Source organism: Mesorhizobium huakuii, assembly GCF_030160235.1.
GTDB classification, from domain to species: Bacteria; Pseudomonadota; Alphaproteobacteria; order Rhizobiales; family Rhizobiaceae; genus Mesorhizobium; species Mesorhizobium huakuii.
The window spans coordinates 1-52,116 of record NZ_BSNY01000018.1 but is presented as its reverse complement, the minus strand read 5'-3'; the positions used below and the strand labels follow the sequence as shown (position 1 = coordinate 52,116).

At 63.0% G+C, this 52,116-nt stretch carries 63 protein-coding genes and 2 pseudogenes (1 of these 65 only partly in view); 20 read left to right on the top strand and 45 right to left on the bottom strand.

The annotated features are described in order from the left end of the window. Together QQK95_RS08845 and QQK95_RS08840 are read right to left on the bottom strand one after the other, a co-directional pair. Positions 1-955, bottom strand: the 5' portion of a protein-coding gene (locus tag QQK95_RS08845) for an AI-2E family transporter (RefSeq protein ID WP_284271099.1). The gene continues 254 nt to the left of window position 1, outside the view; only the first 955 of its 1,209 coding nucleotides appear in the window; its start codon is at positions 953-955; its stop codon lies off the left edge, out of view. Next, positions 927-1,484, bottom strand: a complete 558-nt coding sequence (locus tag QQK95_RS08840; protein WP_284271098.1) for a CDP-alcohol phosphatidyltransferase family protein — start codon at positions 1,482-1,484, stop codon at positions 927-929. The genes QQK95_RS08845 and QQK95_RS08840 overlap by 29 nt, the downstream gene beginning before the upstream one ends. A 204-nt stretch (positions 1,485-1,688) precedes the next feature. On the opposite strand from QQK95_RS08840, the gene purM reads away from it, so the two are divergent. From purM to QQK95_RS08820, 4 genes are read left to right on the top strand one after another with little or no spacing between them, the layout of a single operon-like run. After that, a complete protein-coding gene (gene purM / locus QQK95_RS08835) occupies positions 1,689-2,813 on the top strand; it encodes a phosphoribosylformylglycinamidine cyclo-ligase (protein WP_284271097.1) in 1,125 nt (374 codons plus the stop codon). Next, positions 2,810-3,517 carry a phosphoribosylglycinamide formyltransferase gene (gene purN / locus QQK95_RS08830; protein ID WP_284271096.1) on the top strand — a complete coding sequence of 236 codons (708 nt, stop codon included), beginning with the start codon at positions 2,810-2,812 and terminating at the stop codon, positions 3,515-3,517. Before purM ends, purN begins: the two co-directional genes overlap by 4 nt. Positions 3,518-3,527: 10 nt before the next feature. Continuing rightward, positions 3,528-3,869, top strand: coding sequence for a hypothetical protein (locus QQK95_RS08825; protein WP_284271095.1), 342 nt, complete (start codon positions 3,528-3,530; stop codon positions 3,867-3,869). After that, positions 3,869-4,378 carry a SixA phosphatase family protein gene (locus tag QQK95_RS08820; protein ID WP_284271094.1) on the top strand — a complete coding sequence of 170 codons (510 nt, stop codon included), beginning with the start codon at positions 3,869-3,871 and terminating at the stop codon, positions 4,376-4,378. The genes QQK95_RS08825 and QQK95_RS08820 overlap by 1 nt, the downstream gene beginning before the upstream one ends. Before the next feature lie 133 nt (positions 4,379-4,511). Here the strand turns inward: QQK95_RS08820 and QQK95_RS33465 are convergent. The 5 genes and pseudogenes from QQK95_RS33465 to QQK95_RS08795 form a co-directional block, all read right to left on the bottom strand. Then, positions 4,512-4,664 (bottom strand): annotated as a pseudogene (locus tag QQK95_RS33465) (DUF680 domain-containing protein); the annotation flags it as partial. A 228-nt stretch (positions 4,665-4,892) separates the two neighbouring features. Further along, positions 4,893-5,126 carry a DUF680 domain-containing protein gene (locus QQK95_RS08810; RefSeq protein ID WP_284271093.1) on the bottom strand — a complete coding sequence of 78 codons (234 nt, stop codon included), beginning with the start codon at positions 5,124-5,126 and terminating at the stop codon, positions 4,893-4,895. A gap of 386 nt (positions 5,127-5,512) precedes the next feature. Beyond that, positions 5,513-5,755: a DUF680 domain-containing protein gene (locus QQK95_RS08805; RefSeq protein ID WP_284271091.1), complete on the bottom strand. Its 243-nt coding sequence runs from the start codon at positions 5,753-5,755 to the stop codon at positions 5,513-5,515. Between the two features lie 48 nt (positions 5,756-5,803). Beyond that, entirely contained in the window at positions 5,804-6,013 is a 210-nt protein-coding gene (locus QQK95_RS08800; RefSeq protein ID WP_284271090.1) for a DUF680 domain-containing protein, read from the bottom strand. A 46-nt stretch (positions 6,014-6,059) separates the two neighbouring features. After that, entirely contained in the window at positions 6,060-6,263 is a 204-nt protein-coding gene (locus QQK95_RS08795; protein ID WP_199650029.1) for a DUF680 domain-containing protein, read from the bottom strand. A gap of 478 nt (positions 6,264-6,741) precedes the next feature. Here QQK95_RS08795 and QQK95_RS08790 point away from each other — a divergent pair, with 478 nt between their 5' ends. Together QQK95_RS08790 and QQK95_RS08785 are read left to right on the top strand one after the other, a co-directional pair. Further along, positions 6,742-7,413, top strand: a complete 672-nt coding sequence (locus tag QQK95_RS08790) for a response regulator (protein WP_284271088.1) — start codon at positions 6,742-6,744, stop codon at positions 7,411-7,413. After that, complete coding sequence (locus QQK95_RS08785) at positions 7,400-8,758, top strand: sensor histidine kinase (RefSeq protein WP_284271087.1); 1,359 nt, start codon at positions 7,400-7,402, stop codon at positions 8,756-8,758. The genes QQK95_RS08790 and QQK95_RS08785 overlap by 14 nt, the downstream gene beginning before the upstream one ends. Positions 8,759-8,771: 13 nt before the next feature. Here QQK95_RS08785 and QQK95_RS08780 read toward each other — a convergent pair whose 3' ends face one another. The 6 genes from QQK95_RS08780 to QQK95_RS08755 form a co-directional block, all read right to left on the bottom strand. Then, the gene (locus QQK95_RS08780) at positions 8,772-9,650 is read right to left on the bottom strand and encodes an ABC transporter permease (protein WP_284271086.1); all 879 of its coding nucleotides are present in this window, start codon (positions 9,648-9,650) and stop codon (positions 8,772-8,774) included. Between the two features lie 11 nt (positions 9,651-9,661). Continuing rightward, positions 9,662-10,471 (bottom strand): ABC transporter ATP-binding protein, encoded by an 810-nt coding sequence (locus tag QQK95_RS08775; RefSeq protein WP_284271085.1) that lies wholly within the window; start codon positions 10,469-10,471, stop codon positions 9,662-9,664. Positions 10,472-10,580: 109 nt separating this feature from the next. Further along, positions 10,581-11,537, bottom strand: a complete 957-nt coding sequence (locus QQK95_RS08770; RefSeq protein ID WP_407660611.1) for an ABC transporter substrate-binding protein — start codon at positions 11,535-11,537, stop codon at positions 10,581-10,583. 261 nt (positions 11,538-11,798) lie between these two features. Beyond that, complete coding sequence (dapB, locus tag QQK95_RS08765) at positions 11,799-12,575, bottom strand: 4-hydroxy-tetrahydrodipicolinate reductase (protein WP_284271083.1); 777 nt, start codon at positions 12,573-12,575, stop codon at positions 11,799-11,801. Positions 12,576-12,583: 8 nt separating this feature from the next. Continuing rightward, positions 12,584-14,677 (bottom strand): ATP-dependent helicase, encoded by a 2,094-nt coding sequence (locus QQK95_RS08760; RefSeq protein WP_284271081.1) that lies wholly within the window; start codon positions 14,675-14,677, stop codon positions 12,584-12,586. A 54-nt stretch (positions 14,678-14,731) separates the two neighbouring features. After that, the gene (locus QQK95_RS08755; RefSeq protein ID WP_284271080.1) at positions 14,732-14,905 is read right to left on the bottom strand and encodes a hypothetical protein; all 174 of its coding nucleotides are present in this window, start codon (positions 14,903-14,905) and stop codon (positions 14,732-14,734) included. A gap of 128 nt (positions 14,906-15,033) precedes the next feature. Between QQK95_RS08755 and QQK95_RS08750 the strand changes: the two genes are divergently transcribed. Further along, positions 15,034-15,219 (top strand): hypothetical protein, encoded by a 186-nt coding sequence (locus QQK95_RS08750; protein ID WP_284271078.1) that lies wholly within the window; start codon positions 15,034-15,036, stop codon positions 15,217-15,219. 314 nt (positions 15,220-15,533) lie between these two features. On the opposite strand, the pseudogene QQK95_RS08745 reads toward QQK95_RS08750, so the two are convergent. From QQK95_RS08745 to QQK95_RS08735, 3 genes and pseudogenes are all read right to left on the bottom strand, one after another. Next, positions 15,534-16,693: pseudogene (locus QQK95_RS08745) on the bottom strand (M20 aminoacylase family protein). A gap of 4 nt (positions 16,694-16,697) precedes the next feature. Beyond that, positions 16,698-17,930, bottom strand: a complete 1,233-nt coding sequence (locus QQK95_RS08740) for a Zn-dependent hydrolase (RefSeq protein WP_284271077.1) — start codon at positions 17,928-17,930, stop codon at positions 16,698-16,700. After that, a complete protein-coding gene (locus tag QQK95_RS08735) occupies positions 17,927-19,135 on the bottom strand; it encodes a diaminopropionate ammonia-lyase (protein ID WP_284271076.1) in 1,209 nt (402 codons plus the stop codon). Before QQK95_RS08735 ends, QQK95_RS08740 begins: the two co-directional genes overlap by 4 nt. 105 nt (positions 19,136-19,240) lie before the next feature. Here QQK95_RS08735 and QQK95_RS08730 point away from each other — a divergent pair, with 105 nt between their 5' ends. After that, complete coding sequence (locus QQK95_RS08730; RefSeq protein WP_284271075.1) at positions 19,241-19,720, top strand: Lrp/AsnC family transcriptional regulator; 480 nt, start codon at positions 19,241-19,243, stop codon at positions 19,718-19,720. Positions 19,721-19,800: 80 nt separating this feature from the next. After that, the gene (locus QQK95_RS08725) at positions 19,801-20,943 is read left to right on the top strand and encodes a flavin-containing monooxygenase (RefSeq protein ID WP_284271074.1); all 1,143 of its coding nucleotides are present in this window, start codon (positions 19,801-19,803) and stop codon (positions 20,941-20,943) included. 12 nt (positions 20,944-20,955) lie between these two features. On the opposite strand, the gene QQK95_RS08720 is transcribed toward QQK95_RS08725, so the two are convergent. The 4 genes from QQK95_RS08720 to QQK95_RS08705 form a co-directional block, all read right to left on the bottom strand. Continuing rightward, on the bottom strand, positions 20,956-21,759 hold the full coding sequence (locus QQK95_RS08720) for an agmatinase family protein (RefSeq protein WP_284271073.1): 804 nt from the start codon (positions 21,757-21,759) through the stop codon (positions 20,956-20,958). Positions 21,760-21,856: 97 nt separating this feature from the next. Beyond that, positions 21,857-23,977 (bottom strand): molybdopterin-containing oxidoreductase family protein, encoded by a 2,121-nt coding sequence (locus QQK95_RS08715; protein WP_284271072.1) that lies wholly within the window; start codon positions 23,975-23,977, stop codon positions 21,857-21,859. A 43-nt stretch (positions 23,978-24,020) separates the two neighbouring features. Further along, positions 24,021-24,218, bottom strand: coding sequence for a hypothetical protein (locus QQK95_RS08710; protein ID WP_284271071.1), 198 nt, complete (start codon positions 24,216-24,218; stop codon positions 24,021-24,023). A 107-nt stretch (positions 24,219-24,325) separates the two neighbouring features. Beyond that, positions 24,326-26,203 (bottom strand): ABC-F family ATP-binding cassette domain-containing protein, encoded by a 1,878-nt coding sequence (locus tag QQK95_RS08705; RefSeq protein ID WP_284271070.1) that lies wholly within the window; start codon positions 26,201-26,203, stop codon positions 24,326-24,328. 464 nt (positions 26,204-26,667) lie between these two features. On the opposite strand from QQK95_RS08705, the gene QQK95_RS08700 reads away from it, so the two are divergent. Both QQK95_RS08700 and QQK95_RS08695 read left to right on the top strand, forming a co-directional pair. Then, positions 26,668-26,880, top strand: coding sequence for a hypothetical protein (locus QQK95_RS08700; RefSeq protein WP_284271069.1), 213 nt, complete (start codon positions 26,668-26,670; stop codon positions 26,878-26,880). Positions 26,881-27,163: 283 nt separating this feature from the next. Beyond that, on the top strand, positions 27,164-27,835 hold the full coding sequence (locus QQK95_RS08695; RefSeq protein WP_284271472.1) for a Crp/Fnr family transcriptional regulator: 672 nt from the start codon (positions 27,164-27,166) through the stop codon (positions 27,833-27,835). 61 nt (positions 27,836-27,896) lie between these two features. Here the strand turns inward: QQK95_RS08695 and QQK95_RS08690 are convergent, their stop codons facing one another. From QQK95_RS08690 to QQK95_RS08675, 4 genes are all read right to left on the bottom strand, one after another. After that, positions 27,897-28,346, bottom strand: coding sequence for a Ros/MucR family transcriptional regulator (locus QQK95_RS08690; RefSeq protein WP_284271470.1), 450 nt, complete (start codon positions 28,344-28,346; stop codon positions 27,897-27,899). Between the two features lie 160 nt (positions 28,347-28,506). Then, complete coding sequence (locus QQK95_RS08685; RefSeq protein ID WP_010915223.1) at positions 28,507-28,710, bottom strand: hypothetical protein; 204 nt, start codon at positions 28,708-28,710, stop codon at positions 28,507-28,509. Beyond that, on the bottom strand, positions 28,703-29,629 hold the full coding sequence (locus tag QQK95_RS08680) for a DMT family transporter (protein WP_284271068.1): 927 nt from the start codon (positions 29,627-29,629) through the stop codon (positions 28,703-28,705). The genes QQK95_RS08685 and QQK95_RS08680 overlap by 8 nt, the downstream gene beginning before the upstream one ends. Before the next feature lie 45 nt (positions 29,630-29,674). Then, the gene (locus tag QQK95_RS08675) at positions 29,675-30,511 is read right to left on the bottom strand and encodes a hypothetical protein (RefSeq protein WP_284271067.1); all 837 of its coding nucleotides are present in this window, start codon (positions 30,509-30,511) and stop codon (positions 29,675-29,677) included. Between the two features lie 112 nt (positions 30,512-30,623). Here QQK95_RS08675 and QQK95_RS08670 point away from each other — a divergent pair, with 112 nt between their 5' ends. Further along, entirely contained in the window at positions 30,624-31,583 is a 960-nt protein-coding gene (locus tag QQK95_RS08670; protein ID WP_284271066.1) for a LysR substrate-binding domain-containing protein, read from the top strand. An 80-nt stretch (positions 31,584-31,663) separates the two neighbouring features. After that, a complete protein-coding gene (locus tag QQK95_RS08665) occupies positions 31,664-32,239 on the top strand; it encodes a GNAT family N-acetyltransferase (RefSeq protein ID WP_284271065.1) in 576 nt (191 codons plus the stop codon). 23 nt (positions 32,240-32,262) lie between these two features. Here the strand turns inward: QQK95_RS08665 and QQK95_RS08660 are convergent, their stop codons facing one another. Continuing rightward, positions 32,263-32,775: a DinB family protein gene (locus QQK95_RS08660; protein WP_284271063.1), complete on the bottom strand. Its 513-nt coding sequence runs from the start codon at positions 32,773-32,775 to the stop codon at positions 32,263-32,265. Positions 32,776-32,842: 67 nt separating this feature from the next. On the opposite strand from QQK95_RS08660, the gene QQK95_RS08655 reads away from it, so the two are divergent. Further along, positions 32,843-33,535 carry a glutathione S-transferase family protein gene (locus QQK95_RS08655; protein ID WP_284271062.1) on the top strand — a complete coding sequence of 231 codons (693 nt, stop codon included), beginning with the start codon at positions 32,843-32,845 and terminating at the stop codon, positions 33,533-33,535. A gap of 84 nt (positions 33,536-33,619) precedes the next feature. On the opposite strand, the gene QQK95_RS08650 is transcribed toward QQK95_RS08655, so the two are convergent. Beyond that, positions 33,620-33,892: a DUF2934 domain-containing protein gene (locus QQK95_RS08650; RefSeq protein WP_284271061.1), complete on the bottom strand. Its 273-nt coding sequence runs from the start codon at positions 33,890-33,892 to the stop codon at positions 33,620-33,622. 202 nt (positions 33,893-34,094) lie between these two features. On the opposite strand from QQK95_RS08650, the gene ndk reads away from it, so the two are divergent. Then, positions 34,095-34,517 (top strand): nucleoside-diphosphate kinase, encoded by a 423-nt coding sequence (ndk, locus tag QQK95_RS08645; RefSeq protein WP_010915217.1) that lies wholly within the window; start codon positions 34,095-34,097, stop codon positions 34,515-34,517. 157 nt (positions 34,518-34,674) lie between these two features. Here the strand turns inward: ndk and QQK95_RS08640 are convergent, their stop codons facing one another. The 6 genes from QQK95_RS08640 to QQK95_RS08615 all read right to left on the bottom strand — a co-directional run bounded on the left by QQK95_RS08640 (position 34,675) and on the right by QQK95_RS08615 (position 39,803). Then, on the bottom strand, positions 34,675-35,442 hold the full coding sequence (locus tag QQK95_RS08640; protein ID WP_284271060.1) for a YbaY family lipoprotein: 768 nt from the start codon (positions 35,440-35,442) through the stop codon (positions 34,675-34,677). 96 nt (positions 35,443-35,538) lie between these two features. Further along, positions 35,539-36,018, bottom strand: a complete 480-nt coding sequence (locus QQK95_RS08635) for a molybdenum cofactor biosynthesis protein MoaE (RefSeq protein WP_284271059.1) — start codon at positions 36,016-36,018, stop codon at positions 35,539-35,541. 4 nt (positions 36,019-36,022) lie between these two features. Beyond that, positions 36,023-36,280 carry a molybdopterin converting factor subunit 1 gene (gene moaD, locus QQK95_RS08630; RefSeq protein WP_143976459.1) on the bottom strand — a complete coding sequence of 86 codons (258 nt, stop codon included), beginning with the start codon at positions 36,278-36,280 and terminating at the stop codon, positions 36,023-36,025. Between the two features lies 1 nt (position 36,281). Continuing rightward, positions 36,282-36,878: a CDP-diacylglycerol--glycerol-3-phosphate 3-phosphatidyltransferase gene (pgsA, locus tag QQK95_RS08625; protein WP_010915213.1), complete on the bottom strand. Its 597-nt coding sequence runs from the start codon at positions 36,876-36,878 to the stop codon at positions 36,282-36,284. Between the two features lie 97 nt (positions 36,879-36,975). Further along, positions 36,976-39,042, bottom strand: a complete 2,067-nt coding sequence (uvrC, locus tag QQK95_RS08620) for an excinuclease ABC subunit UvrC (RefSeq protein WP_284271058.1) — start codon at positions 39,040-39,042, stop codon at positions 36,976-36,978. Then, the gene (locus tag QQK95_RS08615) at positions 39,039-39,803 is read right to left on the bottom strand and encodes an SDR family oxidoreductase (RefSeq protein WP_284271057.1); all 765 of its coding nucleotides are present in this window, start codon (positions 39,801-39,803) and stop codon (positions 39,039-39,041) included. Before QQK95_RS08615 ends, uvrC begins: the two co-directional genes overlap by 4 nt. Before the next feature lie 413 nt (positions 39,804-40,216). Between QQK95_RS08615 and QQK95_RS08610 the strand changes: the two genes are divergently transcribed. Continuing rightward, positions 40,217-40,873 (top strand): outer membrane protein, encoded by a 657-nt coding sequence (locus QQK95_RS08610; RefSeq protein WP_284271056.1) that lies wholly within the window; start codon positions 40,217-40,219, stop codon positions 40,871-40,873. A 62-nt stretch (positions 40,874-40,935) separates the two neighbouring features. Here QQK95_RS08610 and QQK95_RS08605 read toward each other — a convergent pair whose 3' ends face one another. Both QQK95_RS08605 and QQK95_RS08600 read right to left on the bottom strand, forming a co-directional pair. Continuing rightward, complete coding sequence (locus QQK95_RS08605; RefSeq protein ID WP_284271055.1) at positions 40,936-41,532, bottom strand: glutathione S-transferase; 597 nt, start codon at positions 41,530-41,532, stop codon at positions 40,936-40,938. Positions 41,533-41,952: 420 nt separating this feature from the next. Then, the gene (locus QQK95_RS08600) at positions 41,953-42,339 is read right to left on the bottom strand and encodes a hypothetical protein (RefSeq protein WP_176478091.1); all 387 of its coding nucleotides are present in this window, start codon (positions 42,337-42,339) and stop codon (positions 41,953-41,955) included. A gap of 642 nt (positions 42,340-42,981) precedes the next feature. Between QQK95_RS08600 and QQK95_RS08595 the strand changes: the two genes are divergently transcribed. Beyond that, positions 42,982-43,293, top strand: a complete 312-nt coding sequence (locus tag QQK95_RS08595; protein ID WP_284271054.1) for a transcriptional regulator — start codon at positions 42,982-42,984, stop codon at positions 43,291-43,293. 22 nt (positions 43,294-43,315) lie between these two features. On the opposite strand, the gene QQK95_RS08590 is transcribed toward QQK95_RS08595, so the two are convergent. From QQK95_RS08590 to QQK95_RS08555, 8 genes are all read right to left on the bottom strand, one after another. Further along, positions 43,316-43,930: a LysE family translocator gene (locus tag QQK95_RS08590; protein ID WP_284271053.1), complete on the bottom strand. Its 615-nt coding sequence runs from the start codon at positions 43,928-43,930 to the stop codon at positions 43,316-43,318. A 76-nt stretch (positions 43,931-44,006) separates the two neighbouring features. Then, positions 44,007-44,411: an MFS transporter gene (locus tag QQK95_RS08585; RefSeq protein WP_284271052.1), complete on the bottom strand. Its 405-nt coding sequence runs from the start codon at positions 44,409-44,411 to the stop codon at positions 44,007-44,009. Next, a complete protein-coding gene (locus QQK95_RS08580; protein ID WP_284271051.1) occupies positions 44,338-45,189 on the bottom strand; it encodes an MFS transporter in 852 nt (283 codons plus the stop codon). The genes QQK95_RS08585 and QQK95_RS08580 overlap by 74 nt, the downstream gene beginning before the upstream one ends. Continuing rightward, on the bottom strand, positions 45,186-46,022 hold the full coding sequence (locus QQK95_RS08575; RefSeq protein WP_284271050.1) for a DMT family transporter: 837 nt from the start codon (positions 46,020-46,022) through the stop codon (positions 45,186-45,188). The genes QQK95_RS08580 and QQK95_RS08575 overlap by 4 nt, the downstream gene beginning before the upstream one ends. Then, positions 46,019-46,600 (bottom strand): TetR/AcrR family transcriptional regulator, encoded by a 582-nt coding sequence (locus QQK95_RS08570; protein WP_284271049.1) that lies wholly within the window; start codon positions 46,598-46,600, stop codon positions 46,019-46,021. Before QQK95_RS08570 ends, QQK95_RS08575 begins: the two co-directional genes overlap by 4 nt. Positions 46,601-46,875: 275 nt before the next feature. Beyond that, a complete protein-coding gene (locus tag QQK95_RS08565; protein WP_019857300.1) occupies positions 46,876-47,328 on the bottom strand; it encodes a hypothetical protein in 453 nt (150 codons plus the stop codon). An 89-nt stretch (positions 47,329-47,417) separates the two neighbouring features. Further along, a complete protein-coding gene (locus tag QQK95_RS08560) occupies positions 47,418-47,780 on the bottom strand; it encodes a DoxX family protein (RefSeq protein WP_284271048.1) in 363 nt (120 codons plus the stop codon). A 30-nt stretch (positions 47,781-47,810) separates the two neighbouring features. Then, a complete protein-coding gene (locus tag QQK95_RS08555; protein ID WP_284271047.1) occupies positions 47,811-48,233 on the bottom strand; it encodes a VOC family protein in 423 nt (140 codons plus the stop codon). Between QQK95_RS08555 and QQK95_RS08550 the strand changes: the two genes are divergently transcribed. Beyond that, positions 48,220-48,441: a hypothetical protein gene (locus QQK95_RS08550; RefSeq protein ID WP_284271046.1), complete on the top strand. Its 222-nt coding sequence runs from the start codon at positions 48,220-48,222 to the stop codon at positions 48,439-48,441. The two genes, QQK95_RS08555 and QQK95_RS08550, sit on opposite strands and share 14 nt — an antisense overlap. Further along, on the top strand, positions 48,392-49,219 hold the full coding sequence (locus QQK95_RS08545; RefSeq protein ID WP_409371668.1) for an AraC family transcriptional regulator: 828 nt from the start codon (positions 48,392-48,394) through the stop codon (positions 49,217-49,219). The genes QQK95_RS08550 and QQK95_RS08545 overlap by 50 nt, the downstream gene beginning before the upstream one ends. Positions 49,220-49,238: 19 nt before the next feature. Here the strand turns inward: QQK95_RS08545 and QQK95_RS08540 are convergent, their stop codons facing one another. Genes QQK95_RS08540 through QQK95_RS08530 form a run of 3 tightly spaced genes read right to left on the bottom strand, consistent with a single transcriptional unit; the run spans position 49,239 to position 51,365 of the window. Continuing rightward, on the bottom strand, positions 49,239-50,087 hold the full coding sequence (locus tag QQK95_RS08540; protein ID WP_284271044.1) for a 23S rRNA (adenine(2030)-N(6))-methyltransferase RlmJ: 849 nt from the start codon (positions 50,085-50,087) through the stop codon (positions 49,239-49,241). Then, positions 50,084-50,695 (bottom strand): hypothetical protein, encoded by a 612-nt coding sequence (locus tag QQK95_RS08535; RefSeq protein ID WP_284271043.1) that lies wholly within the window; start codon positions 50,693-50,695, stop codon positions 50,084-50,086. The genes QQK95_RS08540 and QQK95_RS08535 overlap by 4 nt, the downstream gene beginning before the upstream one ends. Positions 50,696-50,714: 19 nt before the next feature. Continuing rightward, positions 50,715-51,365, bottom strand: coding sequence for a TetR/AcrR family transcriptional regulator (locus QQK95_RS08530; protein ID WP_284271042.1), 651 nt, complete (start codon positions 51,363-51,365; stop codon positions 50,715-50,717). Positions 51,366-51,477: 112 nt separating this feature from the next. Between QQK95_RS08530 and QQK95_RS08525 the strand changes: the two genes are divergently transcribed. Continuing rightward, positions 51,478-51,948 carry a carboxymuconolactone decarboxylase family protein gene (locus tag QQK95_RS08525; protein ID WP_284271041.1) on the top strand — a complete coding sequence of 157 codons (471 nt, stop codon included), beginning with the start codon at positions 51,478-51,480 and terminating at the stop codon, positions 51,946-51,948. The last annotated feature ends 168 nt before the right edge of the window (positions 51,949-52,116 follow it).

The following is a 52,116-nucleotide window of genomic DNA, read 5'->3' as shown; positions in this document are numbered from 1 at the left end:
TGGGCTGCAATATGTTGCCCTCGATGAACTGGCCGATGAAGAAGACCACGGCGACCGCGACGATCATCGTCCAGTCCGGCCAGAACTGGACGAAAGCGACGCCGACCGCCAGCACCAGCCCTGTCAGCGAGCCGACATAGGGAATGAAGGAGATCAGCCCGGCGAACAGGCCGATCAGGATGGCGAAGTTCAGCCCGGTCAGCGTCAGGCCGGTAGCATACATTGCCCCCAGCACCAGGCAGAGCGTGCCCTGGCCGCGCACGAAGCCGGCGGTCGCGGTGTTGATGTCGCGCGCTATGGCGCGTACCGTCGCGACATTGTCGCGCGGCACCCAGCTGTCGATGACCGCCACCATGCGGTCCCAGTCGAGCAGCATGTAGAAGGCGACCACCGGCGTCACCACGAACAGGCTGATCACCGAGACCAGCGCCATGCCGGAACTCCAGAGCGAGGTGAACACCGTTGTGATCAGGCCGAAACCCGAGGTCAGCAGCGAATTCAGCCCATCGCGCAAGCCATTGGCGTTGACGCCGAATTTCTGTTCCAGCCATTTCGGATCAAAGGAGGTGAGCAAGCTCTGCAACCGGGTCAGGTACTCCGGCAGCTTGCCGGCGAATTCGGACATTTGCGTTGCCAGAACCGGAACAAGCACGACGAAGGCCAGCACCAGCACGATGAGGAAAGTGATGAGGATGACCACGGTCGCCATGAAGCGCGACAGGCCGAGCCGCTGCAGCCGGTCGGCGACCGGATCGAGGAAATAGGCAAGCACCATGCCGGCGACGAAGGGCAGCAGGATGTTGCTGAATATATAGAGGAACAGCGCAAGTCCGGCGACGCCAGCCACCCAGAAGGAGATCTGCCGGCGGAACGCGGAGGCCGCGGCAAGATCGGCAGCCGCAGCCTCGATCACCGCCGCTTCTTTCTCAGATGTCTGGATTGGAGCCTTCGCCATAGCCGCTCATATGCCTCAGCCAAGCCACGAGATAGGCTGCGGCCGAAGCCACGGTCAAGACCCCGGACAGCAATATGAGGGCTGGCCGCAGCGGGTCTAGGTGCAGGGCAAAGGCAAGCTCGCCCAGCACGACCGCCGCCAGCACGATCTGGATGGCGGTATTGGCCTTCGACACCAGAAACGGCTTTATCTCGACCGGATGCGCCATCACGGTGGACAACAGGACCGCGCAGACGATCAGCGCATCGCGCGACACCATGGTGATCACCAGCCACAGCGGCAACTGCCCGATGAAGCCCATGACGACGAATACCGAAACCAGAAGCAGCTTGTCGGCCATCGGATCGAGATAGGCGCCGAGCCTTGACTGCTGGTTGAAACGGCGGGCGATGAAGCCGTCGACACCATCCGAGACGCCCGCGATGACGAAGCCGGCAAAGGCCCAGTCCCAACGGGCCTGCAGCATGGCCAGCACCACGGCAGGAACCAGGAGAAGGCGCAGGATGGTGATCAGATTGGGGATGGTCAACTCATTGTCCCGCCGTGTGCCGTTTCGGGATAGATGAAGGAGATGGAGAGCCGCGACAAGGGACAGCCGGCTCCAGGTGCGATCACCAGGGCCATGCCGGGCTATCCACGCTTTTGTCAGGCCAAATACCGCCCGGTTCGGCCGTTATCCTTGCGGACCGAAACCGTTCATGCGAAGAGCCCGCAAACGAGCAGGAAAATTGCGATGAGCAAGCGCGACACAAGCCAGCGCAAAACGGGCCAGCCCAAAACGGACCAGCCCAAGACGAGCAAGCGCAGGAACGGGCTCACCTATGCCGAGGCCGGCGTCGATATCGATGCCGGCAATCTCATGGTCGAGAAGATCAAGCCGCTGGTGCGTTCCACGCGCCGGCCAGGTGCGGATGGCGAGATCGGCGGTTTCGGCGGCCTGTTCGACCTCAAGGCGGCCGGCTTCACCGATCCGGTGCTGGTTGCCGCCAATGATGGCGTCGGCACCAAGCTCAAGATCGCCATCGATGCCGGCAAACATGACACGATCGGTATCGACCTCGTCGCGATGTGCGTCAACGACATCGTCGTGCAGGGCGCCGAACCGCTGTTCTTCCTCGACTATTTCGCCACCGGCAAGCTCGATCCTGACCAGGGCGCGGCGATCGTCGGCGGCATCGCCGAAGGCTGCCGGCAGGCTGGTTGCGCGCTGATCGGCGGCGAGACGGCGGAAATGCCCGGCATGTATCACGGCAAGGACTATGACCTCGCCGGCTTTGCCGTGGGCGCGGCCGAACGTGGCCAGCTTTTGCCCACCGACGATATCGTCGAAGGTGACGTGCTTTTGGGCCTCGCTTCCTCAGGCCTGCATTCGAACGGTTTTTCGCTGGTGCGCCGCATCGTCGCCGCCAGCGGCCTGGCGTGGAGCGATCCGGCGCCATTCAACGACGAGGCGACGCTGGCCGAGGCGCTGCTCGAACCGACCCGCATCTACGTCAAATCCATCCTCAAGGCCATTCGCAACACGCATGGCATCAAGGCGCTGGCGCACATCACCGGCGGCGGTTTCCCGGAAAACATTCCGCGCGTGCTGCCCAAGGATTTTTCAGCCGAGCTGGACCTGGAAGCCATCGACGTGCCGGCGGTGTTCTCGTGGCTGGCCAAGACCGGTGGCGTGGCGCCGGAAGAGATGATGCGCACCTTCAATTGCGGCATCGGCATGATCCTTGCGGTCGCTTCCGGCCAGGCAGCGCAGGTCGCCGCCGTGCTGCAGGAAGCCGGCGAGACGGTGACGCCGATCGGCCGCATCGTGCCGCGCCGCGACGCCGGAGTCATCTATCGGGGCTCGATCGGCCTATGAGCAGGAAACGCACGGTCGTTCTGATCTCGGGGCGCGGTTCCAACATGACCGCGCTGATCGCCGCGGCCAGCGACCCGGCCTTCCCCGCCGAGATCGTCGGCGTGATTTCCGACAAGGCCGATGCCCCAGGCCTCGGCATAGCCAGGGCGCGCGGCATCGCCACGCAGGTCATTGCCCGCGCCGACCATGGCAGCAAGCAGGCGCATGACGCGGCGATCGACGCCGCACTCGCCGCCTTCAATGCCGAGATCGTCGCGCTGGCCGGCTACATGCGCATCCTCTCCTCCGGCTTCGTCCAGAAATGGCAGGGCCGGATGATCAACATCCACCCTGCCCTGCTGCCGGCATTCAAGGGCCTCGACACCCATGCGCGCGCGCTGGCCGCGGGCCTGCGCATCCATGGCTGCACCGTGCATTTCGTCACGTCGGAGATGGATGACGGGCCGATCATCGCCCAGGCCGCCGTGCCGGTGATGGTCGGCGACAATGCCGATACGCTGGCTGCCCGGGTCCTGAAGGCCGAGCACCGGCTTTATCCGCTGGCGCTCGGGCTGGTCGCCGAAGGCAAGGCGCGTATGGAGGCCGGGCGCGCGGTGCTCGCCCACTTTGCCGACGATGCCGACAACGACACCTCGGTGGTGATGGCGCCCGATCCGTTGCGTGAGGAAGCCGATCTGGAGCATCTGGCGCGGATCACGCCCTGAGCCGGGGCCAATGGACGTTTTCGACAGCGCGATCCGGACGAAAGGCGACCTGGCCGGCGTTTTCGAATATGACGAGGCGGGAGACCCACAAAACGCCGCTGCTTATTTTTACCTCTGTGAAATGCAGAGCAAAACCATCGGGCCAATCATCGGCATAATACGCATTCGATCCGGAGCCTGGTCTATCGCCGAAACCGACATCGTCGTTAAATGGGACAACGGTGAACGGCGTGTCGGCCTATTCATCCACGGCCAGTTGGCAGCGGCTTTCGATACCGAAGCCGGCACGAGGCACGGCGGTGGATATGGCAAGGACTTTCATGCCGACATTCCTTGGTCGGACTCCAATTGATGAAAGAGCTTCTTCTCCTACGTCACGCCAAGTCGAGCTGGGACGACCCTGCTCTCGATGATTTCGACCGGCCGCTGGCACAACGCGGACTGAAGGCGGCCAAATTGATGGGGCTGGAGCTTGCTGCGCGCGACTGGCTGCCGGATCAGGTGCTGGTGTCGTCGGCGCTGCGCACCCGTGATACCTGGCGGCTGGTCGCCGCGGAACTGCCGGCCCATCCCCGGGTCGTGTTTGCCGAAGCGCTCTACGAGGCATCGGCGGCGGATATTCTGAGCCAGATTCGCAAAGTCGACCCATCAAGCGGCTGCGTGGCGGTGGTTGGCCACAATCCGGGCCTGGAGGATCTGGCGAAACAGCTTGCCGGATCAGGCTCGGAGGCCAGAGCCCACAAGAGGCTCGAGGAAAAATTCCCCACGGCAGCCATTGCGCGTTTTGTCTTCGACGGCGACTGGTCTGGCCTTTCGGTGGCACGACTGACGCATTGCCTGCGCCCGAAGGATCTGAGCTGAGAGTCCTGCCGGGCATGCGGCGGGCAAGCCCGCGGCGCCCAAAAACCTCAGTTGCCCCAGATACCTGGCCGGGTTCTGGCCAGTCGGTGGTGGTCTTCATCCTGGTATCGGCGACCTTGCGCCCGGCCGCATCCGTGTCCTTGACCGCGCTGGTGGCGGCATGATCCACGCCGGCAATCGAGGCAACCGGCTGGTTGGCATTGTCGGAGCCATAATGGTCACTGCCGGCAAAGGCGCCGCCGGTCGCAAGGAGGATGGCGGATATAGCGATAGCAATCTTGTTCATTTCAATCTCCTGTCTCATCCGTTGGGCGGCGTCTTGGGAGGACGGTTCCGCTGGAGATGAGACCCGAGGCCATCCGGTTTTATTCCTGGAGGTGGCGCTTTTTATGTCGGGTGCGAAGACCTGGCTGCTCGAACCGACGCCGGCCCGTGCCTGGCCTGCTACGCAAAAAGCAAGAGCGGCGGGTCAAACCCACCGCTCTTTGTCGTCGAGGCCTGCTTGAGCGTTGGCTTAGTTGCCCCAGATGCCCTGGCCGGATTCCGGCTGGACCGAATCGGGCGTCAGCTTGAAGCCGTGATGCTCGACCGGCTTGCGGATCGAAGCCGTGTGGCTGCGGTCAATGTTGCCAGCGGGCGCCGTGATGGCCGGCTGGTTGACGTTGTCCGAGCCATAATGGTCGCTACCGGCAAAGGCGCTGCCCGTGGCAATGAGGATGGCAGCAGCGGTAAGTGCGATCTTGGTCATTTTCGTACTCCAGTATTTATCTGTCCTGTCCGTCTAGTGGCGTGCCCTTGGGAGGAATTTCGCGTCGCTCGGACAGGCTGGAAGTGGGTTTTTCGTTTGCCGACTTCCAATCACGAAGATGTTCCATCACACGCCGAATCCAGACCTTGAATTTTGGCCATGGGATCAAGTGTCAAAAAATTATTTGATAAATATCATATGGTTATTGGAAACCAGCATTGCACATTGTGGCAATTCACCGAGCCGGCGTCGACCGTCCGCTCACGGTTCGTCAACATAACTTGAACCGATCGGTTCGATTTCCGATCGGCGCAACCGCATGCATAAAAAACAAGAGCGGCGGGCCAGGCCCACCGCTCTTTGTCGTCTTCCGGGGATTAAAGGAATTAACGGCCCCAGATGCCCTGGCCCGACTGAGCCGGCACATTGGCATTGGCGTCGCCCTGTGCCTTCAAGGACTTCACGATCGAACCGGTATACGTGGTGTCGATGTTGGAGGACGACTGGTTTGCAACCGGCTGGTTGACGTTGTTGGATCCATAATTGCTGGAGCCATAATTGTCGCTGCCGGCAAAAGCAGTGCCCGTGGCGACGAGGATGGCGGCGGCGGTGAGAGCGATCTTGGTCATTTTAAGTACTCCTGAATTCAAGTTTCGGTTGATATCGACAGTCGCGATTTAGCGGCCGAAGAGGTTGCGATCGGCGCCCTGCGGAGCCTGAGGCTGAGCCTGAGCCGCTACGGTCGACTTCGAGATCGAAGCGGTGGTCGACTGGTCGACAGCAACAGCGGACTGATTGGCGTTGTCCCGGTCGAAGTTGTCGCTGCCGGCGAAAGCCGTGCCGGTGGCAACGAGGATGGCGGCGGCGGTAAGAGCGATCTTGGTCATTTTAAGTACTCCTGAATTCAAATTGGGTTGATGTCGGCAGTCGCGATTAGCGGCCGAAGAGGTTGCGGTCGGCGCCCTGCGGAGCCTGAGCCTGGGCCGCTACGGTCGACTTCGAGATCGAAGCGGTGACCGAATGGTCGACGGCGACGGCGGACTGATTGGCGTGGTCCCGGTCGAAGTTGTCGCTGCCGGCGAAAGCGGTGCCCGTGGCAACGAGGATGGCGGCGGCGGTGAGAGCGATCTTGGTCATTTTCTTTACTCCAGTATTTATCTGTCCTGTCCGTCTAGTGGCGTGCCCTTGGGAGGAATTTCGCGTCGCTCGGACCACCCCGAAGTAGGCAATGCCTTTTGGGATTACCAGTCGCGCCGGCTTTGCAGAATTTTCTTATATTATAGACAATGCATATTGCAGTGCGGAAATTTCATCTGGATTTACGCAACAATTTCAGCATATTAGGCTCATCGTCTCCAACAAAACCGAAGCGCTTTTGGAGGCCATCGTTCACTGTTTGCGGTACAATCTGTCAATCAGAACCGAACCGTTCGGTTCGATTAAGGCAAGAAAATAGGTTGATCGAGACCTGCAAGGGCCCGCGGTTACCCCTCGCCAAGACCGTATTTGTCTTGCGTTGAGCGCGATACTGTCGCTCATTCAGGAGAAATCAGGGGCGCCGCGGCCATCAAGCCTCAGGTGTTCCGCTGGAAGATGGATCCGGGCTGCAATAGACATGCGACTGCTGCTTGTTGAGGACAATCGCGAACTGGCCGACTGGTTGGGCAAGACCTTGCGCCAGGCGAACTACGTGGTCGACATCGTCCATGACGGCGAGGATGTCGAGCACGCACTGGCGGCGGGCGACCACGCGCTTGTCATCCTCGACCTGGCGCTGCCGAGAATGAGCGGGATGGAAGTGCTGCGCACGCTGCGGGCGCGCGGCAACCGGGTGCCGGTGATCGTGCTGACCGCCAATGCCAGCCTCGACGGCAGGGTCAAGGGCCTCAATGAAGGCGCCGACGACTATCTGGCCAAGCCATTCCAGATCGAGGAGCTCGAGGCCCGCATCCGGGCGCAACTGCGACGCGCCAATGACCGCACCGCGCCTGTCGTTGCCTGCGGCGATCTCGTCTTCGACACCAACACAAGGCTGTTTTCGCTCGCCGGTGAACCACTGGCGCTCACACCTCGCGAACATGCGGTGCTGGAGCAATTGATGGTGAAGGCCGGACGCACGGTGAGCAAGGCGGCACTTTCGGCGGCGATATACGATTTCGAGACCGATGCCGACCCCAGCGCCATCGAGATCTATGTGCATCGCGTGCGCAAGAAGCTCGAAGGCTCACGGGTCCAGATCGCCACCTTGCGTGGCCTCGGCTATCTCTTGCGCCATGAAGATCAATAGCCTCCGCCTGCAATTGTTGGCATGGGTGGTGCTGCCGCTCGCCGGACTTGCCACCATCAATCTATGGACCAGCCACGGCAGCGCGCTGGCCACCGCCAACCTGGTCACCGACCGAATGCTGCTCGGCTCGGCGCGGACCATCGCCGAGCAGGTCGCCATGACCGACGGCGTGCTCGATGCCACGATACCGCCGGCAGCGATCGAGATGTTCGATACGGGCGACCGCGACAGCGTCTACTACCATGTCAAGACTGCCAGAGGGCGGCTGCTCACCGGCTATCCCAATCTGCCGGAGGCATTGACGCCGTCCAGCACCGAGGCAACCTATCGCGACCACCGGCTGCGGCTGCTCACCTTCAGCCAGGGCGTGGTCGGCGCCGGTGAGGATTCGCCGATATCGGTTACCGTCGGCGTCACCCTTGCCGGACATGACGCGATGGTGCGGCGTCTCTGGATCGGCGCCTTTGCCCAGCAGTTGGCGCTGGTGGCGATCGCAGGCCTCTTCGTGCTCCTTGGCCTGCATCGGGGCCTGGCGCCGCTCATCAGGCTGCGCGACGCGGTGCGTTCGCCGAACCGCAGCGACCTCGACCCGGTGGAGGTGCAGGGCGCGCAGAGTGAAATCCGCCCGCTAATCGATGCGCTCAACGCCTATATGGCACGCGTGCGGGGGCAGATGGCGTCGCAACGGCGCTTCGTCGCCAATGCCGCGCACCAGTTGCGCACGCCGCTGGCGCTGCTGTCGACGCAGGCGAGCTACGCGCTGCGAGAAACCCTCCCCGATGCCCGCCACGAGGCGCTGGTGGCCTTGCAGGCGAGTTCCGGCCGCCTGGCACGGCTTGCCGAACAGCTGCTGACCTTGTCGAGAGCCGAGCCGGGCAGCCGACGGCCGCGTGCCGACCGTGTCGACCTGACCGAAGCGGCTCGCCAGGTTCTGGAAACCCATGCGCCGATCGCCGTCAGCCGCAACGTCGATCTCGGCCTCGAGGAGGCCGGCCCGGTGCCGGTCATCAGTGACGGCACCATGCTGCGCGAGATGATCGTCAACCTCGTCGACAATGCGCTGCGCTACTCCTCGTCAGGCGGCAGCGTCACCGTGAGGCTGGCGGCCGTCGACGGCGAAGCCGTGCTGACGGTCACCGACGACGGGCCCGGCATTCCGGTGGATGAGCGGGATCACGTGTTCGAGCGCTTCTACCGCATCGCCGGCTCGACCGAGGAGGGCAGCGGGCTGGGGCTCGCTATCGTGCGCGAGGTCGTCGAAAACGCCGGCGGCCGCGTCACCCTGCGGGATGGCGCGGCCGGCGGTCTGGTGGTCGACGTGAGGTTGCCGCTGGCAAGCAGCTAGCCCATGTCGCCGCTCACTGCGTCTCATGCAGCGGCTGGGGGCGCCATTTCGCCAGGCGATCCTCGACCATGGTCATCAGATATTCGGCGCCGAGCGCCACCACCATGACGATGACGATGGCGGCATACATGCCGGCGGCATCGAAGGATCCCTTGGCAATGTTGATCAGCAGGCCGATGCCATAGCGCGAGCCGACGAACTCGCCGACGATCGCACCGATGATGGCAAAGCCGAAGCTGACATGCAGGCTGGCGAAGATCCAGCTCATCGCCGAAGGAACGATCACGGAGCGCGTCAACTGCCAGTTGGACGCGCCAAGGATGCGGGCATTGGCGATCATTGCCCTGTCGGCTTCCCGCACGCCCTGGAATGCATTGTGGAAGACGACGAAAAATACCATCACGAAGGCAAGCGCCACTTTCGAGGCGAGGCCAAGGCCGAGGATCATGATGAAGATCGGTGCCAGAACCACGCGTGGGATGGAATTGATCACCTTGATGTAGATGGAGAAAATGTCGGCGGCCATCCGATTGCGACCGAGCGCGACGCCGATGATGATGCCGGCTACCGAACCGGTCACAAAGCCAATGACCGACTCCTCCATGGTAACATAGAGATGATACCAGAGCGGCCCCTCGGACGTCCCTTCCGTCGTCCATTCATAGAGCCGCTGCGCGATCGCGCTCGGCATCGCGTAGAAGAACGGATCGATCCACGCCAGGCGCGCCGCGATCTCCCACAGGGCGAGAAAGGCAACGAGAATGGCAACCCGCCAGAACATCACGGTGCGGCGGCGATGCGTTGCCGCCTTCGCGGCGGCCGCTTCGATTTCCGCGTCGGATGTGCCAGGCTTGAATGCCCCTGCCCTGATGTCGATGGCGGCATCTGTCATGGCGTTCCTCCTCAGGCTGCCGCGCGTGCATAGCTGGTCTCGACCTCTTCCTTGAGGTCAGCCCAGATGGTGCGCGAGTAATCGATGAAGCTTTGTTCGTAACGGATGTCGGCGACGACGCGCGGGCGCGGCAGGTCGATCGTATAGACCGACTTCACGGTGGCTGGCCCGGCGGTCAGGACATAGACCTTGTCGGCCAAGGCAATCGCCTCTTCCAGGTCATGGGTTACGAAGACCACGGAAGCCTTTGCTTGCGACCACAGACGCAGCAGTTCCTCGTGCATCAGCACGCGGGTCTGCACGTCAAGCGCCGAAAACGGCTCGTCCATGAGCAGTATCTCGGGACCGTTTATGAAAGTCTGCGCCAGCGCCACACGCTTGCGCATACCGCCCGAAAGCTGGTGCGGATAATGCTGCTCGAATCGTGACAGGCCGACGCGCGCCAGCCAGTCTCGCGCCGCAGCCGTGGCTTCGGACTTCGCCTTGCCGCGAAAGAGCGGGCCAGCCATTACGTTGTCGATCACGGTTCGCCACGGAAACAGGGCATCGCTTTGGAAAACAAAGCCGATGCGCGGGTCTATCCCCTTGACCGGCGCGCCCATGACACGAACCTCGCCAGCACTTGGGCTTGCCAGCCCTGTGACGAGATTGAGGGTGGTGGATTTTCCGCAGCCGGTCGGGCCGACAACGGCGACGAATTCGCCGCGCTCGACGGTCATGGTGAAGTCGCGCAGTGCCGTCAGCGATTTGCCGGTGGGTGAAAGGAAACGCCGACTGACGTTGATCAGCTCGATCGCCGGTGCATTTTTTTCAATAGCCATGGTGGAACTCCTGGATAAGAGCAGGCGCCCGCCGTCGGCCCCAAGGCCGCCGGACGTGAAAAACTGGCGGGTACCGGCGCGATGTCGTTCATCGCGCCGGTACTGTCTGCTACTTGGCGTTCTTGACGAATTCCGATGTGTAGGTCTTGGCAAGGTCGATCTGCTTGCCCTGCAGTTCCTTTTTGAAGGTTGAAAGAACAGTCAGCACTGTCTCAGGTCCACCTTCAGGCATAATCCCATCGGGGGTGAACATCGCCTTGCCGGCATCGAGGGCCTTCACGTAGCCTTCCTTGTCGCCGACATAATAGTCCTTCGGCATCTTTTCGGCGATCTCGGCGCCGCTGTGCGAATTGATGAACTTCTGTGTCTTGACGAAAGCGTTGGCCAGCTTCTGCACGACGTCCTTATGCGCTTCGACCCAGTCTGTCTGCATATAGAGGGAGGCGGCCGGGTAGGTGCCGCCGAGAGCGGCCTTGGTGCCTTCTATCGTACGCATGTCGATAAGGACTTTAGCCTCACCAGTCTTCAGCAGCCGCGTGATCGTCGGCTCGGTCGTCATGCCTGCCTGGATCTTGTCCTGCTGCATGGCGGCAATGAAGGTGTTGCCGGCGCCGACCGGAACCGAGGTGAATTCGCCGAGCTTCAAACCGTTCTTGACGGCAAGATATTCCGTAAGAAAATTCGTCGATGAGCCTAGACCGGTCACGCCCAGGCTCATGCCCTTGAAGTCGGCGGGTGATTTGATCTCGGGATGTTTGGTCGAAACGAGCTCGACCTCTCCCGGCGCCTGGCTGAACTGGACGATGGATTCGACGAATTTGCCCTTGGCCTGCAGATCGATGCAGTGATCATAAAAGCCGACGACCCCTTGGACGGCACCGGCAAGCATCTCGTTTTCGGCGTCGACCCCGGCCGGCTCATTCAGCAACTCGACGTCGAGACCCTCGTCCTTGAAGTAACCGAGTGCTTCGGTCAGTTTGGCTGGCAGGTAAATCTGCTTCTCGTAGCCGCCGACCATGATGGAAATTTTGTCGGCGGCGTGTACGGACGGCGCGGACAAGGCCATGGTGGCGACGAGTGCGGTTGTGGCGGCTGAATCGAGCAGAATTCGCGCGAGCGACATGGCCTCTTCCCTTTGTTCGTTTCCCGCGCCCCTCTCTCTCCCATCGCTTTTGCGCGACAATATGGGGGCGCCGGACAAGAGTTATGGCACCAACCTTTCATCCAGCTTTCAGGGTGAAGCCGAAAATGACGGCAAAGCTTACGGTTCAGTAAGCCGCAGCCGGCGGGCAGTCGCGTTGCCCTGAAAATGCACGCCGTGCCAAGTTCAGCGGTCAAATCCCAGCACGTCGCGCATATCGTATTCGCCGGGCGAGCGTCGCGACACCCACAGGGCGGCGGCGATGGCGCCACGGGCGAACATGACGCGGTCGCCGGCCGCGTGCGACAAGGTAACGAGCTCGCCTTCGGCGCAAAAGCTGACGCTGTGTTCGCCGACGATGCTGCCGCCGCGAACCACCGCAAAACCGATCTCGCCGGCCGGCCGCGCGCCGGTGACGCCGTCGCGGACGCGCCTTGCGACCGCGTCCAGTTCGACGCCGCGTCCACCGGCGACGGCCTGTCCCAGCATCAGCGCGGTGCCCGAAGGCGCATCGATCTTGTGGCGATGATGCGCCTCGAAAATCTCGGCGTCCCAATCTTCGGGGGCGAGCGCCCTCGCTGCCTGCTCGACCAATCCGACCAACATGTTGAGCCCAAGCGAAAAACTGCCGGAGCGGACGATGGGGATCGTTTTCGCGGCGTCGGCTATATCAGCCAGTTCGGCGGCATCGAAACCGGTCGAACCGATCACCAAAGCGGGACCGCCCCGGTTCGCGCAAACCATCGCCAGATCGGCGGAAGCGGACGGCGTGGTGAAATCGATCACCACATCGGCCATGGCAAGCGCCTCGTCGCGGCTCACCAGCCCGTCGCCGACACTACCCGGGCGATGGAAGCGGGCGGCGAGCGCCAGCCGCTGATCGGCCTGCACGGCCTCGGCCATCTGCCGCCCCATACGGCCCTGCGCCCCGGCGATGGCGATCCTGATCGGCGGTTGCGCCATGATTTCAGCTATTTCCACATGCCGCGCATACGTGCGCCGATGTCGACGCGCACGTCCGGCCGGGGCGCCCTGCCCTCAGCCGCTTGCGCGCCCGGCCACGACACCTGCTGGAACGCGGCGAGGATCGAGGCGGGGATGAAGCGGGTGCGCGAGGCGTAGAGGTGTCGGTCGCCGCGCGCCGCCTGGCCGTGCGGAAAGAAACGCTGCGGCATGACCAGGTTCAGGTTGTCCTTGGCCCGCGTCATTGCCACATAGAGCAGCCTGCGCTCCTCCTCGATATCCTCCTTGGTGCCGACGCCGAGATCGGCAGGGATGCAGCCATCGACGGTGTTGAGCACGAAGACGTTCTTCCACTCCTGGCCCTTGGCCGAGTGGATGGTCGAGAGGATCAGATAGTCCTCGTCGCGATGCGGCGGTCCGGCCTGGTCGCTGGTCGCATCCGGCGGATCGAGCGTAAGCTCGGTCAGGAAGCGTTCGCGCGAGGCGTAGCCCGAGCCGATCTGCTCGAGCTGCAAGAGGTCCGCGCGGCGCGTGATGACATCCTCATGGATACGCTCCAGATGCGGCTCGTACCAGAGCCTGACCTGTTCGAGATCGGCCGGCCATTTGGCGCCGGCCCGCAGGCCAGAATAGAGCGATACAAAGGCCGGCCAATCGTCCGCCGCGCGTTGCGGCGGGCGCCAGCCCGCGAGGCCCATGGCCTCGTCCAGTGCCGATGTCATCGTCTCGACGATCTGCGCGGCGGCCGAAGGGCCGATCCCCGGCATCAGCTGCAGGACGCGGAAACCGGCGACGCGGTCGCGCGGGTTTTCGGCAAAGCGCAACACCGCCAGCACGTCCTTGACATGGGCGGCATCGAGGAATTTCAGCCCGCCGAACTTAACGAAGGGAATGTTGCGTCGCGTCAGCTCGATCTCCAGCGGTCCGCTGTGATGCGAGGCGCGAAACAGCACCGCCTGCGATTTCAACGCCGTGCCGGCCTCACGCTCGGCGAGGATCGTGTCGCAGACGAAGTTCGCCTGCTCGACCTCATCGCGGACGCTCACCAGCCTTGGCTTGTCTGATGATTTGCGCTCCGACCAGAGGTTCTTGGTGAAGCGCTCCGACGCTTCGCCGATCACCGCATTGGCGGCCGCCAGAATGGTCTCGGTCGAGCGGTAATTGCGCTCCAGCATCACCACGTCGGCGGCCTGCGCGAACTGTTTGGGAAAATCGAGGATGTTGCGCACTTCGGCGGCACGGAACGAATAGATCGACTGCGCATCGTCGCCGACCACTGTCAGCCCGGCGCCGTCGGGTTTCAGCGCCATCAGGATCGAAGCCTGCAGCCGGTTGGTGTCCTGATATTCGTCGACCAGGACATGGTCGAAACGCCCGCCCAGATGCGCCGCGATTTCCGGCTCGGCCGCCATCTGCGCCCAGTAGAGCAGCAGATCGTCGTAATCGAGCACGTTCTGCGCCTGCTTGGCTTCGACATAGCCGGCGAACAGCTGCTTGAGCTGATCGGCCCAGCCGGCGCACCAGGGAAAGGCAGAGCCCAGCACCTCGCCGAGCGGCGCCTGCGCGTTGACGGCGCGCGAATAGATGGCAAGGCAGGTGCCCTTGGTCGGGAAGCGCGCCTCCGTTTTGGAGAAGCCGAGTTCGTGGCGCACGAGATTCATCAGGTCGGCGGAATCCTCGCGGTCATGGATGGTGAAGGCCGGGTCGAGGCCAATCTCCAGCGCATAGTCGCGCAACAGCCGGGCGCCGATGCCATGAAAGGTACCGGCCCAGGTCAGCGCATCGGTGATGACAGCGGCGTCACGTCCGAGCACCTCGCCGGCAATGCGCTCGACGCGCTTGGCCATTTCGGACGCGGCGCGGCGCGAAAAGGTCATCAGCAGGATACGGCGCGGGTCGGCGCCCTTGACGATGAGATGGGCGACGCGATGCGCCAGCGTGTTGGTTTTGCCCGATCCGGCGCCGGCAATCACAAGCAGCGGCCCTGCGATCTTGCCGTCGCCATGCTCGACGGCCTGGCGCTGCGCGTCATTCAGACGCGCGAGATAGCCGGGCTGGGCAGTCGATTCCACAAAGGTCGAATCATGGGCGGCGAGGTTCATCGCCCATCAAGCATCGTTTCCGCTTTGTTCGCAACACCGAAGCGGCACGACGAATTAGCGCCGGGGATCGACATCCATAGCCGCCGATTGGCGGCGCAGAGCGTCGCGGTCACTTCTTGACGCAGGCAGTAGCAGCGGATCGACGTCGCCTGGCACGTCATCAATCATCTTGCGCGCGAGGCGGTAGGCGAGGAAGGCAAAGGCGCCTGTCAGAAACAAACGGATCATACTGCGGTCTCCTCTAAAGGACACCAACCGAAGGCATGGCTTTTAGTTCCATCACGCGAAGGTCGCAACCAAACCGAAATTACCTCGTTTTGAGATTGCGGCTCGTTGCGAGATTGGAGGCGGCAGCCATGAAAAAGCTAGGATTGGGCCTCGTTCTGGTGGCCTTGGCCGTTTCGGCCTGCGACAACAAACTGCCGCCGTCAAAGGCTCCGGGCGCCGAACAAGGCGCCTATGTCGCCAGCAATCCTGTCGTGACCGCAGGGGGCACAGGCGACTTCGGCGATGCGCGCACGATTTGCCGCGCCTCGTCCTGACGCCACGCCTTTATCCAGCTCCGCGCGCGCATCCGTCTTCCCGCAACACCCAAAAAGACCGACGGCTTCCATGCTGGAACGACCCTAACTTCCGGCAAGTGCGAACATTCTAAGTACTAATTAGAAGAGCAGCCGCCAAGGGAAGAAGGCCGGCGCCGCTTGGGAGGAGAAGGCGCCGGCCAAGCGGATAAATCAGGTCCGCCGCACCATGCAGGTTAGCTGAGTCTTGCCCCAACGTCATGCGGGATCGGGTATTTCGGCCTTTTCCGCGCGTTTTCCACCGGCAAAGCGTGCCAAAGAGGGTTCGTCGCCGGTCAAGTTCCGAGCCGTTGCCTGGCGATCGCGGCATGGAAACTGGCGCCGAAGACCAGTCCATCATCGTTGAAGTCATAGCTGGAATTGTGCAGCGGCGCCGAGGCCTCGCCATTGCCGAGGAAGACAAAGCAGCCCGGCACGTGATCGAGGAAGCGGGCAAAATCCTCCGACGCCGTCATCGGCTCGCGGGCAACCGCGACATTGCCGGATTCGAAAACGCTCTTGGCGGCGGCGAAGGCCGCCTCGACCAGTTCGGCATCGTTGCGCAAAGGCACGAATCCCTGGTGTAATTGACCTCGGCGGTCACGCTGTAGGCGGCAGCGGTGCCCTCGGCGATGATCCGCATCTGGCGTTCGATCTGCGCGCTGACCTCGGGACGGAAACTGCGCGCGTCGCCGAGGATGCGGGCAAGACCGGGCAGTGCATTGCGGGTGCCGTCAGTGATCAGTTCGGTCACCGACACCGCGGCTATGTCGGCCGGGCTCAGGCGGCGCGAGACGATGGTCTGCAGATTGATGACCAGCGCGCAGGCGGCGACCAGCGTTTCGTTGCCCGAATGCGGCCGCGCCGCATGGCCGCCTAACCCCTTGAGCACGATCTCGAAATTGTCTTCCGCCGACATGACCGGGCCGGCACGGGTCTCGAAATGGCCGATGGGCAGGCCGGGCATGTTGTGCAGGCCAAAGATCTCGTCGAAGGGGAAGCGCTGCATCAGGCCATCGTCGAGCATAGCCTGCGCGCCCCTGCCCCATTCCTCGGCCGGCTGGAAGATGAAGCGTACGGTGCCGTCAAAACCGCCCTCGCTGGCCAGCAGCTTTGCCGCGCCCAGCAGCATGGCGGTGTGGCCGTCGTGGCCGCAGGCGTGCATGACGCCGGCATTGCCGGAGCGATAGGTTGCGCTCGATTGCTCCGATATACGCAGCGCATCCATGTCGGCCCGCAGCGCAATGGCGCGGTTGCCGCAGCCGCGCTTCAGGGTGCCGACGACGCCGGTACCGCCGACACCCTCGGCGACATCGTCGAGGCCGAATTCGCGCAGCTTGGCCGCGACGAAGGCGGCGGTGCGCTTCTCCTCGAAGCCGAATTCGGGGTGCGCGTGCAGGTCGCGCCGCCAAGCGGTCATCTCGCGCTTCAGCGTTTCTGGATCGAGTTCAGCCATGTCTTCAGCCCTCGAGTTCGGCGAGTTCAGCGACGACATCAAGCAGGATGTTGGCGCCGGCAACAAGCTCGGCATCCTCGGTGTGCTCGCGCGGGCTGTGGCTGATGCCGCCGGCGCTCGGCACGAAGATCATCGCCGCCGGCGCGATGCGCGCGATCATCTGCGCGTCATGGCCGGCGCCCGAGGTCATGCGCCGCGAGGCGAGCCCGCGCTTCCTGGCGGCGGCCTCGATCAGTTCGACGACCTGCCCGTCGAAGATAACCGGTTCGAAGCGGGCCAGCCGCTCGACCGATACGGTGATGCCCTCGGCGGCGAGTCGCTCCAGAAAGGCGGCCAGCGCCGCCTCCTGCGCCTGCAGGCGCTGCTCGTCAGGGTCGCGCAGATCGACGGTGAAGACGGCGCGCGATGGGATGACGTTGATGGCATTCGGCTCGAAGCGCATCGTGCCGACGGTGGCAACGGTCGGCGCGTTGGAGGCCCCGGCAAGGTCATGCAGGAAAGTGACCACGCGTGCCGCGGCATATCCAGCGTCGCAGCGCATCGACATCGGCGTGGTGCCGGCATGGTTGGCGACGCCGTCGAGAGTGACGCGCTGCCAGGAGATGCCTTGCAGGGTTTCCACCGCGCCGATCGGAATGCCTTCGCGCTCCAGGACCGGCCCCTGTTCGATATGCAGTTCGACATAGAGGTGCGGTTTGAGGAAACCCGGCTCGCGGTCGCCGGCGTAGCCGATGCGGGCGAGTTCCTGCCCAAGCGTGCTGCCGTCGGTGCCGACAGCGGCGAGTGCCGCCTCGACATCGACGCCGCCGGCAAGGACCAGCGACCCCATCATGTCGGGAGAGAAGCGCACGCCCTCCTCATTGGTGAAGGCGGCGACGGCGAGCGGGCGCGACGGCCGGAGGCCCGAGGCTTTCAGCGTCTCGATCACCTCCAGCCCGGCGAGCACGCCGTAGCAGCCATCATAGATGCCGGCGTCGATGACGGTGTCGATGTGAGAGCCGATGAGCAGCGGCGCCTCGCCTGCATTGCCGGCACTTTGCCAGATGCCGAAAATGTTGCCGATGCGGTCGATGGCAACATCGAGCCCCGCCTGCCGCAGCCAGCCGACGAAGAGGTCGCGGCCCTGCCTGTCGGTGTCGGAGGCGGCCAGCCGGGTCAGCCTGCGCTCGCCGTCGCGGCCAACGGCGCCGAGTTCGCGGATGCGGCCAAGCAGACGCTGTGCATCGACCGCGATCATGGCGTTGCCTCGGCAGCCAACCTGCCGGCCAGCACATCGGCCGGGCTCATGCCGACCAGTTCTGCATAGCGATGCGGGTCGGTGGCGCCTTCGGTGTTGATCACCAGCACGCGGGATTTGCCGTCGAGGCCTAGATCGGTCCTGTTTTCGGCCACCGCCCGGATCAGTCCGGCAAGGCCGACACCGCCGCTCTCGCCGGCAACGATCAGCGGATCGCCGCCGGATGGCCGGGCCAGCCGCCGCATCACCGCGACGGCGTCGTCCTCGTCCACGGTCATGAAGGCATCGGCGGCGCGCGCCAGCACACGCCAGGCGACTCGTGACGCCTCATAGCATTCAAGCATGGCCATGACTGTCGGCTGGCCGTGCGCCACCTTGACCACATGCCCTGCCTCGGCAGCCGCGACAATGCAGGCCGCGCGTGCCGGCTCGACGACGATGAAGGTCGGCCTGGCATCGCCGAGCACAATGGCGAGATGGCCGGCCACCGCGGCGGCAATTCCGCCGACGCCGGCCTGGACGAAGACGTGGGTCGGCGGTTCGATGAGCTGGCGTAGCGCTTCGCGCACGATCGCCGTATAGCCCTGCATGACCAGGCCGGGGATGCGTTCATAGCCCGGCCACGACGTATCCGACACCACGGTCCAGCCCTTCTCGGCCGCGACCTGCGCCGCTTGCCTGACCGAATCGTCATAATTGCCGTCGACGCGAACCATCTCGGCGCCGTAGCGGGCGATTGCCGAGATCCGCTCGTCGCTGACGCCGGCATGGACAAAGATCACGGCCCTGGCGCCGGCAAGCTCGGCGCCTTGCGCGACCGATCGGCCGTGATTGCCGTCGGTGGCGCAGGCAAAAGTCATCTTCGCGGCGACCGAGCGAACATCGGCCCGATCGAGATCCTCGACATCGACGGGGCGGCCAAGGCGCTTGCCTGCCTCTTCCAGCACAAGGCGGAAGACGGCATAGGCGCCACCCAGCGCCTTGAAGCTGCCCAGGCCGAGACGAAAGCCCTCATCCTTGACGTGGATGGCACCAACTCCGGATTCCCTGGCCAGCGCCGGCAGCGCATGCAGCGGTGTCATCGCGTGATTGTCGCGATGGGCGAGAAAGCGCTCGACCGTGTCGGCGCCAGCAATCCCAAGGGTTTCGGCATCGGCCGCATCAAGCGGCTTACCATGCAAGGCATTGCGATTGGGCAGGAACACTGGGCGGCCTCCTCGGCAGTCAGCGAGACCATATTGCAGGACAGGCGCAAAGAGCGCTGTAATTGGGCCTGCGAAATGCAAGTTTGTTTCACCGGGATACCGCCATTGCCTCCATCATCGCCCTCGCTCGACAGTTTCGATCTCGCCATCCTTGCCATCTTGCAGCGCGACAACACGACGCCGCAGCGGCTGATCGGCGAAGCGGTGAACCTGTCGGCGCCGGCGGTGCAGCGCCGCATCAAGCGCATGGAGCAGGCCGGCGTCATTGCAAGCAATGTGGCAATCATCGAACCCTCGGCGGTCGGCCAGCCCATCACCATCTTCGTCGAGGTGGAACTGGAGAGCGAGCGCACCGAATTGATCGACGCGGCCAAGCGGCAGTTCTCGCAAACGCCTGAAGTGCAGCAATGCTATTACGTCACCGGCGAGGCCGACTTCATCCTCGTCATCACCGTGGCCGACATGGGCGCCTATGAGGCGCTGACGCGAAAACTGTTCTTCGGCAGCAACAATGTCCGGAAATTCCGTACCTTCGTGGCCATGGACCGCGTCAAGGTCGGGCTGACGGTGCCGTTGCCGGATTGAGCTTGCCGGCAGGTAGGCTCCAGTCCGCCCCGCCATGCTTTTGACATTCTGAAAGACGCGAATCGAGCCGGGAGGCGCACTTGGACGACACCACATCAGTAGCGATCATCGGTGCCGGGCCGGCGGGCCTTGCCGTCGCCGCATGCCTGCGGCAGGCCGGCGTCGACTTCATCATCCTCGAAAAAGAGCAGCAGGCCGCGCCTGCCTGGCGACGCCATTACGAGCGCGTCCACCTGCACACGACCAAGCGCTATTCGTCGCTGCCCTTCGTGCCCTTTCCCAAACACTATCCGCGCTATGTGCCGCGCGCTCTCTTCGTCGATTATCTCGATGCCTATGCGCAACGCTTCGACCTCAAGCCCCGCTTTGGAGAAACGGTGAAAGCGGTTGCCCAGGACGGTCGCGGCTGGCGTGTGGACGCGCCATCCGGCCCGTTGCGCGCCAAGCATGTGGTGATTGCGTCAGGCTACAATGCCGAGCCCTTGCGGCCTGGATTTGCCGGCATCGACACCTTCGCCGGCAAGACGCTGCACAGCGCCGACTATCGCAATGCCACGCCTTTCGCCGGTCAGTCGGTGCTCGTCGTCGGCATGGGCAACACCGGTGCGGAGATTGCGCTCGATCTGGTGGAAAATGGCGCACAGCCGACGATTTCCGTGCGCGGCGGCGTTCATATCGTGCCGCGCGAACTGTTCGGCGTGCCCATCCAGATGGTCGGCATGGCGACACGCCTCGGTCCACGACGCCTCAACGATCTTCTTTTCCCGGTCATTCTCGACCTGGTGCTGGGCAGGCTGGAAAAATACGGGCTCAGACGGCCGGGACAGGGGTTGCTGGAACAGATCGCGATTGCGTCACGCATTCCGGTGATCGACGTGGGCACCATCGGCAAGATCCGCGAAGGCGCGATCAAGGTTGCGCCCGATATCGCCGAGATTTCGCAACGCGGTGCGCGTTTTGCCGACGGCAAACACGGCGAATTCGACGCGATCATCTTCGCCACCGGCTACCGGCCGGGCTATGCCAAAATCCTCGAACCCGGCATCCAGCCGGACCGCAGCGGCGTTACCCCCAAAGCTTCGGATCTCGGCCTCTACCTCATCGGTTTCCACAATGCCGTCACCGGATTGCTGCGCGAGATCGGGATCGAAGCCCAGGCGATCGCCGACGACATAAGGCACCGGCTGAACCGGAAAAAGGCATCCGAAATCCTGCCGGTGTGATCCGCGGTCTGCCTATCCCTGTGTAGTCTTCAGCATCATGCCGGCGATCTCTTTCGTCAGCTTGGCGGCGACAAGCGCCGTCATGTTGGAGAGATCCTGGCGCGGATTGTATTCGACAATGTCGGCGGCCACGATCGGCTGGTCGATGCCTTGAATGAGGCTGATGACCTGCCGGGTCGACAGCCCACCCGGCTCGCGGTGCGAGACGCCGGGTGCAAAGGCGGGGTCGAGCCCGTCGAGATCCATCGAGATATAGACTGGTGTTGTGAGGCCGAGCCGCAGGCCCTCGCTGACATGGCGCGCCTCGACCACCTCGATGCCGAAGCGCCTGATCTGGTCGCGAAGGTCGTCGTTGAGGGTGCGCAGGCCGATCTGGATCAGCCGGTCGGCCAACCGCTCCTCCATGATGCGGGCGAAGGACGAGGTGTGCGAGCGCAAATTGCCCTGATAGGCAGGATAGATGTCGGGGTGTGCATCGATCTGGACGATCGTCAGGCTGGGGTGGCGCCGCCGCACGGCACGAAGGATCGGCCAGGCAATGGCGTGGTCGCCACCCAGGCTGATCAGCGGATGGCCGGCATCCAGCGCGCGTCCTACCTCACTTTCGATCCGTTCCCAAGGGTCGCCGCCGCCCGCAAAGTCGATGTCGCCATGGTCGAGGAAGCGATCCGTCAGATCGAAGCCGGTTTCGCTCCACGAGCTGTGGGCATCGGAATGCAGCTCCCGCCTGATCAGCGCCGGCGCCTCGGCCGGGCCGCGCAGGTAGGACGAGTTCCCGTCATGCGGTATTCCCAGAAGCGAGATCGCGCCTGTCATCGACATCCTCCCCGATGCAGAGAACGTCCTCAATAACGGGGCGAGTTGGCCGTTGCGACCTCTGCTGGTTGGGCCAGTTGCCAAGGATTGAGATCGGCTAGACCGCCAGTTCGTCCGCCTTGCGCAGCCAGACCTTGTTGTCGTGGAAGGCAGCGCCGCCATAGGGCGCGGGCGCGTCGGCGCCGGTCAGCACATTGATGCCCTCGCCGCGCTCATGCGCGCTATTCGGCCAGATGCCTTCGGCGATCACCACGCCGCGCTTGATGCCATCGAAGAATTTCGCGTGCAGAACCAGGTCGCCGCGCTGGTTGCCGACCTCGACACGGTCGCCGTCGGCAAGCCCAAGGTCGGCCGCATCGTCGGGATGCAGGAGCAGTGCCGGCCTGCCTTCCTTTTCCTTCGACACCGGCGTTTCGGCAAAGGTCGAGTTAAGGAAGTTGCGCGCCGGCGAGGTCGTCAGCCGGAACGGATGTGCCTCGTCGGCCACCTCGATCAGATCGACATGGTCGGGAAACTCGGGCAGCCGTTCAACCGGCCCGAACAGGCCCATGCTCTTCGGCGGCCGGTTGGGAGCCGCCTGACCGGTCCAGTCGGCGCGGAAGCGGAATTTCCCATCCGCATGACCAAACCCCTTGATGAAATGCGCGGTCTCGAAATCCGGCTGCAGATCAACCCATTTCTGCTCTTTCAAGCTGTCGAAGCCGCCCAGTCCGCGCTTGCCGAGAATGATGTCGATATGTTGCTGTTCGGTGAGGCCGAAACCCGGGCGGTCGGCGACCCCCAGGCGCTCGGCCAGCTGCTCGATGACGAAATGGTTGGTGCGCGGACCTTCCGGCGGCTCGATCAGCTTCGGTCCCAGCGTGATGTGCTGGTTGCCGCCGCCCTTGTAGACGTCGTCGTGCTCGAGAAACATCGTCGCCGGCAGCACGACATCGGCAAGCCTGGCCGTATCGGTCATGAACTGCTCATGCACGCAGGAAAACAGGTCGTCGCGCAAAAAACCCTGTTTCACCAGCCGCTGCTCGGGCGCGACATTCACCGGGTTGGTGTTCTGGATCAGCATCGCCGTCACCGGCGGCCCGCCATAGAGCGCGTCGCTGGCGCCGGTCAGCACAGGGCCGATGCGTGAATGGTCGAGATAACGGATCGAGGGATCGCGCATCCTGGTGCCTTCCAGCACCTCCTGGTTGAGCTTGAAGATGCCGGAATTCGAATGGAAGGCGCCGCCGCCCTCATACTGCCAGCTGCCGGTGACCGCGGCGATGCAGGAGGCGGCATGCATGTTGACGGCGCCGTTGCGCTGGCGGGCAAAGCCGTAGCCGAGGCGGAAATAGGTTTTCCTGGTCGTGCCAACGAGGCGGGCAAAGGCCTCGATCTCGATCACCGACAAACCCGTGATCTCGGCGGCCCATTCAGGGGTTCGGGTGCGAAGATGCGCTTCCAGGCCCTTCGGGTCGTCGGTGTATTTTTCGAGATAGGCGCGGTCGGCAAGGCCTTCCCTGAACAGCACATGCATGACCGCGCAGGCCAGCGCGCCGTCGGTGCCAGGCTTCAGCACAAGGCCCATGTCGGCCTGCTTCATGGTCGCGTTTTCATAGACGTCGACGACGACGATCTTAGCGCCGCGTTCCTTGCGCGCCTTGATGGCATGGGTCATCACATTGACCTGGGTGACCACGGCATTGGTACCCCAGATCACCACGCAGTCGGATTTCGCCATTTCGCGCGGGTCGGGCCCACGCAAGGCGCCCGCCCCCATCATCCAGCCGGTCCAGGCGAGATTGGTGCAGATCGAGCCGAAGAAGCCTGAATATTTCTTGGCATGGCGCAGCCGGTCGATGCCGTCGCGCTGCACCAGCCCCATCGTGCCGGCATAGTAATAGGGCCACACCGTCTCCGAGCCATATTTCGCCTCGGCCGCGATGAATTTTTCGGCCACGAGGTCGAGAGCCGCCTCCCAGCTCGCTTCCTGCCAGACGCCGTCGCCCTTGGCGCCGGCGCGGATCAGCGGCTTCAGCAAGCGGTCGGGGTGGTGGACACGGTCGGCATAGCGCGCGACTTTGGCGCAGACGACCCCGGATGTGTAGGTGTTGGCCTTGGCGCCATGGACGCGGCCAATGCGGTTGCCGTCGAGCAACTCGACCTCGAGCGCGCAGGTGGACGGGCAATCATGCGGACAGGCCGAATGGCCAATGCGAAGCTTGGCGTGCTGGTTCATGGGGGCATGTCTAGCTGGTTCCGAACGTGGCGTGTAGGGCCAGTTATACACCATCAATGCGCTTGAGGAGCGCATTGTAGCCACCGCATCCCGGACAACGCATGTGCCGCTCGATATGGGTTGCGCCTGCTGGAGTGTCGAAAACCGTCAGTTCCGCCTCGCCACAGTCGGGGCATTTGACGACAGCTTTGAGGTCAACCGCCAGTATCTTGCCGGCCTCGATCCATGATTCCTTGGACATCAATGGCTCTCAGAGTGCTATTTCCCGCGCATCGCATCGCCTAATTTACCGACGGAATTGAACCGCTCGGTAGGGGCAGCTTCCCCTTCTCCCCCTGGAGAACGCCCCTACTCCGCCGTGCCTTCCTCATACTCGGCCGACATGGTCAGCCATTTTTCCTCGTGGCCGGCAAGCTGTTGCGCCAACTGCGAGCGCTCCTTGGCCAGGCGGGTCGCGGTCGAGGGATCCTTTTCGTAGATCGCCGGATTGGCCAGTTCGTCCTCGATGCCGTCGATGCGCTTGCGCAGTCGGTCCATCAGCGCCTCGGTGGCGCGGATTTCCTTGGCTAGCGGTTCGAAGGCAGCGCGGCGTGCGGCTGCATCGCGACGGCGGTCCGCTTTTGACGCCTTGTCGGCCTCGCGCTTGCCGCGGCGGTCGCCGGACACGCCGGTGACCAGCGTCTTGTAGTCCTCAAGATCGCCATCATAAGGATTGACCGCGCCATCCTTGACGAGCCACAGCCGGTCGGCGGTCGCCTCCAGGAGATGGCGATCGTGCGAGATCAGGATGACAGCGCCGGGAAATTCGTTGAGCGCATGGATCAGCGATTCACGGCTGTCGATGTCGAGATGGTTGGTCGGTTCGTCGAGGATGAACAGGTTCGGCCCCTCGAAGGCCGACAGGCCCATCAACAGCCGCGCCTTCTCGCCGCCGGACAGGTCCTTCGCAGGCGTGTTCATCTTCTCGGTCGTCAGGCCGAACTGGGCGACGCGGCCGCGCACCTTGGATTCCGGCGCCTCCGGCATCAGCCGGCGGACATGCTCATAGGCGTTTTCCTCCGGTCTGAGATCGTCGAGCTGGTGCTGGGCGAAGATCGCGACCTTCAGCCCGGGCGCCACCGTCATCGTGCCGCTCTCCTGTTTCAGCCTGCCCGACAGCAATTTGGCGAAGGTCGACTTGCCGTTGCCGTTGGCGCCGAGCAGCGCGATGCGGTCGTCGGCATCGATGCGCAGCGTCATCTTCTTGAGGATCGGCTGGCCTTCGGTATAGCCGACATTGACGTTGTTCAGCGCCACGATCGGCGAGGCCACGGTCTTGACCGGTTCCGGAAATGAGAACGGCCGCACCGAATCGTTCACGATCGCCGCGATCGGCTTCATCTTTTCCAGAGCCTTGATGCGCGACTGCGCCTGTCTGGCCTTGGACGCCTTGGCGCGGAAGCGCTCGACGAAGGACTCCATGTGCTTGCGGGCGGCTTCCTGTTTGACGCGGCCTTTTTCCTGCAATTCCTTCTGCTCGCTGTACTGGCGCTCGAACTGGTCGTAGCCGCCGCGCCAGAAAGTCAGCTTCTTCTGGTCGAGATGAACGATCGAGTTGACGGCGCGGTTGAGCAGGTCGCGATCGTGCGAGATCAGAAGCACGGTGTGCGGGTATTTCGACACGTAGTTTTCCAGCCACAGCGTGCCTTCGAGGTCGAGATAGTTGGTCGGCTCGTCGAGCAGCAGCAGATCCGGCTCCGAAAACAGCACCGCGGCCAATGCCACGCGCATGCGCCAGCCGCCGGAGAAGGACGAGGCCGGCCGGCGCTGCGCCGCGTCGTCGAAGCCGAGGCCGGCGAGAATGGTGGCCGCGCGGGACTCGGCCGAATGCGCGTCGATGTCGGCCAGCCGCATGTGGATGTCGGCGATGCGGTGCGGATCGGTCGCCGTCTTTTCCTCTTCGAGCAGCGCCGTGCGTTCGAGGTCGGCCTTGAGCACGATCTCGATCAGCGGCTCCTCGGTTCCCGGCGCTTCCTGCGCGACCTGGCCGATGCGTGTGTTCTTCGGCAGGCTGATCGAACCGGTCTCGGAGGGAAAGTCTCCGGTGATGGCCTTGAACAGCGTGGTCTTGCCCGTGCCGTTGCGACCGACAAGGCCGGCCTTGGTGCCGGCCGGCAAGGTCAGCGAGGCGTGGTCGAGAAGCAGGCGCCCGGCCATGCGGAGCGAAAGGTCGTTGATTACAAGCATGGCCGCGCTTTTGCACTGGACATCAACGCTTCGCAAGACCTTGCGGGCCAGTTGGCCGTACAAGGCCCGAAACACGGTCAGGAACGGCGAGGCGAACTGGTAGCCTTGTCCGCGAAATTCGTGCCTGTCCTCGACGACCGCCGAAGCAGACCGCACAGGCCTGATCGCGAGACGCGCCAGCGCTCATCGCCGGAAAGTCCTCGAAGGCTAAAGGCAAAGTCTATCGTCCCACACTGTCCGCGCCGGGGTGGTCAATATTGAACAGACGGGCGCTCGACGTGCGTCCTACGCTTTACAAGCTGACGAAACCGGACTGCCCCCCAACCACGTTTGGTTACGACAGCAGGAACCCCGGCCGGGGATTTTTCAGCATGGCAAAGGAAACGGCTCAGCAACAATCGGAAAACCGGGTCTGCGGAAACCATCAGGGCCCGAATGAACCAAGGCGGCATGGAGATTCGAGGATGCCCACGCTTCCGTTGGCGCTCAAGATCGCGGACGTCGTTTCCAACGCCCAGCGGCGTCGGCGCAGGCTGGACGTAGCAGCCGTTGCCAGCCTGTTGCTCGACGCCCATCCCGAGGCGGGACACAGTTTGACGGAAATTGCCGACACATTGCGGGAGGAAGTTGCATTCCAGGGAACCCTGGCAAAGGGAATTGCAGCGACGTCTCGCTAGCATCGACGTCAAACCGCATCGCAAGCCGACCTCCCAACCATTCGGGACACTGTGGCGGGCATGCCTTGCCTGACAAAAGCCCCGGCCAGGGACTCGTCAAGACGCCAAAAGATCGGGGGAGGAAGAGCCGAATGGCGCCGACCGCATTTGGATAGCCTTCGCGGCGAGCCGAGTCTGGTCAATATTGACCGGTCCCGCGAGATATTGGATTCTGTTTTCATCGAGGCTGAAGCCTCGTCAGCATCATGATAAAATCCAAGCTTGTGAGTGGGTGGGGTCATTGATGGAAGGAAAATCAGATCAGCCGTTCGATCCGAAGGCCTTTCTGGCGAAAGCCGATCTCGGGCGCACGATCACACACTATGGACCCAACCAGAAGATATTCTCGCAGGGCGACGTCGCTGCTTCGGTCTTCTACCTCAATGCGGGCCAGGTCAAAATCAGTGTCCTGTCCGAGCAGGGAAAGGAAGCTGTCGTCGCCATAATGGGGACCGGCGATTTCTTCGGCGAAGGTTGCATGGCCGGTCAGACGCGGCGCATGGCAACGGCGGTTGCGATGACCGATTGCGAGATCATGCAACTAGACAAGAAGGCGATCATGCGCGTCATTCACGACGAGCCGGCCTTTTCGGAAATGTTCATCGCCCACCTTCTGACACGAACCATCCGCGTCGAAGAGGACCTGGTCGATCAGCTTTTCAATTCGAGTGAAAAGCGCCTGGCACGCGCACTCCTCCTGCTGGCAAATTTCGGCAAGGAAGGAAAGCCTGAACCCATTCTCGGCAAGGTCAGCCAGGAGACGCTTGCCGAAATGATCGGCACAACGCGACCGAGGGTCAGCTACTTCATGAACAAGTTCCGCGACCTTGGCTTCATCGAATACAATGGAAAACTCGTGGTCCACAGTTCGTTACTGAACGTGGTTCTGCATGATCAGCCGCAGATAAGGCGTTGAACCCGGAAGCGCTGAACCGCTTTCCGGGTTCTAGTTGGTTGGCCGTGGGCGGGCTTCGCGACTAGCCAGCCGCCTTGCGCTTGCTTCCCTTCGCCACGGCGGCCGGCGCTGCTGCCGGCTTGCGGCCAAGCCCAGTCGACTTTGCCAGCGCCGACCGGGTCGCCGAGTAATTCGGAGCGACCATCGGGTAATCCGGTGGCAAGCCCCATTTGGCCCGATAGTCGTCCGGACTCAAACCATAGTCTGTCCTGAGGTGTCGCTTGAGCGACTTGAACTTCTTTCCGTCCTCCAGGCAGATGATGTAGTCGGGAAACACCGACTTTTTCGGGTTTACGGCCGGAACCAGGCTCGGGCTTTCCACGACGACCGCGCCAGCCAGTTTTCGAACCGAAGCGCTGACGCTGGCAATCAGGTCAGGCAGGCCGGAAGCTGGAAGTGGATTGTTGCCGACATAGGCCGAGACAATATCGGCCGTTAGCTCTATAACGGTCTTATCCTCGATATTTGACAATTCTTTCACCCTATTTGCGAGAAAGTCATCCACCCCAGCGAAGACTTTCGTCGATGTATCTCTTTAACCGCGTCCCCCAGCGGGCGCCAAGCGCCAAAACGAATCAAGACTTGGCGTCAACTATTTTTATGGGAAATCGACGCCGCGCAAATTAGAAAATCTAATACTTGGAAGCAGCAGACTTGGTTGTCCGGGCATCGGCCAATATCTCAAGAATACGCCGCCAACGGGCACAACGCCCGAAATCCTTCTGCTCAATCGCCTTTTCGGCCTTCATCGCCGCGTAAAGCGGTGCTTCGGCGCCAAATTCCTTGATCAGCCAATGTGCTTCCTGCCTGGCGAGACGTTCATTGTCGTCAAACATAGTCTTGCGCCTCCGAGCGCTCCAGACCGACCGCGATACAACTGCCGACGACGAGGACTGCGCCGGCAATGGCGGTCGTCGTCAACCGTTCACCGGACAGGGTCAGCAGCAACGTCGACGCGATCGGCGTGAGATAGGCGACGACCGCGACCTTGCCGCTGCCTTCGAGCTTCAAGGCGCGCGACCAGAAGTAATAACCCAGCCCCATCGGGCCGGCGCCGAGATAGAGTCCCAGGGCGAGATCGACGCCGGAGGGCCAGGCGACGCCTTCGCCAGCGGACCACAAAAGCGTCAAGGCGACGCCGACCAGCGACGAGGGCAGCAGCAGGCGATCGGGCGAAGCGGCGAGCCGTCCCACCATCACCGAATAGAAAGCCATGCACAGCGCGGACCCGAACGCGGCGAAATAGCCAACGAGATCGCCCTGGAACCAGCTGCTCTCGCGCCCTCCCGAAATCACCAGCGCGACGCCGACAAATCCAAGGACCGCGGCAAGACCCAGCAGGGCCGGACGCCGAGGGCTTTCGAAGGCGATCACTGCCGCGGCGACCATCAAGGGCCAGGTATAGGCCACGAGGTTGGCTTCGATCACCGGCATCGAGGCGAAGGCGATGTATTGCAGCACCATGGTGCCGACCAGGCCGATGAAGCCGACGGCAAGCGCCGCGGCTGCGCCCCGGGGCGCGGCCGATGGGGTTGCCTCACGGCTCATGAACCGGATCAAGGCGAAGACCAGTGCAGCTCCCGCAAATTGCAGGAACTGCACTTGCGACACCGAATGGGCTGCCAGCAGGGACTTGCCGACCAAGGCATTGGTCGACCACAAAGCCACCGCCCCGGCAGCAAAGACCAGCGCGGATATCGAACCTGTTCCATGCCGAAACAATCGGCCTGGGGCTCTATCCCTGTGTTGGACCATGATCTCGCCCGAAGACCGGCTCCCACTTTCCGGGATCATGGTTCATTACCATGATTCCCTGGCTCCGCCCGAAACCTGTGCTTCGGCGACCGGGGCGGGCGTCGGATGCTCCGCCTCGAATCGGCGATAGGCCGGCAACTGGTTGGTCCAGACGTCGTCGGCCAATTCGTTGACCCACTCGCGGTCGTGATCGTTGTCGGCGGCAAGATAGAACATGCGGTTGTCGTCGACATAGGGCTTGGCCACCGAACGCTGGTTGAGCACCAGGGTGACGCGCTCGCCATACTGGATCGGGGCGGTGCGGTGCAGGACGCCAAGGAACTGTCCGAGTGTCGCGTATTTCATCTTGTGATCGATGCGCATGATACGGTTGCGCGGGATCTCGCGGCCGGATTCGAGGATGGCGCGGCCGGTCTCGGAATCGTCGCAATAGATTTCGAGATGGCCGCCGACCAGTGGATTGCTGATCGACAAGGGAATGAGCTCGGTGACCGGAACGCCGTCGCAATGCCATTCGACGGCGCCGTCCCTGGGATTCATGAAGGTGACGGTCGAGCCGACGATTGACAGCGGATAGGGCTCCAGCTTCGTGCCCATCATGTCGGACAGCCGCTCCAGGCGCAGCTTGTCGTGCAGCAACTCCTTGATTTCAGGGATGAAACGGTCGGCGCCCGTGATGAAGGTCAGGTCGAGGTGCTTGTGCACGGCATGGCTGTCCTTGAGCTTCAGGGCGGCCTCCTCGATTGCGGCGAGCAGTGCCGGATCATAGCCATGCAGATACTGTGCAACGCCGAAACTCGACACCTTCCAAGCGGTTTCGTGGCCGATAATGGCCTCACGGCTCATCGCATAGCGCAGTTCGGGGATGGTATGTGCGTTCATTGTACTTCTCCAAGTGGGGGGCAAACACTTGGTTAACAGTCGATTAAATTAGCCCCCCCTGTAAAATTAGGAATGCTGGTGCTAGTGTAAGCCCAGCTTAAGGTCGAAGCCCGTGCGTTTGCTCAGTCAGGTCAACCTCAATTCGCTGAAAATCGTGGAGAGTGCTGCGCGCCACGGGAATTTCACGCGAGCCGGCGAGGAGCAGTTCATCACCGCTTCAGCGGTCAGCCAGCGCGTCAAGAGCCTAGAGGATCAGCTGCGCTTCAAGATTTTCCAGCGCGGCGGCAATGCGGTGTCGTTGACGCCGGAAGGCGAGACCTATGTCTCGCGTGTCCGCGAGGCGCTGGAGCGGATCGTCGCCGCCAGCATGGAAGCGACCGGGCAATCGCAGGAACATGTGCTGAAGATATCCGTGCTGCCGACCTTCGCCGCGCGCTGGCTGTTTCCGCGCCTGCCGGAGTTCCAACGGCAACATCCCGATATCGTGATGCGGGTTTCGACCTCCTACGCGACGCATGACTTCACGGCCTCCGATTTCGATCTCGAAATCCGCTATGGCGACGGCCATTTCAACGGGCTGCCATCCGACCTGCTGTTTCGGGAAGACCTGACACCGGTATGCAGCCGCAAACTGTTCCATGAGGTTCTCGGCGACAAGCCGATGTCAAAGGTGACGCCCGACGACCTCAGGCACTTCACGCTGCTGCATTCCGACACCTGCACCCAGAACTGGCAAGCCTGGCTTGGTTTCGCCGGCGCCAGCTTCGTGCTCAGCGAGACCAAAAGCATCTATTTCGACTCTTGCATGATGTCCTATGAGGCCGCCAATGCCGGAATGGGCTTTGCGGTGGCAAACCGGGCCTATATGGCCAGCGACATTCGCGCCGAAAGGCTGGTCGCCCCCTTTGCCGTCCATCATCCGAATACCGCCGGTTGGTATTTCGTCTCTCCCAACAAGTGCCTTGCCGCACGCAAGGTGCTGCTGTTCAAACAATGGGTCATGGCGGAAGCGGCTTTGACGCAAAGCCAATTGGACAGTGAAGCCCTCGACCTGGCTACCGAAGCTGTCTGAAATTCGCATCAGCGCCCAATTGTCCCCCAATGACCGCCGGTCAGAAAATTGAGGACCAACGGTTAATGGACGTCCAATCCATGCAACCGACCCTGGTCGGAAAAATTGTTGAACTCAAGCCGTTACAGCCGGGACATTCGCAGGGCCTTCTGTATGCAGCCGCGGACGGTGAGCTGTGGAACCTGCCGGCCACCGTGGTTCCGGGGCCAGCCACGATCGATGACTATGTGGCCAGCGCTCTGGCTGGACGACGGGCCGGGACCGTCATGCCTTTTACAATCATCCTGCGCGGCACGGGAGCGATCTGCGGGAGCACGCGGTTCTGGAAGATCGATCGCATGAACAGAAAATTGGAGATTGGGCACACGTGGCTCAGCGCTTCGGTTCAGCGATCAGGGGTCAATACCGAGGCAAAGTACCTTCTCCTGGCCCATGCCTTCGAGGTCATGGCGTGTGTGCGGGTGCAGTTCACCACCGATGAACTCAATGACGCATCGAGAGCGGCCATTCTGCGGATAGGGGCAAAGCAGGAAGGGATCGTTCGCAATGAGCGGATCATGCCGGACGGCCGGAAACGCAATTCCGTGCGGTTCAGCATCATCGATTCCGAATGGCCTGACGTGAAGGCCATGCTTCTGCGGAAGATGCGGCGGTAGCCGGCGCAGGCCGCTCGCCTGGATCAGGCGAAAGCCCTGCCCTCTTCGGTACGCTGGAAATGCGCCAGATCGAGCGGCACGGAGGGACGGCCCAGAACCGTCAGGATCATATGCGCCTGGCCGCGGTGATGTGTCTGGTGGTTGAAGACATGCGCCAGCGCCGGCGCAAGGCGCTGCGAGACGGTGCGCATGTCCGAAAGCGTCATATAGGTGAAGCGGCCCGACAGCGCCTTGTCGCTCAAGCCAGAGAGCCAGTCGATGATCCGCCGGTCCTCCGCCTCGCGCGCCGTCCTCAGCTTGGGCAAGGCACGATGCAGTATGGTATCCAGCGCCGTCGGCGCGTCGCCCTCGCCGGTGAAGCGCTTCATCCAGATGCGATCGGCGGCAAGCAGATGGTTGAGGGTGCCCATCAGCGAGCCGAAGAAGGCGCCGACGTCGCGATTGAATTCCTCTTCATCGAGGTCCGCGGCGGCATCATAGATGCGGCCATTGGCCCATTGATTATACGCCGCAAACATCATGAAGTGCTGTTTCATCTTTTCTCCCGCCGCCCCGTTTCGGGGTGTCGCGAGCGATACCTAGACCGCAAAGAGACCCGCGCCAATGACCATTCTGCTTTATGAGCTCGTCGGGCGTGACGAGCGCCGTCCGTTCAGTCCGCATTGCTGGAAGGCGACGATGGCGCTGGCCCACAAAAGGCTCGACATCTCGACCGAGCCGACGCGTTTTCTCGAGGTGCCTACCATCGAGGGCGGCGCCTCGAAAACCGTTCCAGTGATCCGCGACGGCGACAAGGTCGTCATCGATTCCTTCGCCATAGCGCTCTATCTCGAGGAAACCTATCCGGACCGGCCGACGCTGTTTGGCGGCGAAGGCGGCAAGGCGATGGCGCGCTTCATCGAGCGCTGGTCGCAATTGACCATCCATCCCTACGTCACCACCGCGGCGCTCGTCGACCTCCACGCCATGCAGGACGAAGAGAACGCCGCGTATTTCCGGCAGAGCCGGGAGCGGCGCTTCGGCAAGCAGCTGGAAGATGTCGTCGCGGCGCGCGATGCCGGCCTGGCGGCGTTTCGGGCTTCGCTCGAGCCGCTGCGCTCGATGCTGGGCTACCAGCCTTTCATCGGCGGCTCCTCGCCGCTGTTTGCGGACTACATCGTCTTCGGCGCGCTGCAATGGGCGCGCATCGCCACGCCCTACCAGTTGCTTGAAGACAGCGACGTCGTGGCGCAATGGTTCGCGCGTTGCCTCGACCTGCATGGCGGGCTGGGACGAAAGGTTGCCGCAGCGGCCTGACGGCCGCAAGCGCCTGCCCTGCCCGCAAGGCAGCTTGGATGCGCCGTCAATCCGTGGCGAAAATCAGCGTCGGGATAACGGGCCTTACTTGGCCGCCTTCTTTGGCTTGCTGGTCTTCGGCTTGCTGGCCTTCGCGGCGGTCTTTTCTTCCTTGGGGGCGGCTTTGGCCTTGCTGGCGCCAGATGCCTTCTTGGCCGGCTTCTTGGCTGCCGGCGGCTTGCCCGCGTCCTCCCGCTCGATGTCGGCGGCCGCCTGGTGCCAATGGCGTTCGTGGTGACCGGCCGGTTGCCCCTCTTCCTGCCAGATCTGATGTGCGCGGTTGCGAATGCGCTCCTGACGATCGTCTGCCATGGTCATGTTGTCTCCATTCGGGCCGACTTCAGCGCGGCGCCGACGCGTGACTATAGCAAGCAAAGCGTTGCTGTGCAGCCATCTGATGTCGTCTCCCGGCTCGCCGGCCTGACCGCAAGCGCGCAGCGTTCCGCCCCCCTTGCTCTGGCTCCGGGCGGCTTGTATAGAGCCCGCCACTCTCAATTCCATTCTCAGACAAGGACGACCCATGGCGCTCGAACGCACCTTTTCCATGATCAAGCCGGACGCAACCCGGCGCAACCTCACCGGCGCCATCACCAAGATGCTCGAAGACGCCGGCCTGCGCGTCATCGCTTCGCGCCGCGTCTGGATGAGCCGCCGCGAGGCGGAAGGCTTCTACGCCGTCCACAAGGACCGTCCTTTCTTCGGCGAGCTGGTCGAGTTCATGTCGTCGGCACCGACGATCGTGCAGGTGCTGGAAGGCGAGAACGCCATTGCCAGGAACCGCGAAGTGATGGGCGCCACCAACCCGGCCAACGCCGCCGAAGGCACCATCCGCAAGGTGCACGCGCTGTCGATCGGCGAGAATTCGGTGCACGGCTCCGACGCGCCGGAAACCGCCGCGCAGGAGATCAAGTACTGGTTCTCGGACACCGAGATCGTCGGCTGAACCGACGCTGCGAAATCTCATGCAAAAGGCCGGCACTTCGCCGGCCTTTTTTGTTCTGGGTCGATCAGGTCTCGAAGTGGGCGGTCTAAGGCCTGCCAAGTTGGCCGAGGTGCCGCGCTATCATTATGGGGCCGTGTTCGAGCCGAACTCGTAGAGCTTAACTCGCGGCGCTGAAGCGCAGGATTTCGCGGCCGTCCTTGCCTGATATGGTGAGCTTGCCGGCATCGACCTTGTATGACGTCGCCTTGGCCAGGGCGTCGAGCAAGGCCTTTTCCTCCGCCATCACCTCCGGCGCGCAGGCCTTGTAGGTCGAGCCGATGTCGCTGATGGCGATCGCCTGGCCATCGACTTTGGCGGTGGCGAAATAGGTGTTGCAGGGGCCGCTGCCGCCGGCCTTGCCGGCCTCGCTGACCCGGAACGTCGCCTGCGGCGCGGTGATGGCGCCAATGCCATCGACATAGTCGACCACCCAGAGCTGGCCAAAGACGGAAGCGGCCGCCGGCCCGGTGCCTGGCGCCACCATCTTCAGCATGATGGTCTGCGGCGCGTCGGTCAGCGGATCGACCTGATGGCGCATATCGGAAATGAACATCAACTTGCCGTCAACGGTGATCCGCGCCTGCAACGCATAGGTCATCTGCGACCGGATCACCGACGGATCGAACTTGATCTCGAAGCTGATCGGCACCTGGCCGGTGGGCCTGACCGTCTGCTCGCCGATGATCCTGGCTGGCGCATCGGCCAGCGAAACATCCGCAAGCTGGACGGAAAGCACGGCGCTGGGCGGCAGGGCGATGCGCTCGCGATAGATCACCTCGCCCCTCACCGCCTTTTCAGCGGCCACGGACAGTTCCGGCACCGCCAAGATGCCGATCACCAGAGGCACGAGACCGAAGACGAAGAACTCCGAGAGCCTGTCCAGCATGACCACCTCCCTTGCCCCGGGCTGCCAATGTCCTGGGCTGACCAAGTGCGCTCAATTGGCCAAAGGATTGCGGTCAATACATGGCTGCGACGGGATTTATTCGGACGGTGACTTCCAGCGCTTTGCCGCCTGGGCGTCGGTTTCCTTGGCCTCGACCCAGCCACCTTCGGAACCATCGGCGCGGTGCTCCTTCTTCCAGAAGGGCGCGCGCGATTTGAGGTAATCCATGAGAAAGTTCGCCGCCTCGAACGCGGCCTGGCGATGGGCCGAGGCGGCCACCACCAGCACGATTTTCTCGCCCGGACGAATCTTGCCATGGCGGTGGATGACAGTGAGGCCTTGCAGCGGCCAGCGCTCAACCGCCTCGGCTGCGATACGGCCGATCTCGGCCTCCGCCATCCCAGGATAATGTTCGAGCTCCAGTGCCGATAGCGCGCCCTGCTCATCGCGGCAGAGGCCGGAGAAAGAAACCACCGCGCCGATGTCGGTGCGGCCTTGCGTCAGTCCGGCGATCTCGGCGGCGACGTCGAAATCCTCTCGCTGGATGCGCACGGTCGGCGCCAGGACGGCCGACACGGTGTCAGCCCCCGGTCATCGGCGGGAATAGCGCGATCTCGCGTGCGCCCGATATCTTTTCGCGGTGGTCGACATGTTCCTGGTTGATGGCAACGCGGATAACGTCGGGATATTGCAGCGCGTGTTCGTAGCCCTCGCCGCGCGATTGCAGCCAGCGCAAGAGGTCGGCGACCGTCTCGATGCCGGCGGGCAATTCGACATCCTCTTCAGGCATGCCGATCCGTTCGCGCACCCAGGCAAAATAGATGAGGCGGGTCGTCATTTCACTCGTCCATGATGTGCTTGAGGCCGGCGCGGAAATAGTCGTAGCCGGTGTAGAGCGTGACGAGTGCGGCGATCCACAGCAGCACAAGGCCCGTCTGTGTCGTCAGCGGGAAGATCTTGTCGCCGGCCGGCCCCGCCAGCAGGAAGGCGATGGCGACCATCTGGATGGTGGTCTTCCACTTGGCAAGCTGCGTCACCGGCACCGAGACCTTGAGCGCCGCCAGATATTCGCGCAGGCCAGAAACCAGGATCTCGCGGCACAGGATGATGATGGCCGCCCACAGCGACCAGCCGGCAATGCCGGCATGGCGATCGGTGTCGGCCGCCAGCAGCAAAAGGCACGTCGCGACCAGTAGCTTGTCGGCGATCGGGTCGAGCATCTTGCCGATGTTTGAGGTCTGCTGCCAGGCGCGCGCAAAATAGCCGTCGAAATAATCGGTGACGGACGCAAGCAGGAAAATGACCAGCGCCGACCAGCGGGCGAAGTCGCTTGATTTCAGATGGCCTTCGAGAAAAAAGCACAGCACCACCAGCGGCACCGCGATGATGCGGGCGTAGGTCAGCATGTTGGGCAGGTTGAACGCGCGCTGGGCCATATCTGGTAGACTCTTTCTGCCTGCGTACTCAAATCAGAAGGCAATGTAGGGGGTCAACAGGCCAGATTCGACTGGCCAGCTGAAAGTGCCGAATTTTTCAACTTTCGTGAAAATGATTGTAGACCAGTTTGGCGACCTGTTCGGAAATACCGTCGACTTTCCTCAGATCCTCGATCGCGGCACGGCTGACGGCCTTGGCGGTGCCGAATGCCAGCAGCAGCGCGCGCTTGCGACCGGGGCCGATGCCGGCGATCTCGTCGAGCGGACTTTTGACCATCTCCTTCTTGCGCCGCGCCCGGTGCGAGCCGATGGCGAAGCGATGGACCTCGTCGCGCAGCCGCTGGACGAAATAGAGCACGGGGTCGCGCACCGGCAGCGAAAAAGAATCCCTGCCCTTGACGAAAAAACGCTCGCGGCCGGCGTCGCGGTCCTGGCCCTTGGCGATGCCGATCGCCACGACGCGGTCCTCGATGCCGAGATCGGCGAGAATCTTGCGCACCGCCGTCATCTGGCCCTGGCCGCCGTCGATCAGGATGACGTCGGGCCAGGCCGGGAAGCTGCCGGAGATATCGTCTTCGATATCATCCCCTGCTTCCGCCGAGGCCGCATCGTCGGGCGCGGCATCGCCATGCTCCTTGAGCAGTCGCGAAAAACGCCGCTCCATCACCTCGCGCATCATGCCGAAATCGTCGCCCGGCGTGATCTCGGTCGAGCGAATGTTGAATTTCCGATACTGGTTTTTCACAAACCCTTCCGGTCCCGCGACAACCATGGCGCCGACCGCATTGGTGCCCATGATGTGCGAGTTGTCGTACACCTCGATGCGCACCGGCGGCTTGGCCAGGCCGAAGGTCTCGGCGAAACCGGCAAGCAGCCGGCCTTGCGTCGAGGTTTCGGCCAGCCTGCGGCCCAGCGCCTCACGGGCGTTCTGCAAGGCGTTGTCGGTCAGGTCCTTCTTTTCGCCACGCTGCGGCACAGAGATCGCAACCTTGCGGCCGGCGCGGGTGGAGAGTGCCTCGGCCAGCAATTCCTGGTCCTCGACGCTGTGCGACAGCAGAATGTTCCGCGGCGTCGGCTTGTCGTCATAGAACTGCGCCAGGAACGAGCCCAATACCTCGGCCGCTTCCAGGGCAGGATCGGCTTTCGGGAAATAGGCGCGGTTGCCCCAGTTCTGGCCGGTGCGGAAGAAGAACACCTGGATGCAGACCTGCCCGCCTTCCTGATGGATGGCGAAGACATCGGCCTCGTCGACGGTCGCCGGGTTGATGCCTTGATGGCTCTGCACATGCGACAGGGCGGCCAGCCGGTCGCGATAGATGGCGGCACGTTCGAAATCGAGGTCCTCGGATGCCTGCTGCATGGCGGCCGAAATCTCGGTCTTCACCTTCTGGCTGCGGCCGGACAAGAAATCCTTGGCCTCGGCGACCAGCTCGGCATAACCCTCATGCGAGATTTCGCCGGTGCAGGGGCCGGCGCAGCGTTTGATCTGGTAGAGCAGGCACGGCCGCGTGCGGTTCTCGTAGAACGAATTGGTGCAACTGCGCAGCAGGAAGGCGCGCTGCAGCGAATTGATGGTGCGGCCGACGGCTCCGGCCGAAGCAAAGGGGCCGAAATAGTCGCCCTTTCGCGACCGCGCGCCACGATGCTTGTAGATGCCGGGCGAGACGTGGTCGCCGGTCAAAAGGATATAGGGAAACGACTTGTCGTCGCGCATCAGCACGTTGAATCGTGGCCGCAAGCGCTTGATAAGATTGGCTTCGAGGAGCAGCGCCTCGATCTCGGTGCGGGTGACGACGAATTCCATCGTCGACGTCTCGCGCACCATGCGACCGATGCGGTTGGTGTGGAACCGGCCCTGCGCGTAGTTGGTGACGCGCTTCTTCAGGCTGCGCGCCTTGCCGACATAGAGCACGTCGCCGGCGGCGTTCATCATGCGGTAGACGCCGGGCGCGTTGGGCAGCCGCTTGACCAGGGTCTGGATCACCTCGGCACCAACCATGCCTTCGGCATCGCCGGCATGCGGCGTCCAGTCGATGGCCGTGAAGGCGACGTCCGGGCCTGTCGGTTCGACGATTTCCTCCAGCGCCTCATCCTCGAGGTCGATTTCGGGAGGCAGGTCATCGGCGCCGCCGCGCGGCTTGTTCTTTTGGTCTAAAGGACTCATTCCGTCATGCCTGTCACATCCGGCGTCTGCCATGCAAGATGCTGGCCGCCATCGAGCGCGATCATCTGACCGGTGACGGAGCGTGCATCCCAGAGATAGCGAATGGTGGCGCCGAATTCCGGCAATTCCGGGCCGCGCTTCAGGATCAGGCCGGCGAGCTGTGCGTCGAAATCGGCATCGTCCTGGCGCACATTCTTCAGCGTCGGGCCAGGACCGATCGCGTTGACACGAATGCGCGGGCCGAGCGCCTGCGCCAGCATCTGCGTCTGCGTCCACAAAGCCGACTTCGACAGCGCATAGGAGAAGTAGCGTGGCGTCGGCCGCCAGACGCGCTGATCGATGATGTTGACGATCAGCCCCTCGCGCCCTTCCGGCAAGGCGCGAGCGAAATGCTGCGCCAACAGCGCCGGCGTTTTCACATGGATGGCAAAATGGCGGTCCCAGGCCTGCCAGTCGAAATCATCGACAGAATCATCGACGAAGAGCGAGGCATTGTTGACCAACAGCGAGACCGGCCCAAGCGCGGCCTCCGCCTGGCCGACGAGGCCGCTGACGGCGTTCATGTCGGTCAGGTCCGCTCCAACCACGGTGGCGCGGCCGCCAGATTGATTGATCCCGGCGGCCAAGGCATCCGCCTCGTCATGCGAGCGATTGGCGTGGATGGCGACGGCGAAACCATGGCCGGCGAGGTCTTCGACAATTGCCTTGCCGATCCGTTTCGCCCCGCCCGTCACCAGGGCCGTGGCAATGGCTTTGCTCATCTGCTGTCAATCCTCAATTTCGGGCCGAAAACACGACGCCGACGAAATATGGCCCGGCATGCGTTAAACGGCATTCGCACTTGGGGCAGCATTGTGGCGAAACGCCCGGTTCGGCATGCCGACTCGTCTTGGAGTGGGAACCGCCGGAACGCAATATAGGACGCTGGACTCCTTGCACCAAGCGGTGTGCAGTGCAGCAAGAAATGGCTACTGACATTTCGCTGTTGCGAAGATGCAACGTCAAGGTTCCGCCTCATTCGCGCCGGGGAATGACCCAAGTTCAGGTTCGCTTCAGCCGCATTTTGACACGACATTTGGAACCGACGAACGCCAGATCCGTTTCACCCCCCGGACGGGTTGATGGCGATCGTGAGAAACAAGCCTGTGTCCTGTGGCTTAAGGAGTAAAGAACAATGCAAGCCAATCTCAAATTCGCACGGCCGCTGGCCGTTGCGCTCGGGCTCTTCGCCCTCGGTGGTACTGCCTATGCCGCAGACGTCGTCCAGGAAGAGCCCCCGGCACCCGCACCGGTTGCCGAACTGCCCGTCGCATCCTGGGCCGGCCCCTATGCTGGTCTTAACGTTGGCTACGGCTTTAGCGGCCGTACCAAGGAAAAGGATACCGGCTTTGACACCAGCACGAAGGGTTTCGTCGGTAGCGTCTTCGGCGGCTATCAGTGGCAGCAGGAGAACTTCGTGTACGGCGGTGAAGCCGAACTCGGCTACAACGGCGTCAAGGGTGACGACAACGGCATCCACTCCAAGGGCGGCTTCGAAGGCTCGCTGCGTGCCCGTCTCGGCTACGCTGTGACCCCGGAAATCCTGCTCTATGGCACCGGCGGTCTCGCCGGCAAGAGCCTGAAGGTGGAAGATAGCGATCTTAACGCCAGCGACCGCGCCACCATGCTCGGCTGGACCGCCGGCGTCGGCACCGACATCAAGCTGACCGACAATGTCTTCGGCCGTGTCGAGTACCGCTACACGGACTTCGGCTCGAAGAGCTTCGATGGTATCGGCAAGGTCAAGGCCACCGACAACCGCGTCACCTTCGGCCTCGGCATGAAGTTCTAAGTCGTTCAAGCCACGACACGAAAAAGCCGGGCCTCGCGCCCGGCTTTTTTATTGCCGGCCGCTCAGGCCGGTACCGCCGACTTCAGCTCCGGAAATTTCTCGTCGAAACGCGCTGCCCAGCGGGTCAATCGGCCACGGCCCTTCTCCCATTTGCCGGCGAAACGGAGCGAGAGATAGCCGAGGCAGGCGCGCAGCGCCATTTGACCGGCCGTGATCTTCTTCGGCAGTTTCGGCGGGTTGGCATTGAGCAGATCGAGCGCGGCGGTGATCTTCGCCCACTGGCGGTCGAGCCAGGGCTGATAAACCATCTCCTCAGGCCGGGTGCGGCGCTCGTAGACCATCGACAGCGCGCAATCGCAGATACCGTCGGCCAGCGCCTCCAACACTTCGGCTTCCAGCCGCTTGTCGGGATTGCGCGGAAACAACGCGCTCTTCGAAATGCGGTTGAGGTGCTGGGTAATGGCGCGGCTGTCGTGGATTGAGCGGCCATCGTCGAGCACCAGCACGGGGATCTTGCCGAGGGGATTGGCGCCGATCAGTTCGGCCGGCTTGTCCTCGGTCTTGACCGACACCAGATCGATCGCGATCCCGGCATAGGCCGCGGCCATCCTTACTTTGGAGCTGTAGGGAGAGGTGGAGGCGTAGAGCAGCTTCGGCATGACCGGTTTCCTGTTTGCAGGCGCCCAGTGTTGACTGGACAGGCGCTTGCGATCAACCGCCAGAGCACGAAAAAACAGCAGCCAGAAACCGGTTACGGTTTCTGCTCCGGACATCACGGACAAGCCTACGGACAGGTACGCTGAAAACACAAGTTAGCGACGACGGCAGGTTGACGGGATTCAAACCTGCATTCGCATCACACGAAACCCAAGCATCGCGCCCGGGCCTTCACCGACCGCGGCAAGGAGACGATCCAAAGAGCGAGCGAGGCAGCCAACCGGCGCCTCGCTTTGCTTGCCCCTCGGTCCCATCCCGATGTTCAGCCATCAAGGCTGAACCCGCTGCCGGATAGCTTCGATCCAGAGCGTCAGAGCGTCCTTGCGAACCCCGAAGGGATACGCGACGCCCCAACGACCTGTCTACTTCTTGGCCGGAGCCTTCGCCTTCGCAGGCGCTGCCTTGGCCTTCGGCGCGGCGGCTTTCTTCACCGCCGGCTTCGTCGCGGCCGCTGCGGCTTTCGCGGCGGGCTTTGCCGCTGCTTTCGCTGCCGGCTTTGCCGCTGCCTTGGCGGCGGGCTTTGCTGCAGCCTTGGCGGGCGCCGCTTTCTTGGCCGCGGGTTTCGCTGCTGCCTTGGCCGCCGGCTTCTTCGCAGGTGCTGCCTTGGCGGCGGGCTTTGCCGCTGCCTTGGCGGGCGCTGCCTTCTTCACTGCCGGCTTCGCCGCAGCCTTGGCCGCTGCAGGCTTCTTGGCCGGTGCTGCCTTCGCCGCGGGCTTTGCCGCTGCCTTGGCGGGCGCTGCTTTCTTCACTGCCGTTGCGGCCTTCGCCGCGACTGCTTTTGCGGGTGCTTTCTTTGCCGGTGCCTTGGATGCCGGCGCTTTAGATGACTGCTTAGCCATGTCATGCCCCTTCACGTTATGCCGTTGGCCGTGAATGACCCCGGCGCGCAATGCATATCTGACTCGCGGCTCGCTAGCCAGCGAAGCAATGGTATGATTTTCTCAGTTTAAATTTTGGTTGAGATCGACACACGATCGCACTCATCATCGCAAAAATTCGCTGCTGATCTTCTGATATCGCCAGCAACTTGACACCGGCATTCCCGATGCGAGCCAGCCATGAAGCCGCGAAGATTAGCGAGCAGCCTCACGCATGATCTTCGACCGCGAATATCCCAAGCTGCCTCCTCTTCGAAACGATCAACTTCGGCAAGCGAACGATCCGTGTGGATCACGAGCGCGACGCGGCGACCGATCTGAAGATCACCTTGTCAAGCGCACTTCCATTGCCTTCTGCTGATTGACAGATAACTCTGCAGGGCAGAGTATTCTATGCAAGGCAGGAGCTGGCGATTTGATTTCGATCACACAAAGGCAACCGACGGGACCGCTGCCCGCGATCGCCGGGCCAAGCGGCGACAGTCCGGGGCTTTGCCGCGGTGGGGTCCATCGGTGAGCGCCGACGACATCATCCATCAGGGCACACGGCTCAGGATCATGGCCATCCTGAACACGTTGGAAAGGCGCGAGGCGCTGGAGTTCGGCCAGTTGAAGGCCATGATCGAAACGACCGATGGAAATCTCGGAGCGCACATCGATACGCTGGCCAGGGCGGGCTATGTCGATGTTGAAAAGCTTTTCGTCGGGCGACGGCCGCAGACCCGCGTCAAGGCAACGACGATTGGGCGGCGGGCCTTTCGCGGCCACATTGCTTTTCTTCGCAAGATCATCGACCAGGCCGAGGCTGCGAAACGCAGGAAATAGCGCTGCGGCCGAGCGATCTCCCTCAGCGCGTGGCGACCACGGCAACGCCGGCGCCGATCATGACGCCGCCTGCCGCGCGGTTGACCCGGCGCACGATCCTTGGCGTGCGCAACAGACTGCGGGCGCGGCCGGCGAGCAGAACATGCCCGCCGATCACCACAATCTCGACAGCCACGATCACCGCGACCAGTATGCCGAGATGCGCTGATGTGAGCGAGGCCCCGACGACGTTGGGAAGCAGCGCCACATAGAACAGCGGCATTTTCGGATTGCCGAGATTGAGCGCGACACCGGTGGCGAAGATCTTCAGCAGCCCGCGCCGTCCGGAGACGGGCTGCAACTCCGGCACGACGGGCACGGCCGTCCAGAGCCTGATACCCATCCAGATCAGGTAGGCTGCTCCGCAATAGCGAAGCACCGTCATGACGATTGCCATCTTGGCGGCGATGATCGACAGGCCGAAGGCTGCAAGCATCAGGAAGATAAGGATCCCGAGCACCGTGCCGGCACCGTAGGCGATGCCCGAGGCGGCGCCGCTGGAGATCGTGCGGGCGACGATGGTCATGTTATCGGGGCCGGGGCTGGCCGCGAACACGAAGAAGGCGGCCGCGAAGGCAAGGATGGTGGCAAGGTCCATGAGGTTCCCGAAAGTGACGTGTTGCTCTCGGGTGTCCAGATTAGCCGATTTGCCTGCCGGCGATAGCCTGGAAAATTCAGCACCTTCGCGACACCAGCAGCGCGGCCGCGGCGGATGCCGCGCCGAACAGGCAGGTGCCGCTCCAGCCCCACGCCGAAAAGGCAAGTCCCGCGAGACCCGAGCCGCAGGCGCCGCCGAGAATCATCGTCGCCATGAAGATGGTGTTCAGGCGACTGCGGGCGGTCGGATCGAGGGCATGGATGCGCGCCTGGTTGGCGACCTGCGAAGACTGCACCGCGAGATCGAGGATCAGCACGCCGACGATCATCGCCGCCAGCGATCCCTGGAACAGGCCGAAGATGGCGAAGGCGGCGACCACCAGGCCAGCGCCGATCGAAACGATGACGTCAGGCCCGCGCTGATCGGCGAAACGGCCGGCGAGCGGAGCCGTAAGCGCGCCGGCGACACCGACCAGCGCCATCAGCCCCACCGCCGTGGCGCCGAAATGATAGGGGGCTGCGTCGAAAGGCCAGAGCGAGCGTCGACCAGAAGCCGATGAAGGCAGCGAAGATCAGTGCCTGCACGACGATCGCCTGGCGCAAGACGCGATGCATGCGCAGCAGCGTCCAAAGCGAGCCGAGCAACCTGCCATAACTCAGATCGGTGACCGGCTCGACGCGCGGCAGGCGCCAGGCGAGCGCCGCGCCGGTGGCAAGCATCAATGCGGCGGCGGTCGCGAAGACGGCCTGCCATCCCCAGATGTCCGAGATGAAGCCGCTGACGGTGCGGGCAAGCAGGATGCCGACGAGAATGCCGCCGGTGACGATGCCAAGCACACGGCCGCGCTCATGCGGCGCTGCCAGATGCACGGCCATCGGCACGATCTGCTGCGTGACCGTGGCGAACAGACCAATGCCGATACCGGCGACGACCAGCCAGGAAAAGCCGGGCGCCAGCCCGGCAACGACAAGGGCGACGACCAGCGCCGCCATCGTCGACAGGATAAGGGACCGCCGTTCGAGCCGGTCGCCGAGCGGCGCCAGAAACAGGATGCCGACGACATTGCCGAGTTGCGTCATGACGGGAAGCGCCGAAACCGTGCCGGCGGACAGAGAGAACTGATGCGCCAGCAGGCCGAGCATCGCCTGGTTGTAATAATTGTTGGCGACGGTCAGCCCCGCGGCAACGGCGAGTATGGCAAGCAGACCATTGTCGATGGCGGTACCGCGCGTGCCTGTAGGCGCATGGATTGCCGTCACGATTGATAACCGAGGCAGATGGCGCCGAGCGCGACGACGGCGCAGGCGCCGACGCGGCGGGGCGTCAGCGTCTCGCCAAGAAACAGCCGTCCGATGAAGGCCGCGAAGACGACGCTGGTCTCGCGGATCGCGGTGATCGGGCCGGCAGGCCCGAGCGCGAAGGCCTCCACCACGACGCCATAAGCGAGAAGCGCGAACAGGCCGCCGCCCAGAGCCTTCCAGGTTTCCGGCGCTCGTGGATCGACAACAAGCCTGCCGCGGCAAGCAACGAAGGTCGCCGGCAGCAATGCGCCATAGGCGAGCAGCACCCAGGCGGTGTAGGCGCCGACATTGCCCGCCGCATGGACGCCGATCGCATCGACCGTCGCATAGGCGGCGATGATTGCTCCCGTTGCCAGCGCGTAGAGGATCGATGTCGTGGCGGCTCTTCCGCGTCCAAGCGACAGACCCATGATGCCGCCACCGACCAGGGCAACGCCGACGGTCTCCGGAACGGTGAGCTGTTGGCCGACGAGCAGGAAGCCGCCAAGGGTGACGAGCAGAGGCACGCTGCCGCGAACGATCGGATAGACCTGCCCCAATTCGCCATATCTGTAAGCGGCTACCAGGAACATGCTGTAGCCGACCTGCAGGCAGGCCGAGAGGGCTATATAGAGCCAGGCCGATGTGGCTGGAAAACCGTTCATGATAGCGAGAGGAATGGCCAGCGCCGTGCTGGAGAAGCTCATCACGGTGACTGTCCACAATCTGTCGGCGCCGGTTCGCAGGAAGGCGTTCCAGCTTGCGTGCAGGATCGCGGCGAAGAGCGCGAGCCCGATGACCAGCGGGCTCATTGCGGCCTGCGCGAGGCGGCGATGATGTCCAGGGCCGCTTTGCGGGCTTCGCGCAGAGCGGTATCCCCCTGCCCCATCTGCGCCATCAGGGTCGCCCCTTCGATCAGCATGAACAGCGTTGCCGCCACGTTCTCTGCCCGGCCGCGCGGCATCACCTCCGACAGGATCGATCGCATGCGCTGGCGAAGGCCATTCTTCTGCCTGGCGGCAGCCTCGAACACCGGATGCCCGGGATCGCCGAACTCGGCCAGCGCATGCGCGAACAGGCAGCCGTGGAAATCTGGCCTGCGGAACCAGCGGCGATGCCAGTCGAAAATCTCCGCGATCTTCTGCTCCGGCGCGATGCTCTTTTGGGCAAGCTTGTCGAGCTGATCATCAAAACGCCTGGCGCGATAGTCGAGCACCGCGACGATCAGATCGTCCTTGCTTGGGAAGTGCCGGTACATCGTCATCTTGGCCACGTCGGCCTCGGCGATGATCCGGTCGACCCCGGTGGCATGGAAGCCGGCGCGTTTGAACAGCGCATAGGCGGTTTCGACGACATGCTGGCGTTTGTCGGAGAGAGTTGACGGTGTCATGGCGTTTGCCGTGTGATGAGACAGGTCTGTCTCATATCTGTGCGATGGATCGCGCCTCCTGTCAACACGACAAAACGCCTGCGGCTGATCGAGCCGCAGGCGCCAAAGCAATCGGGAATGGAGGGCAGCGCTTAGGGTATGTTGAGATTCAGGTCAGGCCGTGTCGAAAACGGTGGTTTCCGAGAACCGGAGCGGAGGGCACTTGAAGTACGTGAGCACCGGAAGCGCAGGAAACCACCGTTTGCAGGCCGGCCTCACCTGAATATCAATATTCCCTAGCGCAGGACGCGGCAGCGGCCGTTATAGACCATCCAGCGGTCGAAGCCCGAAACGCAGAACTCGACATTGTCGCCGATCGAGGCAAAGCCCTGGCCTTCCTCGATCAGGTACCAGATGGTCCGGTCGCGCCCATCGGAGAGGCTGACGGTGGCGCCGCAATAACGGCGACCGATCGGCCAGGTGTCGTTGGCCGGCAGATAGCGGTGCTGGTGGATGCGCCGGAAATCGGTGATCTGCACGTCAGGCAGATGCGGCACGTGATGCACCTGATGGGAGAAGCGGCTGGTGATCTTGCTCAGCACCCAGGGCTGGCCGCAGACGCCGCCATCGTCGTCGGAATAGACGGCAAGGTCGGCCGCCTGCGCCGCCTGGGTGATACCGAGAGGCGCGGCAAGCGGGGTGCAGAGCGAAATCAGGGCGGCAAGTGCGGATTTGGCGAAGCGAGTCATGGCAGCCTCTCAAGGTCGATTGCGCGCACTGTGCGGATTCGCTTGGCGGCGGTCAAGCGGTTGCCGAAACAATGGTTTCCAGAACAAGACTAGACGGTTGCCGCAAGCAGCAATCCGCCAATAACGGCGAAATTGACCAGAAAGGCGGATCGCGACGTCTGCCGTTCCAGGCCCTCACAGGCCCAGAACCGCAGCAGGAGCATATTCACCGCCGTCGTAAACACCACCAGCACGCCGGCGGCGACAGCCACCGCAATGCCCAGGGCAAGCAGGGAGCCGGCGGCGATCTCCAACGCCGAGCCCGCGGCGAGCAGGAAAGCCGGGGCCGGAAACTGCCGGGCGGCCAGATACGCGGTCATTGCCTTGAACTTCACGAAATGTTCGACGCCGGCCCATACGAACACGCCGCCGATCAGAAGCGCGCCCAGCGCCTGAACCGTTTGAGCGAGCATGCCAACCTCCTGCCAGATGCCTGTCTGCGTTCAGTCCTCGGGAAGGAAGGCAGGGTTGAACACGACTTCCCAGAGATGGTCATCCGGATCCTGGAAATAGCCGGCATAGCCGCCCCAGAACGTGTTTTGGGCCGGTTTGACGGGGCGCGCGCCGGCGCTGATGGCCTTTGCCATCACGGCATCGACCTCGGCCTCGCTCGTGACATTGTGACCGATGGTGAATTCGGTCGGGCTGCGGCCGGTTTGGGCGATGCCGGCGTCATGAGCGATGTTGGGGCGTTCGAAGATCGCGAACTTCAAGCCGTTCTGAAGATCGAAGAAGGCGACGGCGCCGTGCTCGAACTCCTTGCCGATGATGCCTTCGGTCGGAAATCCGAGTCCTGTTTGGTAGAATTCGAGCGACGCTTCCAGATTATCGACACCAAGCGTGATGACACTGATGCGAGCTTTCATTTTTATTTCTCCTTTCTATACTCTGGACTTGCACGGTATCGGTGATCTCGGCGCCGAAGTGGTCGCGAATGGCACCGAAGACCCTTGGTGTGGTTTGCCATGGCGGGAGCGGCCGGCATTGAAGATTTCGGCCAAAATGGCCGAGGCTTCGGACCCGAATGACGAGCCGGCGAGAAGACCCAGCGCCGAGCAGACTGACGAGAGCTGAAGGGATGGAAGCGGTACTGGCGCAGACCACCGGCTCTTTCCAGGAAAGGCCCGCAGACAGGCGGCTGGCTGCCTCTTTCGTGTCCGTCTGGGTTCACCGCATGCGGGACCGGGACGCTCCACCGGTGGTGATAACGCCGGATGCGACGATCGACCTGCAGTGGATCGACGGCCGGTTCCGGGTCGCGGGACCGGACCGGGAGCCGCAGATCGAGACATTGCCGTCAGGATCGACGATTGTCGGCTTCAGATTCCGGCCGGGGGCGGCCGCCGGCTGGCTGGGCGTGCCGGCCAACCGAATCGTTGGAGAACGACTTGACCTTGGCGAACTCTGGGGCACGCAGGCGCGCCATCTGGCAGGCCGCATCCAGGCCACCCCCGACCTCACCAAGCTGGTGGGACAGTTGGAGGAGGCAATCGGCGCATACATGCAAGACCACCGCGCACCCGATGCGGCCATGGGTTTTGCCTTTGACGCTATCGACCAGGGACTGCCGGTCGACAAGCCGCTGGTGCCGTTCCTGCTGCGCACCTTGCATATGAGCGAGCGGACGCTGCGCCGCCGTTTCGAGGAAAGTTTCGGCTATGGCCCAAAGACGCTCGACCGCATCCTGCGCTTTCATCGCTACCGGCGCCTGAGGCAAACGTCTGGCGATGCTTCGACCGCGGTGCTGGCGATCGAAGCCGGCTATTCGGATCAGGCTCATCTGATACGCGAGAGCAGGCGATTGTCCGGCGTCACGCCATCGACGCTCGCGGACGCCTCCTCGAGAACATAGCAGCGCCACCCGACGAGGCCTACTCTCCCGCCAGCCATTCCAGCGACCAGTGCGCCGGCTTTTCCACGGCAAGCAATTTGTGCAGGGCCGGCAACACGGTTCGCAATTCGCCTTCCAGCGTGAAGGGCGGGTTCACCACCACCATGCCGCTGCCATCGAGGCTGGGCTCCAAGGAGGCCGGTCTGATCTCGAATTCAATGTCGAGTATCTTCGGGATGCCGGATTGCTTCAGCGCCTTCCTGAAGGCGATCACCGCCTTGCGGTCCTTGATCGGATACCACAGCGCGTAGATGCCGCCGGGCCAGCGCTTGTGCGCCCTTATGAGCCCGTCGACGAGGCGGCCGAACTCGCCCTCCTCCTCGAAGGGCGGATCGATGAGCACAAGGCCGCGCTTCTCCTTCGGCGGCAGATGCGCGCCGAGCGCCAGCCAGCCATCGAGTTCCATCACCCGCACCTGGAAGTCGCCAGCGAATTCCGCCTTCAGCCTGGCGGCGTCTTTCGGGTGCAGTTCGATCGCCGACAACCGGTCCTGCTTGCGCAGGAGATGGCGCGCGAGCAGCGGCGAACCCGGATATTTCTTTACGCCGTCCCCCGGATTGACCGACCGCACCGCCTCCAGATAGGGCGCCAGCAGCGCGCCCGCCCCGGCGTCGAACGAGGCATCGATCAGCCTGCCGATGCCGCCCTGCCATTCGCCGGTCTTCTGCGCCTCGAGCGACGACAGATCGTAGCGGCCAATGCCGGCATGGGTGTCGACGACGCGAAAAGCCTTGTCCTTCTGCTTGAGATAGTCGAGCAGACGCGTCAGCACGACATGCTTGACGACGTCGGCGAAATTTCCGGCGTGGTAGGCGTGGCGGTAATTCACTTAGGCCCCCTGCCCCAACGCGGCGGCGGTGGTTGCGAGTTCGGATTGTCCGGCCGGCCGCCGTCAGAACGCCGGGACAGCAGGAAGCCGATCAAGCCGACCGCCATCAGGGCGAAGCCAACCGGCCGCGCACGCCGGTCGGTTTCGCCGACACCGGAGCGCAGGATAAGGTCGACCGCCCGCATCGGTATGTCCTCGGCGTCGCCCGGACCGACGGTGAAGAGGTATGAACCGGCATTGACGCTCGCGATGACGCCGGCGTCGTCGCGAAAGATCTTGTCGGGCAACTGCGGGCTGGCCTGGCGCAGATTGTCGACATGGTTGAACTGCAACGTCGAGGCAAGCACCGTGCGGCCATTGGTGGCGGCGGTGAGCGTCAACACCGTGCGCTGCTGAGAAACGATGCGTTCGGCCCGCGCAGTGAGGTCGACCAACACCCGAACCGGCGCGTCGCGTCCCGAGAGCGACACGGTCAACGGCTTGAAGCGGCCTTGCTCATAGACCCGCCAAGTGCCGATTTCGCGGCCGGAAAAATTGGTCATCGCCCAGGGGTAGATGAGGCTGACGCCGGTGCCGGCGAGCAGGATCAGGACAAACAGAAAGCGCATTCAGACACTCACCTCGTATTCACGCCTTGCCGGACAACTGGCCAGCGTCGGCACCGTCGCGCAGGCGTTCCATCTCGTCCAGCAGCATGTCGAGGCCGAGTTCGAATGTCTTGTCGAATTCGGCGGTACCGAAAAAGCGCCCGGCGGCCATGACATTGGGAAAATCCCGGGCCAGTTGCTCGTCGCTGACCGTGTTCACCGCCGAAGGGCCTTTGGCATAGCCCGCATTCTCATCCAGGACCGCGCCCATCAGGTAATAGCCGACGGCACGAAACAGCCGCGCGCTGAGTTCGGTGTCGAAGCCGCCATCCCTGAACAGGCTCAGAATGCCGTTCAGCCAGGCAAGGCAGATCGGCGAGTTCATCCTGTAGGTGACAAAGAAGGTGGCATAGGCAGGATGGTCGCGGCCGATACGGCGAAAATCCTCGATGGCGATGCGCATTCTTTGCCGCCATGGAAGGCCGGCGTCGGGCATTTCAAGAGCACCGATCAGCCGGTCGACCAGCGCTTCGTGCAGATGCGCCACCGATGGAAAATGGTGGTAGATGCTCATCGCCTCGCAGCCGAGTGCCGCCGCCAGCTTGCGCATTGAAAAGCCCGCGAGCCCCTCCTTCTCGATCACCTCGAAGGCTGCGTCCTCGATCATTTCGCGCGAGAGGCGCCCGCGCACTCGCTTTTTTTTGATTGACGTGTCCATTGCGCCGCTTGACAACTTACACTGTAAGGTTCATTTTCCGCATCACCTTACATCGTAAGGCTAACAAAGACCAGAGGAGAATGTCATGTCCAATTATCGCATTCTTTCATCCGTGCTTTCATCGATACACCACGGCTGCCTGATCGCTGCCGCCGGCTGTGCACTGGCCCTGGTCGCGGCACCTGCCCATGCCGACGACTATGATGCAACCCTCAAGGATATCCAGTCGACCATGGGCGGCGTACCGAGCTTTGTGAAGCAGTTTCCCAAGGCCGGTCTGCCCGGCGCCTGGGCCGAGGTCAAGGCCATCGAACTCAGCGACAAGACGGCGCTGCCGCCAAAGGTCAAGTCGCTGATCTCGCTTGCAGTGGCGGCGCAGATTCCATGCAACTATTGCATCTGGTCGGATACGCAGGACGCCAAGCGCGCCGGCGCCACCGACGAGGAGATCCAGGAAGCCGTGGCGATGGCCGCGCTGACCCGCCATTGGAGCACCATCTTCAACGGCATGCAGGTCGATTTCGACACTTTCAAGAAGGAGATGGGCGGGCAATAGGCTATTCGACCTGGAAGCACTCGACCGCCTCCAGGTCGATCCATGCCCAATCGACAAAGGATATGCGACCGTTTTGTCGTGCCCGCCAGGGGATGGCCCGCAGGGCGCGAAGAGCTATGCTGGAATTTGGGTGACGAGGCTGATCAAGCGGCGCTCTGCGGCTTCAAT

What these genes read in the sequence shown, in the direction of transcription:
- purM (WP_284271097.1), top strand. Translation starts at nt 1,689, where the DNA reads ATGAGCAAGCGCGACACAAGCCAGCGCAAAACGGGCCAGCCCAAAACG.
- purN (WP_284271096.1), top strand. Translation starts at nt 2,810, where the DNA reads ATGAGCAGGAAACGCACGGTCGTTCTGATCTCGGGGCGCGGTTCCAAC.
- QQK95_RS08825 (WP_284271095.1), top strand. Translation starts at nt 3,528, where the DNA reads ATGGACGTTTTCGACAGCGCGATCCGGACGAAAGGCGACCTGGCCGGC.
- QQK95_RS08820 (WP_284271094.1), top strand. Translation starts at nt 3,869, where the DNA reads ATGAAAGAGCTTCTTCTCCTACGTCACGCCAAGTCGAGCTGGGACGAC.
- QQK95_RS08810 (WP_284271093.1), bottom strand. Translation starts at nt 5,126, where the DNA reads ATGACCAAGATCGCACTTACCGCTGCTGCCATCCTCATTGCCACGGGC.
- QQK95_RS08805 (WP_284271091.1), bottom strand. Translation starts at nt 5,755, where the DNA reads ATGACCAAGATCGCTCTCACCGCCGCCGCCATCCTCGTCGCCACGGGC.
- QQK95_RS08800 (WP_284271090.1), bottom strand. Translation starts at nt 6,013, where the DNA reads ATGACCAAGATCGCTCTTACCGCCGCCGCCATCCTCGTTGCCACCGGC.
- QQK95_RS08795 (WP_199650029.1), bottom strand. Translation starts at nt 6,263, where the DNA reads ATGACCAAGATCGCTCTCACCGCCGCCGCCATCCTCGTTGCCACGGGC.
- QQK95_RS08790 (WP_284271088.1), top strand. Translation starts at nt 6,742, where the DNA reads ATGCGACTGCTGCTTGTTGAGGACAATCGCGAACTGGCCGACTGGTTG.
- QQK95_RS08785 (WP_284271087.1), top strand. Translation starts at nt 7,400, where the DNA reads ATGAAGATCAATAGCCTCCGCCTGCAATTGTTGGCATGGGTGGTGCTG.
- QQK95_RS08780 (WP_284271086.1), bottom strand. Translation starts at nt 9,650, where the DNA reads ATGACAGATGCCGCCATCGACATCAGGGCAGGGGCATTCAAGCCTGGC.
- QQK95_RS08775 (WP_284271085.1), bottom strand. Translation starts at nt 10,471, where the DNA reads ATGGCTATTGAAAAAAATGCACCGGCGATCGAGCTGATCAACGTCAGT.
- QQK95_RS08770 (WP_407660611.1), bottom strand. Translation starts at nt 11,537, where the DNA reads ATGGCCTTGTCCGCGCCGTCCGTACACGCCGCCGACAAAATTTCCATC.
- dapB (WP_284271083.1), bottom strand. Translation starts at nt 12,575, where the DNA reads ATGGCGCAACCGCCGATCAGGATCGCCATCGCCGGGGCGCAGGGCCGT.
- QQK95_RS08760 (WP_284271081.1), bottom strand. Translation starts at nt 14,677, where the DNA reads ATGAACCTCGCCGCCCATGATTCGACCTTTGTGGAATCGACTGCCCAG.
- QQK95_RS08755 (WP_284271080.1), bottom strand. Translation starts at nt 14,905, where the DNA reads ATGATCCGTTTGTTTCTGACAGGCGCCTTTGCCTTCCTCGCCTACCGC.
- QQK95_RS08750 (WP_284271078.1), top strand. Translation starts at nt 15,034, where the DNA reads ATGAAAAAGCTAGGATTGGGCCTCGTTCTGGTGGCCTTGGCCGTTTCG.
- QQK95_RS08740 (WP_284271077.1), bottom strand. Translation starts at nt 17,930, where the DNA reads ATGATCGCGGTCGATGCACAGCGTCTGCTTGGCCGCATCCGCGAACTC.
- QQK95_RS08720 (WP_284271073.1), bottom strand. Translation starts at nt 21,759, where the DNA reads ATGACAGGCGCGATCTCGCTTCTGGGAATACCGCATGACGGGAACTCG.
- QQK95_RS08715 (WP_284271072.1), bottom strand. Translation starts at nt 23,977, where the DNA reads ATGAACCAGCACGCCAAGCTTCGCATTGGCCATTCGGCCTGTCCGCAT.
- QQK95_RS08710 (WP_284271071.1), bottom strand. Translation starts at nt 24,218, where the DNA reads ATGTCCAAGGAATCATGGATCGAGGCCGGCAAGATACTGGCGGTTGAC.
- QQK95_RS08705 (WP_284271070.1), bottom strand. Translation starts at nt 26,203, where the DNA reads ATGCTTGTAATCAACGACCTTTCGCTCCGCATGGCCGGGCGCCTGCTT.
- QQK95_RS08700 (WP_284271069.1), top strand. Translation starts at nt 26,668, where the DNA reads ATGCCCACGCTTCCGTTGGCGCTCAAGATCGCGGACGTCGTTTCCAAC.
- QQK95_RS08695 (WP_284271472.1), top strand. Translation starts at nt 27,164, where the DNA reads ATGGAAGGAAAATCAGATCAGCCGTTCGATCCGAAGGCCTTTCTGGCG.
- QQK95_RS08685 (WP_010915223.1), bottom strand. Translation starts at nt 28,710, where the DNA reads ATGTTTGACGACAATGAACGTCTCGCCAGGCAGGAAGCACATTGGCTG.
- QQK95_RS08680 (WP_284271068.1), bottom strand. Translation starts at nt 29,629, where the DNA reads ATGGTCCAACACAGGGATAGAGCCCCAGGCCGATTGTTTCGGCATGGA.
- QQK95_RS08675 (WP_284271067.1), bottom strand. Translation starts at nt 30,511, where the DNA reads ATGAACGCACATACCATCCCCGAACTGCGCTATGCGATGAGCCGTGAG.
- QQK95_RS08665 (WP_284271065.1), top strand. Translation starts at nt 31,664, where the DNA reads ATGCAACCGACCCTGGTCGGAAAAATTGTTGAACTCAAGCCGTTACAG.
- QQK95_RS08660 (WP_284271063.1), bottom strand. Translation starts at nt 32,775, where the DNA reads ATGAAACAGCACTTCATGATGTTTGCGGCGTATAATCAATGGGCCAAT.
- QQK95_RS08655 (WP_284271062.1), top strand. Translation starts at nt 32,843, where the DNA reads ATGACCATTCTGCTTTATGAGCTCGTCGGGCGTGACGAGCGCCGTCCG.
- QQK95_RS08650 (WP_284271061.1), bottom strand. Translation starts at nt 33,892, where the DNA reads ATGACCATGGCAGACGATCGTCAGGAGCGCATTCGCAACCGCGCACAT.
- ndk (WP_010915217.1), top strand. Translation starts at nt 34,095, where the DNA reads ATGGCGCTCGAACGCACCTTTTCCATGATCAAGCCGGACGCAACCCGG.
- QQK95_RS08640 (WP_284271060.1), bottom strand. Translation starts at nt 35,442, where the DNA reads ATGCTGGACAGGCTCTCGGAGTTCTTCGTCTTCGGTCTCGTGCCTCTG.
- moaD (WP_143976459.1), bottom strand. Translation starts at nt 36,280, where the DNA reads ATGACGACCCGCCTCATCTATTTTGCCTGGGTGCGCGAACGGATCGGC.
- pgsA (WP_010915213.1), bottom strand. Translation starts at nt 36,878, where the DNA reads ATGGCCCAGCGCGCGTTCAACCTGCCCAACATGCTGACCTACGCCCGC.
- uvrC (WP_284271058.1), bottom strand. Translation starts at nt 39,042, where the DNA reads ATGAGTCCTTTAGACCAAAAGAACAAGCCGCGCGGCGGCGCCGATGAC.
- QQK95_RS08615 (WP_284271057.1), bottom strand. Translation starts at nt 39,803, where the DNA reads ATGAGCAAAGCCATTGCCACGGCCCTGGTGACGGGCGGGGCGAAACGG.
- QQK95_RS08610 (WP_284271056.1), top strand. Translation starts at nt 40,217, where the DNA reads ATGCAAGCCAATCTCAAATTCGCACGGCCGCTGGCCGTTGCGCTCGGG.
- QQK95_RS08605 (WP_284271055.1), bottom strand. Translation starts at nt 41,532, where the DNA reads ATGCCGAAGCTGCTCTACGCCTCCACCTCTCCCTACAGCTCCAAAGTA.
- QQK95_RS08590 (WP_284271053.1), bottom strand. Translation starts at nt 43,930, where the DNA reads ATGGACCTTGCCACCATCCTTGCCTTCGCGGCCGCCTTCTTCGTGTTC.
- QQK95_RS08585 (WP_284271052.1), bottom strand. Translation starts at nt 44,411, where the DNA reads ATGGCGCTGGTCGGTGTCGCCGGCGCGCTTACGGCTCCGCTCGCCGGC.
- QQK95_RS08575 (WP_284271050.1), bottom strand. Translation starts at nt 46,022, where the DNA reads ATGAGCCCGCTGGTCATCGGGCTCGCGCTCTTCGCCGCGATCCTGCAC.
- QQK95_RS08570 (WP_284271049.1), bottom strand. Translation starts at nt 46,600, where the DNA reads ATGACACCGTCAACTCTCTCCGACAAACGCCAGCATGTCGTCGAAACC.
- QQK95_RS08565 (WP_019857300.1), bottom strand. Translation starts at nt 47,328, where the DNA reads ATGACTCGCTTCGCCAAATCCGCACTTGCCGCCCTGATTTCGCTCTGC.
- QQK95_RS08560 (WP_284271048.1), bottom strand. Translation starts at nt 47,780, where the DNA reads ATGCTCGCTCAAACGGTTCAGGCGCTGGGCGCGCTTCTGATCGGCGGC.
- QQK95_RS08550 (WP_284271046.1), top strand. Translation starts at nt 48,220, where the DNA reads ATGCGAGCTTTCATTTTTATTTCTCCTTTCTATACTCTGGACTTGCAC.
- QQK95_RS08555 (WP_284271047.1), bottom strand. Translation starts at nt 48,233, where the DNA reads ATGAAAGCTCGCATCAGTGTCATCACGCTTGGTGTCGATAATCTGGAA.
- QQK95_RS08545 (WP_409371668.1), top strand. Translation starts at nt 48,392, where the DNA reads ATGACGAGCCGGCGAGAAGACCCAGCGCCGAGCAGACTGACGAGAGCT.
- QQK95_RS08535 (WP_284271043.1), bottom strand. Translation starts at nt 50,695, where the DNA reads ATGCGCTTTCTGTTTGTCCTGATCCTGCTCGCCGGCACCGGCGTCAGC.
- QQK95_RS08525 (WP_284271041.1), top strand. Translation starts at nt 51,478, where the DNA reads ATGTCCAATTATCGCATTCTTTCATCCGTGCTTTCATCGATACACCAC.